This window comes from Solibacillus sp. iso_87 (genome assembly GCF_056173085.1).
In genome coordinates, this window is record NZ_CM149656.1 from 2,628,597 (window position 1) to 2,686,267 (window position 57,671).

The 57,671-nt window shown below is 38.7% G+C and carries 58 protein-coding genes, 1 pseudogene and 2 riboswitches (2 of these 61 cut by a window edge); of the genes and pseudogenes, 14 read left to right on the forward strand and 45 right to left on the reverse strand.

The genetic code is table 11. From position 1 onward, the window contains the following. The 7 genes from AC0VXV_RS13335 to AC0VXV_RS13365 form a co-directional block, all read right to left on the reverse strand. Nucleotides 1-1,613 carry the 5' portion of a bifunctional 2',3'-cyclic-nucleotide 2'-phosphodiesterase/3'-nucleotidase gene (locus AC0VXV_RS13335; protein WP_475528666.1) on the reverse strand. 751 nt of this gene lie to the left of the window's left edge, so 1,613 of the gene's 2,364 nt are visible here — the first part of the coding sequence; it begins with the start codon at nt 1,611-1,613; its stop codon lies off the left edge, out of view. 125 nt (nt 1,614-1,738) lie between these two features. Further along, complete coding sequence (gene thiE, locus AC0VXV_RS13340; protein WP_475528667.1) at nt 1,739-2,356, reverse strand: thiamine phosphate synthase; 618 nt, start codon at nt 2,354-2,356, stop codon at nt 1,739-1,741. Then, nucleotides 2,340-3,152, reverse strand: coding sequence for a bifunctional hydroxymethylpyrimidine kinase/phosphomethylpyrimidine kinase (gene thiD / locus AC0VXV_RS13345; RefSeq protein ID WP_475528668.1), 813 nt, complete (start codon nt 3,150-3,152; stop codon nt 2,340-2,342). The genes thiE and thiD overlap by 17 nt, the downstream gene beginning before the upstream one ends. Next, entirely contained in the window at nt 3,149-3,892 is a 744-nt protein-coding gene (gene thiM, locus AC0VXV_RS13350; protein WP_475528669.1) for a hydroxyethylthiazole kinase, read from the reverse strand. Before thiM ends, thiD begins: the two co-directional genes overlap by 4 nt. Continuing rightward, nucleotides 3,873-4,562 carry a thiaminase II gene (tenA, locus tag AC0VXV_RS13355; protein WP_475528670.1) on the reverse strand — a complete coding sequence of 230 codons (690 nt, stop codon included), beginning with the start codon at nt 4,560-4,562 and terminating at the stop codon, nt 3,873-3,875. Before tenA ends, thiM begins: the two co-directional genes overlap by 20 nt. Nucleotides 4,563-4,637: 75 nt before the next feature. Continuing rightward, nucleotides 4,638-4,736, reverse strand: a riboswitch (TPP riboswitch). 66 nt (nt 4,737-4,802) lie between these two features. Further along, nucleotides 4,803-4,901: riboswitch (TPP riboswitch) on the reverse strand. Between the two features lie 156 nt (nt 4,902-5,057). Then, nucleotides 5,058-6,038, reverse strand: a complete 981-nt coding sequence (locus AC0VXV_RS13360) for an NAD(P)H-dependent flavin oxidoreductase (protein WP_475528671.1) — start codon at nt 6,036-6,038, stop codon at nt 5,058-5,060. A 133-nt stretch (nt 6,039-6,171) separates the two neighbouring features. Beyond that, nucleotides 6,172-7,428, reverse strand: a complete 1,257-nt coding sequence (locus AC0VXV_RS13365; protein WP_475528672.1) for a LysM peptidoglycan-binding domain-containing protein — start codon at nt 7,426-7,428, stop codon at nt 6,172-6,174. 203 nt (nt 7,429-7,631) lie between these two features. Between AC0VXV_RS13365 and AC0VXV_RS13370 the strand changes: the two genes are divergently transcribed. Beyond that, complete coding sequence (locus AC0VXV_RS13370) at nt 7,632-8,072, forward strand: cell wall hydrolase (protein ID WP_475528674.1); 441 nt, start codon at nt 7,632-7,634, stop codon at nt 8,070-8,072. Nucleotides 8,073-8,147: 75 nt separating this feature from the next. Here AC0VXV_RS13370 and AC0VXV_RS13375 read toward each other — a convergent pair whose 3' ends face one another. Beyond that, a complete protein-coding gene (locus tag AC0VXV_RS13375; protein WP_008405113.1) occupies nt 8,148-8,351 on the reverse strand; it encodes a hypothetical protein in 204 nt (67 codons plus the stop codon). Between the two features lie 133 nt (nt 8,352-8,484). On the opposite strand from AC0VXV_RS13375, the gene AC0VXV_RS13380 reads away from it, so the two are divergent. Next, entirely contained in the window at nt 8,485-8,652 is a 168-nt protein-coding gene (locus AC0VXV_RS13380; protein ID WP_475528675.1) for a hypothetical protein, read from the forward strand. 64 nt (nt 8,653-8,716) lie between these two features. Here AC0VXV_RS13380 and AC0VXV_RS13385 read toward each other — a convergent pair whose 3' ends face one another. Further along, nucleotides 8,717-8,869, reverse strand: coding sequence for a YpzG family protein (locus AC0VXV_RS13385; RefSeq protein ID WP_008405111.1), 153 nt, complete (start codon nt 8,867-8,869; stop codon nt 8,717-8,719). Nucleotides 8,870-9,072: 203 nt separating this feature from the next. Between AC0VXV_RS13385 and AC0VXV_RS13390 the strand changes: the two genes are divergently transcribed. Continuing rightward, nucleotides 9,073-9,357, forward strand: a complete 285-nt coding sequence (locus AC0VXV_RS13390) for a hypothetical protein (RefSeq protein ID WP_475528676.1) — start codon at nt 9,073-9,075, stop codon at nt 9,355-9,357. 42 nt (nt 9,358-9,399) lie between these two features. On the opposite strand, the gene AC0VXV_RS13395 is transcribed toward AC0VXV_RS13390, so the two are convergent. From AC0VXV_RS13395 to AC0VXV_RS13460, 14 genes are all read right to left on the reverse strand, one after another. Beyond that, nucleotides 9,400-10,590, reverse strand: a complete 1,191-nt coding sequence (locus AC0VXV_RS13395) for a M14 family metallopeptidase (protein ID WP_475528677.1) — start codon at nt 10,588-10,590, stop codon at nt 9,400-9,402. Between the two features lie 708 nt (nt 10,591-11,298). Then, entirely contained in the window at nt 11,299-11,628 is a 330-nt protein-coding gene (locus tag AC0VXV_RS13400) for a hypothetical protein (RefSeq protein WP_475528679.1), read from the reverse strand. A gap of 19 nt (nt 11,629-11,647) precedes the next feature. After that, nucleotides 11,648-13,327, reverse strand: coding sequence for a T7SS effector LXG polymorphic toxin (locus AC0VXV_RS13405; protein ID WP_475528681.1), 1,680 nt, complete (start codon nt 13,325-13,327; stop codon nt 11,648-11,650). 46 nt (nt 13,328-13,373) lie between these two features. Then, nucleotides 13,374-13,823, reverse strand: coding sequence for a DUF5085 family protein (locus AC0VXV_RS13410; protein ID WP_475528682.1), 450 nt, complete (start codon nt 13,821-13,823; stop codon nt 13,374-13,376). After that, complete coding sequence (locus tag AC0VXV_RS13415; protein WP_475528683.1) at nt 13,820-14,269, reverse strand: biotin carboxylase; 450 nt, start codon at nt 14,267-14,269, stop codon at nt 13,820-13,822. The genes AC0VXV_RS13410 and AC0VXV_RS13415 overlap by 4 nt, the downstream gene beginning before the upstream one ends. Before the next feature lie 14 nt (nt 14,270-14,283). Further along, a complete protein-coding gene (locus tag AC0VXV_RS13420) occupies nt 14,284-15,069 on the reverse strand; it encodes an ABC transporter ATPase (protein WP_475528684.1) in 786 nt (261 codons plus the stop codon). Between the two features lie 20 nt (nt 15,070-15,089). After that, nucleotides 15,090-16,661, reverse strand: coding sequence for a ribonuclease YeeF family protein (locus tag AC0VXV_RS13425; RefSeq protein WP_475528685.1), 1,572 nt, complete (start codon nt 16,659-16,661; stop codon nt 15,090-15,092). Next, entirely contained in the window at nt 16,661-16,963 is a 303-nt protein-coding gene (locus AC0VXV_RS13430) for a YwqI/YxiC family protein (RefSeq protein WP_475528686.1), read from the reverse strand. The genes AC0VXV_RS13425 and AC0VXV_RS13430 overlap by 1 nt, the downstream gene beginning before the upstream one ends. 38 nt (nt 16,964-17,001) lie before the next feature. Continuing rightward, the gene (gene essA, locus AC0VXV_RS13435) at nt 17,002-17,520 is read right to left on the reverse strand and encodes a type VII secretion protein EssA (protein ID WP_475528687.1); all 519 of its coding nucleotides are present in this window, start codon (nt 17,518-17,520) and stop codon (nt 17,002-17,004) included. Then, a complete protein-coding gene (gene esaA / locus AC0VXV_RS13440; RefSeq protein ID WP_475528689.1) occupies nt 17,510-20,299 on the reverse strand; it encodes a type VII secretion protein EsaA in 2,790 nt (929 codons plus the stop codon). Before esaA ends, essA begins: the two co-directional genes overlap by 11 nt. Continuing rightward, the gene (gene essC, locus AC0VXV_RS13445) at nt 20,296-24,771 is read right to left on the reverse strand and encodes a type VII secretion protein EssC (RefSeq protein WP_475528690.1); all 4,476 of its coding nucleotides are present in this window, start codon (nt 24,769-24,771) and stop codon (nt 20,296-20,298) included. The genes esaA and essC overlap by 4 nt, the downstream gene beginning before the upstream one ends. 90 nt (nt 24,772-24,861) lie before the next feature. Next, nucleotides 24,862-26,205, reverse strand: coding sequence for a type VII secretion protein EssB (gene essB, locus AC0VXV_RS13450; protein WP_475528691.1), 1,344 nt, complete (start codon nt 26,203-26,205; stop codon nt 24,862-24,864). Nucleotides 26,206-26,217: 12 nt separating this feature from the next. Beyond that, entirely contained in the window at nt 26,218-26,457 is a 240-nt protein-coding gene (yukD, locus tag AC0VXV_RS13455) for an ESX secretion system protein YukD (RefSeq protein WP_413078435.1), read from the reverse strand. A 123-nt stretch (nt 26,458-26,580) separates the two neighbouring features. Beyond that, entirely contained in the window at nt 26,581-26,874 is a 294-nt protein-coding gene (locus AC0VXV_RS13460; RefSeq protein ID WP_008405083.1) for a WXG100 family type VII secretion target, read from the reverse strand. A 308-nt stretch (nt 26,875-27,182) separates the two neighbouring features. Between AC0VXV_RS13460 and AC0VXV_RS13465 the strand changes: the two genes are divergently transcribed. Next, on the forward strand, nt 27,183-27,524 hold the full coding sequence (locus tag AC0VXV_RS13465) for a YwqH-like family protein (protein ID WP_475528692.1): 342 nt from the start codon (nt 27,183-27,185) through the stop codon (nt 27,522-27,524). A gap of 91 nt (nt 27,525-27,615) precedes the next feature. Here AC0VXV_RS13465 and AC0VXV_RS13470 read toward each other — a convergent pair whose 3' ends face one another. Together AC0VXV_RS13470 and AC0VXV_RS13475 are read right to left on the reverse strand one after the other, a co-directional pair. Beyond that, nucleotides 27,616-28,674 (reverse strand): YkvI family membrane protein, encoded by a 1,059-nt coding sequence (locus tag AC0VXV_RS13470; protein ID WP_475528693.1) that lies wholly within the window; start codon nt 28,672-28,674, stop codon nt 27,616-27,618. 171 nt (nt 28,675-28,845) lie between these two features. Next, nucleotides 28,846-29,496, reverse strand: coding sequence for an SIMPL domain-containing protein (locus AC0VXV_RS13475; RefSeq protein WP_475528695.1), 651 nt, complete (start codon nt 29,494-29,496; stop codon nt 28,846-28,848). Between the two features lie 201 nt (nt 29,497-29,697). On the opposite strand from AC0VXV_RS13475, the gene AC0VXV_RS13480 reads away from it, so the two are divergent. Beyond that, a complete protein-coding gene (locus AC0VXV_RS13480) occupies nt 29,698-30,327 on the forward strand; it encodes a hypothetical protein (RefSeq protein ID WP_475528697.1) in 630 nt (209 codons plus the stop codon). Nucleotides 30,328-30,695: 368 nt separating this feature from the next. Here AC0VXV_RS13480 and AC0VXV_RS13485 read toward each other — a convergent pair whose 3' ends face one another. The 14 genes from AC0VXV_RS13485 to AC0VXV_RS13550 all read right to left on the reverse strand — a co-directional run bounded on the left by AC0VXV_RS13485 (nt 30,696) and on the right by AC0VXV_RS13550 (nt 46,910). Then, complete coding sequence (locus tag AC0VXV_RS13485) at nt 30,696-31,643, reverse strand: sensor domain-containing diguanylate cyclase (protein ID WP_475528698.1); 948 nt, start codon at nt 31,641-31,643, stop codon at nt 30,696-30,698. Nucleotides 31,644-31,850: 207 nt separating this feature from the next. Continuing rightward, the gene (locus AC0VXV_RS13490; protein ID WP_475528699.1) at nt 31,851-32,459 is read right to left on the reverse strand and encodes a precorrin-2 dehydrogenase/sirohydrochlorin ferrochelatase family protein; all 609 of its coding nucleotides are present in this window, start codon (nt 32,457-32,459) and stop codon (nt 31,851-31,853) included. Between the two features lie 2 nt (nt 32,460-32,461). After that, nucleotides 32,462-34,201, reverse strand: coding sequence for an assimilatory sulfite reductase (NADPH) hemoprotein subunit (gene cysI / locus AC0VXV_RS13495; protein WP_475528700.1), 1,740 nt, complete (start codon nt 34,199-34,201; stop codon nt 32,462-32,464). A gap of 53 nt (nt 34,202-34,254) precedes the next feature. Next, entirely contained in the window at nt 34,255-36,075 is a 1,821-nt protein-coding gene (locus AC0VXV_RS13500; protein ID WP_475528701.1) for an assimilatory sulfite reductase (NADPH) flavoprotein subunit, read from the reverse strand. Between the two features lie 25 nt (nt 36,076-36,100). Continuing rightward, on the reverse strand, nt 36,101-36,244 hold the full coding sequence (locus tag AC0VXV_RS13505; protein ID WP_475528703.1) for a YezD family protein: 144 nt from the start codon (nt 36,242-36,244) through the stop codon (nt 36,101-36,103). A gap of 20 nt (nt 36,245-36,264) precedes the next feature. Then, on the reverse strand, nt 36,265-36,993 hold the full coding sequence (locus AC0VXV_RS13510) for a sirohydrochlorin chelatase (protein WP_475528705.1): 729 nt from the start codon (nt 36,991-36,993) through the stop codon (nt 36,265-36,267). Between the two features lie 21 nt (nt 36,994-37,014). Then, nucleotides 37,015-37,794, reverse strand: a complete 780-nt coding sequence (gene cobA, locus AC0VXV_RS13515; RefSeq protein ID WP_475528706.1) for a uroporphyrinogen-III C-methyltransferase — start codon at nt 37,792-37,794, stop codon at nt 37,015-37,017. A gap of 200 nt (nt 37,795-37,994) precedes the next feature. Beyond that, nucleotides 37,995-38,813, reverse strand: coding sequence for an ABC transporter permease (locus AC0VXV_RS13520; protein WP_475528707.1), 819 nt, complete (start codon nt 38,811-38,813; stop codon nt 37,995-37,997). A 34-nt stretch (nt 38,814-38,847) separates the two neighbouring features. Then, nucleotides 38,848-39,627, reverse strand: a complete 780-nt coding sequence (locus AC0VXV_RS13525) for an ABC transporter ATP-binding protein (RefSeq protein WP_475528709.1) — start codon at nt 39,625-39,627, stop codon at nt 38,848-38,850. Between the two features lie 17 nt (nt 39,628-39,644). Then, complete coding sequence (locus AC0VXV_RS13530) at nt 39,645-40,652, reverse strand: ABC transporter substrate-binding protein (protein ID WP_475528711.1); 1,008 nt, start codon at nt 40,650-40,652, stop codon at nt 39,645-39,647. A gap of 62 nt (nt 40,653-40,714) precedes the next feature. After that, nucleotides 40,715-42,163: an aryl-sulfate sulfotransferase gene (locus AC0VXV_RS13535; protein ID WP_475528712.1), complete on the reverse strand. Its 1,449-nt coding sequence runs from the start codon at nt 42,161-42,163 to the stop codon at nt 40,715-40,717. A gap of 411 nt (nt 42,164-42,574) precedes the next feature. Continuing rightward, nucleotides 42,575-43,759: a PqqD family protein gene (locus AC0VXV_RS13540; RefSeq protein WP_475528714.1), complete on the reverse strand. Its 1,185-nt coding sequence runs from the start codon at nt 43,757-43,759 to the stop codon at nt 42,575-42,577. Between the two features lie 110 nt (nt 43,760-43,869). Further along, the gene (locus tag AC0VXV_RS13545; RefSeq protein ID WP_475528715.1) at nt 43,870-45,066 is read right to left on the reverse strand and encodes an HD-GYP domain-containing protein; all 1,197 of its coding nucleotides are present in this window, start codon (nt 45,064-45,066) and stop codon (nt 43,870-43,872) included. Between the two features lie 392 nt (nt 45,067-45,458). Beyond that, entirely contained in the window at nt 45,459-46,910 is a 1,452-nt protein-coding gene (locus tag AC0VXV_RS13550; protein ID WP_475528717.1) for an aldehyde dehydrogenase family protein, read from the reverse strand. 308 nt (nt 46,911-47,218) lie between these two features. Here AC0VXV_RS13550 and AC0VXV_RS13555 point away from each other — a divergent pair, with 308 nt between their 5' ends. The 3 genes from AC0VXV_RS13555 to AC0VXV_RS13565 are packed head-to-tail and all read left to right on the forward strand — an operon-like array spanning nt 47,219 to nt 49,438. Further along, nucleotides 47,219-48,097: a carbon-nitrogen hydrolase family protein gene (locus AC0VXV_RS13555; protein WP_475528719.1), complete on the forward strand. Its 879-nt coding sequence runs from the start codon at nt 47,219-47,221 to the stop codon at nt 48,095-48,097. Then, nucleotides 48,087-48,767, forward strand: a complete 681-nt coding sequence (locus AC0VXV_RS13560; RefSeq protein ID WP_475528722.1) for a GNAT family N-acetyltransferase — start codon at nt 48,087-48,089, stop codon at nt 48,765-48,767. Before AC0VXV_RS13555 ends, AC0VXV_RS13560 begins: the two co-directional genes overlap by 11 nt. After that, nucleotides 48,767-49,438 carry a GNAT family N-acetyltransferase gene (locus tag AC0VXV_RS13565; RefSeq protein WP_475528723.1) on the forward strand — a complete coding sequence of 224 codons (672 nt, stop codon included), beginning with the start codon at nt 48,767-48,769 and terminating at the stop codon, nt 49,436-49,438. Before AC0VXV_RS13560 ends, AC0VXV_RS13565 begins: the two co-directional genes overlap by 1 nt. Nucleotides 49,439-49,578: 140 nt before the next feature. On the opposite strand, the pseudogene AC0VXV_RS13570 reads toward AC0VXV_RS13565, so the two are convergent. Further along, nucleotides 49,579-49,905: pseudogene (locus AC0VXV_RS13570) on the reverse strand (nitrilotriacetate monooxygenase); the annotation flags it as partial. 388 nt (nt 49,906-50,293) lie between these two features. Further along, complete coding sequence (locus AC0VXV_RS13575) at nt 50,294-51,370, reverse strand: aldo/keto reductase (RefSeq protein WP_475528724.1); 1,077 nt, start codon at nt 51,368-51,370, stop codon at nt 50,294-50,296. Between the two features lie 287 nt (nt 51,371-51,657). Between AC0VXV_RS13575 and AC0VXV_RS13580 the strand changes: the two genes are divergently transcribed. Next, nucleotides 51,658-52,167: a nucleoside-diphosphate sugar epimerase gene (locus AC0VXV_RS13580; RefSeq protein WP_475528725.1), complete on the forward strand. Its 510-nt coding sequence runs from the start codon at nt 51,658-51,660 to the stop codon at nt 52,165-52,167. Between the two features lie 112 nt (nt 52,168-52,279). Here the strand turns inward: AC0VXV_RS13580 and AC0VXV_RS13585 are convergent, their stop codons facing one another. The 3 genes from AC0VXV_RS13585 to AC0VXV_RS13595 all read right to left on the reverse strand — a co-directional run bounded on the left by AC0VXV_RS13585 (nt 52,280) and on the right by AC0VXV_RS13595 (nt 54,185). Beyond that, a complete protein-coding gene (locus tag AC0VXV_RS13585) occupies nt 52,280-52,705 on the reverse strand; it encodes a group I intron-associated PD-(D/E)XK endonuclease (RefSeq protein ID WP_475528726.1) in 426 nt (141 codons plus the stop codon). 219 nt (nt 52,706-52,924) lie between these two features. After that, nucleotides 52,925-53,194, reverse strand: coding sequence for a hypothetical protein (locus AC0VXV_RS13590; RefSeq protein WP_475528727.1), 270 nt, complete (start codon nt 53,192-53,194; stop codon nt 52,925-52,927). A 64-nt stretch (nt 53,195-53,258) separates the two neighbouring features. Beyond that, nucleotides 53,259-54,185 carry a helix-turn-helix domain-containing protein gene (locus AC0VXV_RS13595; RefSeq protein ID WP_475528728.1) on the reverse strand — a complete coding sequence of 309 codons (927 nt, stop codon included), beginning with the start codon at nt 54,183-54,185 and terminating at the stop codon, nt 53,259-53,261. 152 nt (nt 54,186-54,337) lie between these two features. Between AC0VXV_RS13595 and AC0VXV_RS13600 the strand changes: the two genes are divergently transcribed. Next, nucleotides 54,338-54,553 carry a helix-turn-helix transcriptional regulator gene (locus AC0VXV_RS13600; RefSeq protein WP_475528729.1) on the forward strand — a complete coding sequence of 72 codons (216 nt, stop codon included), beginning with the start codon at nt 54,338-54,340 and terminating at the stop codon, nt 54,551-54,553. A 61-nt stretch (nt 54,554-54,614) separates the two neighbouring features. Here AC0VXV_RS13600 and AC0VXV_RS13605 read toward each other — a convergent pair whose 3' ends face one another. Continuing rightward, the gene (locus AC0VXV_RS13605; protein WP_475528731.1) at nt 54,615-54,821 is read right to left on the reverse strand and encodes a helix-turn-helix domain-containing protein; all 207 of its coding nucleotides are present in this window, start codon (nt 54,819-54,821) and stop codon (nt 54,615-54,617) included. Nucleotides 54,822-55,080: 259 nt separating this feature from the next. Here AC0VXV_RS13605 and AC0VXV_RS13610 point away from each other — a divergent pair, with 259 nt between their 5' ends. The 4 genes in view from AC0VXV_RS13610 to AC0VXV_RS13625 are tightly spaced (at most 45 nt apart) and all read left to right on the forward strand, a layout consistent with a single transcriptional unit that may run on beyond the window. After that, the gene (locus tag AC0VXV_RS13610) at nt 55,081-56,355 is read left to right on the forward strand and encodes an FtsK/SpoIIIE domain-containing protein (protein WP_475528733.1); all 1,275 of its coding nucleotides are present in this window, start codon (nt 55,081-55,083) and stop codon (nt 56,353-56,355) included. Beyond that, nucleotides 56,294-56,887, forward strand: coding sequence for a replication-relaxation family protein (locus AC0VXV_RS13615; RefSeq protein ID WP_475528734.1), 594 nt, complete (start codon nt 56,294-56,296; stop codon nt 56,885-56,887). Before AC0VXV_RS13610 ends, AC0VXV_RS13615 begins: the two co-directional genes overlap by 62 nt. 12 nt (nt 56,888-56,899) lie before the next feature. After that, a complete protein-coding gene (locus tag AC0VXV_RS13620) occupies nt 56,900-57,460 on the forward strand; it encodes a hypothetical protein (RefSeq protein WP_475528735.1) in 561 nt (186 codons plus the stop codon). Between the two features lie 45 nt (nt 57,461-57,505). Beyond that, on the forward strand, nt 57,506-57,671 hold the 5' end (the start) of the coding sequence (locus tag AC0VXV_RS13625; protein ID WP_475528736.1) for an SHOCT domain-containing protein. The gene runs 338 nt beyond the window's last position; the window shows 166 of its 504 coding nt (coding positions 1-166); its start codon is at nt 57,506-57,508; the stop codon falls past the right edge of the window.

The following is a 57,671-nucleotide window of genomic DNA, read 5'->3' on the forward strand; positions in this document are numbered from 1 at the left end:
TGTGCATCCGTTACAATTTGGATAGAAGGATCATCCTGCACTTGCGAGAAGTAACTGTGGATGTTAGCTGTTGTTGTACCTACTGCCTGACGCACATACTTAATTGTTCCTTCATGTGCTTCTTTTACACTTTCTACAACTTCAGTGCTGACAGTGTCATTATCTTTTGCGATTTCACGCACCGCGCCAGTACCTGTTGTAACATCCCAATCGTCGTCTTTTTTCTCTAGCTCTAGATCAATGACCCCTAAATGACTACCGAATTTTCCAGCCATAACAATCGGCTTGCCGTTCATTGTTCCTTTTTCAATATCCACATTTGTTATAGAGCTATCCACTTTACCAGGGAACACTCCATGGGCATGACCAGTAATGATTGCATCCACATCTTCAATTGTAGATAGTAAATACGATACATCCTCTTCCCCTTTTTCATGTGTAGCATCCCCCATACCAGAGTGTGAAAGTACTACGACAACATCCGCTCCTGCTTCTTTCATTTGCGGAACGACTGTTTTAACAGCCTCTACTGAATCATCAACTGTTACTTTTCCTTCTAAATTTGCTTTGTCCCACTTCAAAATTTGAGGTGGGACAATACCTGTTACCCCAATATTAATTTTCGTTTTTTCACCGTTTGAATCAACCACATCTTTTTCAATCATAACATATGGCTTATACATTAATTCCTTTGTCGCCGCATTGCGCACATTGGCATTAACATAAGGGAATGGAGCATCATCCGTTACTTCATCGATAAATTCCAAACCGTAGTTGAACTCGTGGTTACCGTATGTCGCTACATCATAATCAAGAGCGATCATTGCAGCAATCGATGGGTGAACTTCGCCGTCTTTTAATTTCGTTACTGACTGAATATATGAGCCAAGTGGTGTTCCTTGTATTGCATCTCCATTGTCAAACAGCACTGTATTTGGATTTTCCTCACGTGCCTTTTCGATTAGTAGCGCAGTTTTTGCCAAACCTAAACTGTTCGTTGGCGTATCTTTGTAATAGTCATAATTCACAATATTTGTGTGAATATCTGTCGTGCCTAAAATACGTAAAGAAACCGTCGTATTTGCTTTCACCGGGCTATATTCTTCCAAAAAGCGCTGAAGAATTTTTTGCATCTGTGCTTTTGTTACAAAATCGTTCGGACGAATCGTGCCGTCATTAAAACCTGTCAGTAATCCTGTTGCTACCGCTTTGGCCATTTCCTGGCGATTGCCTTGTCCAATTTTGTTTGCATCTTTAAACTGATCCAATACCTTTTCAGAATATGTTTCCTCATCTTGTAATCCTCTTGCCGCAATAAGGAAAGCATGTGTGCGCGTTAGTTTTTCATTTGGTGCAAATTTAGTTGGAGTTTTACCTTTAATTAGCTTTAATTCTACCGCTTTTTCAATATACGGTTTAAGTGAATCAGGTACATCCTGGAATTTTACAGTCTCCCCAGTGCCGACCTCTACACCCAATGCATCAATTACGGCCTTCACAAATTCTCCACGTGTCATATCTTCATTCGTAGATGTTGGTGCCGCTGAAACTGCTGACATGCCACTTGCTAAAAGTGTTAGCGTTAAGGCTGAAGCAGATAGTTTTTTCAACATTTCTTTCACTCCCATATTCTGTAGTGTATAACAGAACTATCATACTAAATTGCCAGAATAGTAGAAAAGAGTATATTGGTACAGGCTTCTTCTATATAAATAGTATTTTTATGACAATTTTTAACTTAGAGTATATTTACAGTTTCTTTTATATTATTACTATGACTAATAGCAGAAATAACTGCTACTCCATTTACTCCCGTTTGTCTCACAATGAAACTATTTTCAGTGGAGATTCCCCCAATTGCTACAATCGGGAATTTAGGAAACTGAGATTTGGCATCTTCCAATAACGTCAGCCCTACTGGTGCTCTCGCATCATCTTTTGTGGAAGTTTCATAAATTGGACCAATCCCCGCATAATCTGCCCCATTTGCCATGGCCAATTCCAGTTGTTCCATTGTATGAACCGATACTCCGACGATTTTATTTTTCGCAAAAGATCTAAATTTTTCTACCTCGGTGTCTTCCTGTCCTACATGAATTCCATCTGCATCTAATGTTAATGCAAGTTCGACATCATCATTGATAATGAATGGTATTTTATATATTTGGCACAGCTTTTGGCATTGACGGGCAAATTTAATATACTCATCCCCTTTTAAAGCATTTTTCCCTTTTTCCCTCAGCTGGAACATAGTAATTCCTGCCTGTAGCGCTTCTTCTAAAACAAGCAGCGGGTCGCGTTTACAATTGATTGTTCCCATAACAAAGTATTTATTTAAATCAAAAGACATGGACATTACACACCCCCCGCTGTTCATGATAGGCGAAATGATTTGTCGGGCCAAACCCGTGACCAATATTAAGCGGATGACGAATTGCCAGCTGCACATATTTTTTTGCTTCTATAATGGCTGCCTCTGTCGATCTTCCTTTTGCCATCTCCGCCGTGATTGCTGCCGAAAATGTACATCCTGTTCCATGGGTGTGCTTCGTATCCACTCTCTCGGTTTTCATTTTAAATGGTTGCTCCCCGCGAATGAAAACCGTATCTGTCGCATGCTTACTGTTTAAGTGACCACCCTTAATGACAACACATTCCAGCCCTAGACTTAATAGATGCTGCGCCGCTAAATTGATATCTTTCTCAGTTTGAATTGTATACCCAGTCAGGATTTCCGCTTCCGGAATGTTCGGTGTACAAACAGTTGCAAGCGGCAATAACTTTTCCTTAAGGGCTGTTGTAGCCTCCTGCTCTAGTAAACTGGCACCACCTTTTGCAATCATGACTGGATCAACGATTAGCGGAATTTCTGTGTCTTTTAGTAAGGCGACAATAGCTTCGATAATTTCTGCACTAAACAGCATCCCTGTTTTAATCGCCTTTATCTCAAAATCTTGAAGTACCGCTTTTAACTGAGCTTGCACGAAATCGGCCGTTGTCGGAAAAATCCCATGCACTCCTTCCGTATTTTGTGCGGTTAGTGCGGTAATGACAGATGTGCCAAATACACGTAGTTCCTGAAACGTTTTTAAGTCTGCTTGGATGCCTGCACCGCCACCGCTATCCGAGCCTGCAATTGTACATGTAATCATTGTCGTCCCTCCGCTAAATTTTCTAGTTCATTCAAGAAATTTTTATGGAAAGTTCCTATAGCTGCCACAGAATTGGCACTTGCCTGTTTATATTCATTGAGCAGAATTTGTAAATCATTAAACGGTTCTTTACTGTTTGCCAGCACCGCAGCACAAAGGGCACTTAGTAGGCAGCCGCTCCCCGTCATTTTTGTCACTTTTTCATGACCACCCGTTACGAATTCAACTCTTTCCCCATCCGTAATAACATCTTGTTCTCCTGTTACGATTACAATAGATCGATAGTTATTAGCAAGCTGTTTGGCAGTCGCTGCAACATCTATATCCCCCTTGCCGCTATCAACACCTTTGGAAGTCCAATCCGCTCCCGCAAGAGCCGCAAGTTCTCCCATATTGCAGCGGATTACATCAATCTTTAGAAGATCGAGCAGTTGTCGTGCTATCTCAACTCGAAACTTCGTTGCCCCTACCCCTACTGGATCCAGAACAACCGGAGTACGATGCTTATTTGCGCTCAGTCCAGCTTGCTTCATCGATGCTACTGTCCGTTCATTCAAAGTACCCATATTTAAAAGTAATGCATTTGACTGAGCAGCCATTTCTCCCACTTCTTCTATCGCATCCGCCATGACTGGTGAAGCACCCACCGCAAGCAAACCATTCGCTGTAAAATTTGCGACGACATAATTTGTAATGCAATGTACTAACGGCTGATTTTTATTAATTGCTTGCAGGCTCATTGATATACACCCCTTGTTCCCAGCTTTGCTTCGTCCAAGGCATCTCCCAGAACATCCATTCGTAATAACAGCTTTTCTTAAAATGTTCCTGCAATACTTTTAGCTTTGCCGGTTGTTCTTTCGCATATCGATCCAGCATCGATTTTTGTATTTCAATATTTTGAAGCATCTCCTCGGACGCATATAGTGCAATCCACTGTTCATAAAGGGGGACATTGGGGCATGCATCTTTTAACCTTTGCCCTATTTCCTGATACAGCCATGGGCAAGGTAAAATTGCCGCAAATGCTTCTGCTACATCTCCGTTATGCACTGCATTGTACATATGGCTTACATAGTTATAGGCTGCTGGAGCCGGTTCGAATTGTTCCAAATCCTCCGCTGTCACACCTAATTCTTTAAACGTTGTCCGGTGTAATTCCAGCTCTGCGTCATGAATAAATTTTGCTGTTTGCAGAAAATATTGTACATCATCATCTGTTGTAGCTTTTGCAGCTGCAAGAGCAAGGACTTTCGTATAATGTTTTAAATAATATGCATCCTGCAGCATATAAAACTTAAACTTCTCCAGCGGTAAACTCCCATCTGCAATCCCTTGTACAAAAGGATGATAGAAGCTAGCCTCCCAATAAAAATCCGTTTCTTTCCTTACCTTTTCACAAAATCCCATTGTTACTCCTCCTTTTTGTTGGCGGAAGCACAAAAAAGACGCCTCAATATAGAGAGACGTCCCCAAAAAGTGTAAGTACCACTTTTCTTTGCTCCCTACGTCCGTATTAACGGCCAGGTTCCAAGGGTCAGGTTTTAACCTTCTCAACACTACTGTGTCCCCCCGCAAATCAAATGCTTGTATATTTGCAAAAGAAAGACTCCACGTTAAGGATACGCGGAGCCAAAGTAAGTACATATGTATAGCGTGTACTTTGCTCCCTACGTCCGTATTAACGGCCAGGTTCTAAGGGTCAGGTTTTAACCTTCTCAACACTGCTGTGTCCCCCCGCAAATGCATTTAATTATCCAGAGTGTAACAAATTAATTCAAACCGGGCAAGTGAATTCAAAAATTACGAAATTACTCCTACGCCCGCAGAAAGCGTCCCGGAATGTAAATCAATTTTTAGCGCTCAGAAAAAAATAGCATTTTTGTTTTTCACAATTGCTATTAGCTATTGTAAATGGGCTACTGCCGATTTTTTACCAGTCAGTTCATGATAAGCCTGTGTATATTCTTCAGCCAATTTAACAACATATTGCTGTGTTGAACTAATCTCTTTAATTGCACCAATTCCTTGCCCGCTTCCCCAAATATCTTTCCAGGCTTTTGCCGTATTATCGTTGAAGTTCATTGCAGAAGGATCACTTTCTTTTAGATTATTCGGATCCATCCCCGCATTCATGATAGAACCTTTCAAATAATTTCCATGGATTCCTGTAAATAAATTGCTGTAAACAATATCTTCTGCGGTACTATCCACAATCATCTGTTTATATTCTTGACGAGCAAAGGCTTCTTCAGTCGCGATAAACGGTGAACCAATATAACCGAAATCAGCTCCCATCGCCTGTGCAGCCAATAGTGAATGGCCTCGTGCGATTGATCCTGATAAAGCTAATGGACCGTCAAACCATTCACGGATTTCCTGTACAAGCGCAAATGGACTCTGCTGACCGGCATGGCCTCCTGCACCTGCTGCTACTGCAATGATACCGTCCGCACCTTTTTGAATCGCTTTTTTGGCAAAGTAATTGTTGATAACATCATGAAAAACTATGCCTCCATAACTATGTGCTGCCTCAAAAACTTCTTCGCGTGCCCCAAGTGAGGTAATAATAATCGGGACTTTATATTTCACACAAAGCTCCATATCCTGTTCCAGCCGGTCATTTGTTTTATGGACAATCTGGTTAATTGCAAATGGCGCTGCCCGCCGATCCGGATTTTTGGCATTATAGCTTGCCAACTCCTCTGTAATTTCAGCTAACCATTCATCCAACTGTCTTGCCGGCCTTGCGTTCAGCGCTGGCATCGACCCTACAATTCCTGCCTTACATTGTGCAATGACCAATTTTGGATTGCTAATAATAAACAACGGTGCCCCTATTACTGGGATACGTAAATTTTGTAAAATTTCCGGAACATTCCCCATCAATAATCCCCCTTTTATTCAACTACTACTAATACTTCATCAGTATCAACCAAATCTCCTTCTTAAATGGATAACAATCAAAAAAGTCAGATGAATTGTTTTCCATTTCATCTGACCGTCAATTTTGCTTTTTCTATTTCTTCACCACATTAAAATTAGCCCCGATGAGCTGCCAGTTTTGCGGGAATGGCAATCCTAATTTCCAATAACCAACACCGCGCAAATTCAAGCGCTTTACTAAATCAAACTTCGCCTGAATGGAACGTGCGTCCTCAAACCAGACAATATGTGAACGGCCTTGCTCATCATAGTAATTAAAGTACGGGGCCTGTGCAGTATAGTCAAATTGGATAGCCGCATTATAACGTTTTGCCACTTCAATTGCACGTTGAGGGCTTATTGCTTCTGCATAATCTCCTCCTTGTACAAAGGGTAATGTCCAATCGTAGCCATACAAATTTTGTCCCAGTAAAATTTTACTCGCAGGAACTTCTGTTAAAGCATATTGTACTACTTGCTCGACTTGCGGCAGCGGAGAAACGGCCATTGGAGGACCAGCAGAATATCCCCATTCGTATGTCATCAGCATAACAAAATCCACTATTTCGCCATGAGCTTTATAGTCATGCCCCATAAACCATTCACCCGGCTGATCGGCTCTCGTTTTTGGTGCCAATGCAGTAGAAACTGTATACCCTTCTGCATGCAAACGCTCTACAGCTCTTCGAAGGAAATTATTGTAGGCTTCTCTCTGATCGCCCGATATACGTTCAAAATCAAAGTGGATATCCGAAATATTTCCGATACGTTTTGCTTCTGCAATGATATTGTCCAGCAGCAAGTTCTGGACAGCGACACTTTGGAAAATATCACGTGCAAGCTCAGCGCTAAACTGATAATCTTCGAGATTAGTAATCGCCATTGCTATACTTGTATTATTTTGTTCAGCGATCTCTGGTAATGGGTTTATTGTCGGTGCTTTTAATGAACCATCCCGCCTCGCTTCATAACTGAATACAGCTAAGTAAGTTAAATATGGACTCGCCTCACGAACTTGATCCAGCAGCATTTCGTTTATTTCATCACCCCTTGGTTCTACATATGCCAAAATTTCTGCTGACCTTTTGGATGGTTCCGGTATATACAATGATGTTCCGATCATTAGCAATGCATCCGGATTTAAGCCATTTGCTTGAGCGAGCGTTAAATAATTCACCTGAAAACGTTGACCAATTGACCATAAACTATCGCCTGGCTGTACAATATAATATTGACCTTTCAGTGGAACGACCAATGCTTGCCCGACAACTAACCGAGCCGGCTCTGGAATTTGGTTGGCTTCCACTATACTTTGCACTGTTGTTCCATAAGCTTGTGCAATTGCCCACAATGATTCTCCCGGTTGTACAACATGAATTTGAATTGTCCGTCCTCCTTTTCCTATGTACTAATTTATGAACTATATCCCGTGTTAATGCGGAAAGATAGGTTAGAAATACATAAGTAATAACAAGAAACAATTTTTAAGTGATTTCATTTATTCATATGCGCAACCAGGTTAACTGTTTCATACTATAGTTGTGAGGTGAAAAAATGCCAAGAGTAAAATACCGGGATTCCGATGTCGATTTAATGGCTCGAATGATGCGGGCCGAAGCGGAAGGCGAAGGAAAACAAGGGATGTTGTACGTAGGTAATGTAATTGTGAACCGAGCTATTGCCACATGCCTGGATTTTAATGATGTAAGAACAATCGAGCAGGTTATTTTCCAAGTACAGGGCAATAACTATTCTTTTGAGGCAGTACAAAAAGGAAACATGTTTTATCAAAGGGCCAGAGAGACTGAAAGAAGACTAGCAAGACAGACGCTGGACTATTGGCGAGACCATCCAGCGAAGTATGCACTTTGGTATTTCAACCCATATGGTCCTTGTCCTCCAACATGGTACGATCAACCATTTACAGGTCAATTTAAACAGCATTGCTTTTATGAACCGATAGGTGGTACATGTGACAGTGTTTATCAGGGCTAACTGTATTTACTGCCCAAATATATAAAATAGCCTTGCACAAATTATGTGACAAGGCTTTTATCATTACTTTATCAGCTATTTTTTATTTGACTGCTGGTTTTTATCATGGTTTGTTTTATTGTTTTTATTTTTTAATTTCGAATCGAATTCTTCCGCAAATTCCGCTGTATTATCTTCCGGATTCCGGTTATGACTTGTTGTATTTCGGTGCAGTTCTTTATAAGTAGAAAAAGGATTATGTGTTCGCGTATTCATCGTTTCTTTGCTGTTTTTACTCATTTCATCACCTCCTACTGACTTAATGTGCTCAGGTTAGGATGTTTTATGCTTTTTGAGGCTGACTCGATTTTTGTAATGAAAAATTGCTGGAAAGCCATATTAAGAAGGAATCAAAATTGAAAGGAGCATAAAAATGGGCAGAGACGATAGTAAGAGTAAAGGAACGAATAAACAATCATTACCGCAAACACCAAAAAACATGAAAATTGCACCTAACAAAGTAAGGGAAGAAATTGCAAACGAGCTAACGGAACTCCATCAGCAAGCTCAAAATGGAAAAGGAAAACGCAAAATGGATTGATATAAAAATGGCCTTCATCACAGTATGTACTGTAATGAAGGCCTGATTTACTTCAAGACAAAGGTTAGAACTGTCTCGCCTTCGCATTAATTCTCAAAATCTGGTTATGCAGAGTTACCTCTGTTTCCCCTTTGATTTGAGATTTTTGATGCTTGTCGCTCGCCCAGTTTTGGTGGATCTTCTTAGATTTTGGATCTGTGAAACCCTTCTTATCCATTCGTTCCGCCTCCCTATGTTTAAAAGTGAATCAATTGTAGTATGGCTGTACTAGCTGCAATTATTCCCTATAAAGATAAAAATTGATGTCGGTACCTTTCCCCTTTCCTAACAATTTCGAATTTCTTCCGCGTATGGAATCATTGCATACACCAATACTAAAAGTGTGAATCAGTCAATTTTCTTTGGAAAGGATGAGGAACAATGGCTAAAAAAAGTTCAGGTACACCTAGCTGGAAACAAAATCACCCGATTACTTTATTATCCAACTCCGTTGAACGAACAGAACGTGCAGTAAAGCAGGCAATGTCCCACCCGGAAGAGTTTGCCGTTGAACATGCATTCAATTCAATGGAGCGTACCGAAAATGCGCTTGCCAATGCATTGCAAAGACAGGAGCATTTGGATATTGTCGAGCAAAATATATCCAAACTAGATGTGCTAAAGCAAAGCATCCTGGAAATTGATGAAAGCTTGAAGGATTCATAAAAGTTCCCCCGTTACATCTATGGACGTAACGGGGGACTTTCTTTACATATAGAGTGCACTTAAAAAAATCCCTAAAGCTTCTTCATAAATTTCACCAAATTGGCTAATTGGCAATGGGTTCGTTCCTAGTCCCAGTTCGACTGTAAAACCAGGACGGCGCCAATCTTGAATAAACCAGTCTTTGTAACCCGCATAGCTTTCAATTGTCTGTACCGGCTCATATCCGCTTACCCTCGCAAATTCATTGACAAGCTGTTCTGTTTCAGGAGGTTCCAATCCCATGAATCCCCAATAAATAACCTGCCCTTGTGTATGGAAAGCTAACACGCGCGCAAAATCCCGTTCAACAGTCAGTTCGGCCATTGCGATGGATTCCGGTTCGGATAGCGGACTTTCCCCACCATAGTCCCGCGGCCCAGGTGTTTTCGGGTTTCTTTCTCTTTCCCGTTCCCATTCAGCAGGGAACTGGTCGTTCAGATCAACCCCATTAATATTCGCTTTCCAACCAGAGAAATCTGTACTGCCGCTATTCCATTCAATAAGCCTTGTGCGGATAGTTTCATCTTCCGGAGGTCCGTTCAGCACTAAATCCACTCCGTCCGGATTTACCATAGGTACAATATTTAAATTCGTCTGATTATACAATGGCAATGTATAAAGCCCTCGTATTACACCATTGTTCGTAAGTGACAGTAGATAATCATTAAGAAACGTCATGACAACCGATGTCGTAATCCACTCATTGGCATGAAAAGAAGCATTAAAATGAACACGTTTCTGCCCGTTCCCAATCGTGAGACCCGGAATTTCTTTCTCTAATACGGAATTGCCAATCGGATCATTAACTATAAACGGATAGATTGCCTGCAATGACCGAATATCCTGCACCATCTTCCTGTAATCATAATCCTGTTCACCGTTCACAACTCTCCATGTTACACGAACAGGCAACAGCAGCCGTAGACCGACTTGAAGTATATATGGACTGAGTACCGGATTGAGCAGAAAAAGCGCATCCATCTGCATATTGATTCTTTGTGCTATCGACCAAATCGTATCTCCACGTTGAACCGTATATGGACTTGTCACATAACCGGGAATCTGAACAGGTTGGTTGGGCATCAGTGCCTGTGCATTCAAATTCCGGTTTGAGTCAAGTATCAGCTGAAAAGGAACATTGAAAACTTGGCTATAATACCAAAAGGAATCACCCGGTCTTACGAAAATCTCCACAAAGCTCCTCCCTCAATAAAATCATCAATAGGAAAGTATATGAATGCGGTGGGTGATTATTAACCGGATATAAGAAACTCACTGTTTGTTTCAAAATACGGTACTAGGTAGCCACTTCCGGGGAAGGTCCTGGATATTGATTATATCGTTCTTTTTCCAATGGCCTTCCCTTTAAATCGTCAGCACCATCGAAGTGTAGACCTCTCCCTAATATATGATAGGTTTCTTGTTCTGAGCAGAGTATGGAAATTACTAAGGAAAAATTAAAACACCTGATTCCTAATAAGGCAATCAAGTGCTTATGGTTAATCCTATAACATACTCCTGACGATTTCGTGTGAAATATAAACCGAGCAATATATAGGTTGGTTTTTATATTGTTTATTATAACCAATCCCATATGTCAGCTAACTATCATGAGATTCAATAAAAAAAGGAAAAGAAAAAAGTCGACTAAGTATGAGCGCCTGATTAAGGTTTAGTGAATTATTTTGAGAACAGTTCTACTAAAAATGTGCAGAAATTTTCATATTTATATATTCCATCCTCATCATCTTGCTCCCGCTGGGGATTTCAGACAAATATTTTAGTTATCTAATGTATAATTTTCTCATAAAAAAAGCACTTGTTACCTAATAGACAACCAAGTGCTTTTGCTTTATTTGTTTTCTTGTGCGTTACCTATAGAAAAGTACGAAAAAATCTGTATTAATCCTCATTAAACATTTGCTCATCCACTTCTTCCAGATACCTTTCAGTATCTAAATGAGATTCTATAAGATTATCTAAAAACTCTATGCTAACCTCTCTTTTCTCCTCAAACATATGAACTTTAGCATTCGCCGCTAATAATAAACTTACTATTTTTTTCATTTCCAACAATTCATCAATTTCAAATAAATTATACGATAAAATGAAATCATTATTATTAAGTAATTCTTTTATTTCAGATATACTCTTGTTAGTATTTTTTCTTAAAATAGAAATGTACTTGACCTCATCAGCATCTTTTTCTATTTTTATATTTATTTTAGCCATTTAATGCCTCCTCCATGGATTAAAAATCATCAATAGATTTAATAGGTTTACCTGGCAGACTATTTTTCCAATTACCACCATGCCAACCTTTGAAATGTTCGTTTGGTGTAGCCGGATATATAATTTCCCCTTTATTAGCTAAGTGCGGATATTGTGAAGCACTATAAGAATGGTGCCCTTGTACTGTTTCTCCATCTACTTTAGGTTTTTTACCATTCAATATATCATTTAATTGTTCTTTATTCCATTCTCTTGTTGGAGTTTCGTTACTTAGTATTCTTTGACGTTCTTGATACCAGAAATCGTTTACACCAGCAGCCCTATGTTTAGCAAATTTTTTATTCCATATATATTGTTCATACTCAGCTTTTGTAATAGTCCTGTTCTCTATTTTCACTCTCAGTTCTTTCATCTTTTTAGCACTTAATTGTTTTTGCTGAATAGGATATGGGTTTAAATCCAATCCCTTAGTTCTATCTGAAATTATTTGCTCTGCTGTTCTTGGCTGGCTGGTTTTCTTATTACCCTTCCCAACAACCTCATCTACATCACTTTTCTTAACAACCTCATCCACATTACTATCTACAATCTTATCAATCGCTTTCGGGATTTTCAAAGCTTTTCCTACCGGGATGAAGGATGCTGCGGCAATTCCTTTATCAAGTAATGATGCATCTTTATCGGCCAGCGTATTTACATCGTCTAATATTAAGAAATCCAACAACCCTTTTCCGACTTTTACTGTGCCGCTTCCGACGTCTCCGAGGAAATTAAGAAAACCATTCCCTTCTTCTTTCACATCATCTACTGTTGAGGCTGTATCGGAAAGTTCTTTCGCGATTTCTTTTTCTTTTTGCTTCATAAATGACACAAAATTTGTTTCAGCCATTGCACCGCTCATACCAAAAGTACTTAAAGGCTGCTGACTATTTTGATAAAGACCAGGGAGTGTGTACGGATTTGCTTCTCCGATGCCTCCCGGATTAAATAATGGATTCATATTAATCACTTGATCCCGCGATTGCGTACGATTGGCCAGTGCAATCGTTAACGGATGCTGCCTAGCGAATGATTGCCACTGTTCGGCCGGGAAGTTCACATCCGTTACCCCTTCTGTCATCATCGATTCTATGTTGGCGATCCACGTTTTCATAAGCATCAGGTCTGTTTGAATTGTCGTTAATGCACCTGTTTGGGACACGTCGAATTCAATCAGTTTTTCAACAGTTTGATCACGATGCCGTTTCGCGTCCTGTACACTTAGTTGAACTTCACTATCATTCAATTTTGGCAAGTTCACGATATCTGACACTTGATCCATGATATTATTGGTTTCGTCTGTCAGCTCTTCCGTCACTTGTTTCACACGATTTAAGCCTTGCTCAATTTCGCCTTCCAATGCTGCTTGACGAATAAATCCTGATGAATCCGGTTCGAGCGATGAAAGTGCTGATTTCATCTCTTGGAGAACATTTGTGAAGCTATTTTTAAAGGTGCTGAAAAATGTGAGAAAAGGCAAATGGCAATTCTCGTAGTATGCACGTAATGCTTCTCCGCCTTGACCTTTTAGCGATTCTTCTAATTGCGTAAGACCTTGAACCGCACTTGCAATTTGTTTCATTTCACTTTCCAGTCGGGTTAACCGATTAACATTTCTTCCGAGTCCCTGCTGAAACTCATTTACATCCAATACCTTCAATTTATCACCATCTTTTATTCGTTACGTTTGAATTGACCTCCGTTAATTACCTTACTCCGACACTCATTTCCACATAAGTTGCTCCGGAATGACTGCGTTTGTATTCTACAAAATAAGGGCTGCTCTGCGAGAAATTATGTTGTTGTATGTACTCCGCCAGCTCCCAAAACTTCACTTGAGATTGTTCATCAAATTGATCGGTAATCCGTGTCATCAGCATGCCATCAATTGAAAAATAGCTTCTGAAATTAACATCTTCTTCTGAACTTATTTGCGAAATATCACTCTCTTCAATCGGCCGGAAAATTTCAGCAGTCATAACGGATGCGGTCGGGTCACTGATAATAGAAAAAAACATGACATCGGCCATCTCGTATCCATGACTCGTTAAAATTTGGTCAAAATCTTGGAAAGCCAGATCGATTTCTTCCGGCACAAAGTTATAATATTTTGAAGCTACATTTCTGTATGCAATTTGATGGTTTTCTATAATCATTGCACTTCGCTCCATTCTTTCAATGGGACATACAAATCAATAATATATTCTCCGTAAATATTTAACAGTACACAGATATATGAATCCTCTACTGAAAGATTTTCTGCTGCTGCATACGCTTTTACTTTCTCATAAGCAGTGCTGAAATCAGATTCTTCCTGTGCCTGGCGCAATAACAGAGATTGCTTCAATTGATATTGATTCAAATAGGCGAAATCCGTAATCCCTTCTTCAAATTCGATTTCCGTATTAATCGGCATATAATAAGTAAACAAACCTTCCCCATCTTCCTCTTCTTCAAACGAGAAAAACACCGGCCCATTTTTATACACTTCATGATTTAATGGGAAATCTTCTAAAATCTTAATTCCTTCTAGCCAATTTTCTTTTTTTTCCCTTACTTGTAACGTAATTAAATGATCGAAATGAAATCCGCGAATCTCCATTTTATTCAATCCCCCTAACTTTGTTTTACTTTTCTATTATTTTTGGCTGCTCTTTCCGTATATAGATAGCCCCTAATATCATAATTAAAGGTTTTGAAACGAATTTTGCAATAAAGAATAACGAGTTGCTCGGGCAAAACGAAAATCAGTGTATAAAATATTCCAAATGGCAAAAAGACTAACGTGAGTGTATTAGTTAAATCCGATGTTCCCATTTTCATAACAGCCTGAATTAAGAATACGAGACCGATACTGCCTATAATAGCAAGCGGTACATATGAAGTCGTTTCAAATTTCCCGCGTAATTCTTCACTTTTAGAACCTGCCCTATAATGACCTTTTTGAAGAAGTATATAAAATCGAATAAACGTTGCGATAAACAATAAAACTGCGATGGAAAGGCTAATCCATGTTAACCTTACCAAGGATTCAACTGTGGCAGTATCTTCTTCTCCGAGAAGAAATAGCGGAGATAGGAAGAAAAACACAGTGAAATTGTGTGTAACAATTATCGAGAAGAAATATTGCAGCTTTTCCAACCTTTTAAAGACGGCAGGGATGGCAAATATAATTGAAATACCTATTAATATTGCTGTAAACCACATATGAATCGTCATAATGCTTTCAAAGTTCGGATAGATTGTGTATTTACCAGCAACATAATAAGTAAGATAAAATAGCAATGCCTGCAGAAAAATACCTAATATGAACACAGCAGCTAATGAATTAGGGCTTTGTCTACCAGATTCCAGCGGTCCTTTCAATACAGCAAAATCTTGTTCTGATAGTTTTTTAACCATGCGGTGAACCCTCCTATTTTTTAGTGGAACCAACCTTTAATTTTATCCATTGGAGATTCCCCTGTTTTTTTATCTTTTTTGTTTAGCAATGAGTTGATAGCGATACCCGCAGCGACACCGATTGCAGTCCCGACTCCCGGAATAGGAACAGCGGCTGTGAATATTGCAACACTTGCAGCTTGCACCGCACCGCCCACCGCTGTATCGATTGCCGTATCCACTGTGGCACGGGTGTGGGCTTGGGCACCTGTTAGCCCGTCATCTTTCGCATTATGGTAATTGCTGTAGTAGTTCAGACCCGCCGATACAGGGCCAAGAGCTTTTGTAAATCCTTTTGCAGCCCCATTGGTAAAAATCCCTTTTACATCTACAGCATCTTTGAATGATTTACCCGCACCTGCTACAGTAGCTTTACCAACCGTTTTAGCTTTTTCGGTAATGGTCGCTTGATCATTCCAGTATTTTAGCGATGAATGCTCTTTTAAGGCCGCTTCCCCAACTTTGGACCAGCCTGATTGTCCCTTTTTTTGAGTAGCAAACTTTAAAGTCGCCCGATTATTTGCCTGCTGCTGGTAATGTTTCGGTTTCCATGCTCTATTCCCTTTTGGCAATTTATAATTAAACTCGCGCATTGCTTTTGCATCCGGTGTTACACGTAAATAATGGAGGGCACGTTCACTGGCAAGCATACGGTATACATTTCGCCCTGTTCTCGCATCACGCACCAACTCCATTTTCAGTCCGCCGTTTTTCCCTGCCATGAACATGCCAAAGCTTTCAACTGCGCCATTGACCGCGGTATTAAATTTCTTTACATTCCCTACATCTTCTTTATGTCCCATAACTGTTTCGTCTGCAGATGTGACATCGCCCGTTTTTTCCTCTACAGGCTCGTCTGTCACTTCCTCGACCGGATTTGTTCGGCTTGTTAAATTTGTTAAAAGTGCTGTCGTTGAAGCATACTGCGCCCAATATTCAGCAGCGAAAGTTACATCGGTCAACCCTTCTATAATCATTGTTTCAAGATCTTTAATCCAAGTACTCATCGCCGCCAGATCGCTTTCCACTCCTGCGAGCACGGCTGTTTGGCTATTGTCAAACATCATTAAACTATCAATTGTTGTATCCCGGTGGTTTTTGGCAGCCTGGATTTCGTTTTGTACTGCAGAATCATTGAGCTTCGGCAATGCAACTATATCTGCCACATTGTCCATAATCCCATTCGCTTCAGTTGTTAGGCCCTCTGCAGTTTCTTTCGCATTATTCAAACCTTGTTCAACCTCTGTTTCAAGAAATGATTGTTTAATATAGCCGCTTTGATCCGGCTCAAGGCTGGTTAACGCGGCTTCTGTTTGCTGAAGAACTTCTTGAAAATTGTTTTTAAATAGGTAAAAAAATTGCAAAAAGGGCATGTGGCAATCTCGATAAAATGTACGTATTGCATTACCACCTTGCCCTTTTAAAGACTCCTCCAGCTGAATAAGTCCCTGTATCGATGTCTCAATTGTTTTCATTTCGGTTTCAAGTCTAGTCAGCATGGTGATACTGCGCGCAAGACCGCTATGAAAGTTTTCTGCATCCAATATTTTCATTATTCCATCAGCCTCCCATGACTAGAAGCGGCACCGTTAATAGTTGTTGAAATACGCTGATCCTGCTCTTTTAAATATTGAACAGAATTTTCCGTTGTTTGAATATTATTTTGCAGCACAGCCTGGTAGCTTGTTAAAATCTGTTCCAATTGCAGTGACAGTTCGTTTAATTTTGTAACAACATCCAACGTATTTCCTTCAATCGGTGGTTCTGCTGTAGGCTTCATTGTTGACGCAGCGTTTTCCATTACCCCCAACTGTTCCTCAACATCCGCATATACAACTTTCACTTCATTTGACATATACCTTCTCTCCTTTCCGTTTGTTCGCTTCATATGTGTCAGCCTTTTTCACCCTGCACCATTTTCGGGACTAGCCATAATAAGACAACGAATATACAGGCAATTAAGAGACCATTATAGAAAAATTGCAGGCCATTGCTTTTGCTGTCGTCATCAGGAATCGATTCGGGTATTTTGGCTTTCACTATGTCTCTTTCATTTGAAAAAAGACCATATTTCATCAAATCGTAAGCAATCGTTTTCCGTTCTTTAAAATCATCCACAAAAAGCTCTAATTTTATTTTCTCGTTTCGTTTAAATACTTTTGGTGTGAAGTCCAATTGTTTTTGCTCATCCCGGATATTTTTCCGGTTGTCCAGCAGCGATTCATTATGAAGATACTCTTTGTTGTCTTTAAACTCTTTTTCTTTATATTCATTAGGATTGAGGCTATTCAATTCAGTAGCTGCAGACACTTGCTTTGTCCCTAAATTTAACGGAAAGCCGGGTTCATTTTCGAACCCGACTCCCATTAATATACAAAACCCAAAAACAACTGCTAATTTCCTACATTTCATAAATCGTTTCCTCATCTTGTTCGATTTTACGATTTTTAATTTTGTCGGCAATGAGCGGCACAAGTGCACAAAACCCGATCAGAACAGCAAGGAAAATACTTGCCGGAATAATCAGGGATTCCGGGCCATATTGAATTGATAAGTACACCTTCGACATCGGATCCTCATAATCAATATTGGAAGCCAGAAGTGTCAGCATTGGTGTGACAAAGAATACAATTACTGCAATTGTTACAAACCATCCAATTAGCGGTCCCACTGAAAAGCCGGCAAAAATAAGTGTGGAAACTGCTGTTAATAATAAAATTGTGAATATCGTCCACTCAATCGAGCTTGTTTCGTTTAACGAATAAATATCCATTCCGTACATACTGATAATTAGTCCAACAATCAGATTGAGCAATGCAAACAATGCAATGCGCACACTTCGTTTATTATTTTTCAAATAGTAGCAGAAGTAGCCGATTAATAGGCCACTGACCAGAACGATAACAAGTACAATTACGGGGGGTAATTTATTTTCCTGCACGGAAGAATTCAAGCTCTTTGCTGCAAGCGGTGTAGATAAATGACTGTAGATATGACCGTTCCTTTGTCCATCGATAAAGGCATTATTAAGTACATCATGGATCGCATTCCGGTACTTTTCTGTTGTCATTACATTTTCATTCCATTTGTAATTCAATTCTTCCGTATCTGCGTTGACGTTCTTCGCTTTCGATTCCAAGTCATTTGTAACCGAGATAATGTTGTCCTGGTTTGCCATAATGCTGTTCATCGCATTGCTCATCGCCACTAAGTTTTGACTGATGCTTTGCTGATTCGTGACAAGGCTGCTGCCGTCAGCTGGCGGTGTGGAAACTTCTTCCGATCCAGCAATAAACGCATCAAGGCTTTGCTGCATACTATCCGCACTTGTCTCAATTGCATCCAGCTGTGCAGATATCGCTTCATGATCTGCATCGACTTTTTCCATATACGTGAAGAAGAAAGAATTAACTCCTTTTTCCAAAGTTGCTAATTGATTTTGTGAAGCGGGAACGTCCATTTGCAATTCATCCAAAATTGTTGTTCCCCGATCATTGATGCCTAAAATTGTATTGACATGTGATGAAATTTCCTTGAAGTTGGATTCTTCGCTTAAGTTCGTTTGCACTACCGCTTCATACTGGGCCAGTGCACCGTAATATTCCATCAGCTTTGTCGTACTGTTACTTCCGATAGACTTCGAGAAAACATTTTTCAGACGCTCTTTTTTACCGTTATTCATCATAGGCAGCGCCATTATTTCCGATTCTTTACGCTTGATTTCTTCGATTACGGCTGTTGCATTTTCAAAGGTTGGCGTTTTTTCTACTACTGACTCCTTAACCAATTCACTTTGAGATTGTACAAATTGTTCCTGCAACTGTTTTTCCTGCTGTTGGATATGCTGGATATTGGCTTCAATTGCCGTCATCTGTGATGAAATTTGTGTAAGCTTTTCGTTAACTGCTGCAGTAGCATTTGCATCAACTGTAGCTTCCGGTGTCGTTTCGCCCGAATTCACCTCTGTTGCACCCGCTTCCTGTTTCAGTGAATTCATGTTCTGGACTAAGCCAAGCAGTTTTTCGCGTTCCGAATCAAGTGCTGTAATTTTTGATGAAGCGATAAAGTTATTTGCATTATTTGTAACTTTTCCGCTACCATTTTTCGCTTGAGTTGTCGGATCTGCTACAGGGGTACTCGCATCAAGCTGATTTTTTAAACCGATCACTTGATTTTCGTATTGTACCAATAACTCCCCTTCTACTTGCTTTAACAGGCTGATAATCTCATTACGCTGAACGACAACTTCATCGGATAAATTTCTAACATTATCTTTATTTTTAGCCAGCTGATTCTCCAGTTTCTGTACATCGGAATTGAACTTTTCGTTTTGCTCCATTAAATACGATTTCACTTCCACATAACGTGGATCATGCTCACTTTTCAGCGCGACGATTGAAGCCGTATTTGCACTTTGAAGCGGTTGTAAAAGCTGCGGCTGTGTACTGTGATACTCTCTATAGGCATCCACATATGTAACAAATTGTGCCAGCAGTCCTTCAAATTCGCCTGCGTTTTCGATATTCCCCTCAATCGGAGTTTCTTTCACAGTGGCAGCCAAATTATCGAGGAGGCTTTTTTGACTTTCAATATCGCCTACTACACTTGCTAAATTCGGCCGGTAGAAGTTAGAAATCGTACTTAAAAACTCCATCTCTTTTTGAAGAATCGTATCAAATTCATTTCGTACTTTCTCCAAATCCTGAGATACATAACTCCAGTATAATGTTGCGATTTTCCCGTTAACTCTTGCCGTTGCGTTATCAATTTCACGCAATATTTTTTCACGGTTTGCCGCATTCAGCTCACCGGCAACCGTATACTTAAATTCCGCTTTTACCGGCTGCTGCTCTTCATAGGTCATAATGTTCTCAGAGAAATTCGAAGGGATATATACGACCGCATCGTACTCTCGATCTGTCAGCCCCTTTTCAGCTGCGCTTCTGCTGACGACAGACCATTCATATTCGGAATCCGTCGATAGAATCGGTGCTACTTCTTTTCCGAATTCCAGTGAACTTTCTTCTTTTTTTGAACCTGTATCTTCATTGACAACCGCAACTTTTTTCGTTCCATTCGAAGAATCGAAAAACGGATTTTCTCCGATTGCTATAAAATAAATGACAGGTGCTCCTATTATCAAAATCATGACGACCACGATTTTTAACATGAGCTTTTTTTGAACCGTCATGAACAGATCTTCCTTTCACTATCATAAATTGGTATTTGGATTTTCATTTCTTTATTGTTAAGGACATAATAGCCAAACCCTGCCTGTATTTCTTCTTCTTTACGGTCATACGGAAGCGTGTACAATGTTTGATCTGATTTTTTCATTAACAGAACCGCCTGACGAATTTGCTTCACTTCCGTAGTTAACACATCGTAACCTTTCGTCAAATCTGTAGAATTTCCTGATGCGATGAAGTTGAATCCTAAATAGCCTGCATTTTTCATTAACTTCGCAATCCGTTCCTGCAATTTCGCATCTAAGCTCGAATTGAAGCGGGCATAATCATCCACTACCAGCAAAATTGGCGTAAATTGCAATGCCTTGCGTTCAGTTACCGCCGTATTGGCATATGTAATCTCACGTAACGAAAGCTGCTCTTCGATTTGAACTAACCATTCTTCCATGTGATCTTTTGATTCCAAATATGATACCGGTTCATTTTCAGCAAACATTGCCAAACTTCTTTCGAACGAATCAAAAACGCCGATATGATGTAAGTTGTTCTCCACTGCATTCATCAACAATACTTTCAGCACATTTGTTTTTCCTTTTTGGGCTTGTCCCATAATCAGAAGGTGCTTGTTCGTCAGGAAATTCACCACGACAGGTCGAACAAATTCTTCATCCAAACCAATCGGATATAAATGCTGCTGATCGACTAATCCGCTGTATTCAGCTAATTGTGTCAGTGTTAAGTTACTTGGAAGCATCGGTATAGGTGTTGGTCCGACATGATCCTTATACTTTTCTTTTAATGCCTTCACAGTTTCCTTAATACCTTCTATCACTTCGAAGTCATTTTCCCCGTTTGCCGGCAGCAGAATTTGCGAGAAGTTTGCTTCTTCTTTTTTTATAATTGCCCGACCTGGAATTGGTTCAGGTACTAAAGCGGTTTTCCCGAGGATTGTATAGGCTTCACTATGATCCATTAAATAATGGACAATTTTCGTCTTGAGGTTATTCATGACCGCTTGACGAATTGAAGAAATACGGGTCGCTGTGAAAATCATATAAATGCCTAAAGACTGTCCATCCCGGACAAATTGATTGAAGTATGTTTCGAAATCCGGCATTTCATCTTTAATGAAATCAAAATTTTCTACAACGACAAACAAAAGTGGCAGCTTTTTATCTGCAATATGGTTATAAAGCTTGATATTGCCTACTTCCAATTGTTGAAGAAGCTGTTTTCTTCTTGCTATTTCGTTTCGAACCATTCGCATGAATTTCTCCATTTTGCGTCCTTCTTCCATTAAGAAGAAATCAGCTGTATGCGGAAGTTGTTTTAATGGCAGCAACGAACCGTTACCAAAATCCATTAAGTAATAATGGACTTCCTCAGGACTGTAATTTTCCGCGATATTTAATAACAATGTCAGCACGGTAGTTGATTTGCCGTAGCCTGTCGAACCAAAAATACCTAGGTTCCCGTCTTCCATCATGCGATAATGATATGGCGATTGACTTTGTTTTTCCGGTTCATCGATGAGGGCCATTGTAATTTCATCCTGAATTTCTGAAGTAATGCCGTTTTTATACAAACGTTCTGCAAGTGGAGGCAGCCAAGGACTTTTCAGTTTTTCTATGCTGTATGCTTCCTGGGTTTCTTTAATTTTGGCAACGATCGCTTCAATCTCGGATAGCCCTTTTTGTTTACTTTCTTTTGCGGCAATATTCGATAATGGAATCAATCCCAGATCTGTTACGATTGCGATTTCATCTTCCCCGCCTATGTGCTCAGATTGGTATGGAGCACCACTCCACGCAGATTGGAATAAGTCGTAAACTTCATTGTTGCCAACTTGCAAGTAGCCTCTTCCGGTAACAGTGATTGATGCAGCATCGGCATTTTTCAGAATTTCCTTACTGTCGTTTGCATCCTGAACCTTTAATGCTACTTTAAAGCGGGCGTTACTCCATATTTGATCATCAATGACTCCGCCTGGCTTTTGCGTTGCCAAAATCAGATGTACCCCCAGGCTACGTCCGATACGGGCCGCACTCACCAATTCACGAATGAAATCAGGCTCTTCATTTTTCAGCTCCGCAAACTCATCCGAAATTAAAAACAGATGCGGCAGCGGTTCTTCAGCAAGTTGCAGCTTTACTAGAGTTGTATAGTCATTAATATGGGTCACGTTATAGCGGTCAAAAAGACGTTGACGACGCTTCAGTTCACTGCGGATCGAGGCAAGTGCCCGATTCGTAAAGTTCACGCTGCCCTCAATATTTGTGATTGTCCCAAGAAGGTGCGGTAACTTCCTAAAAGGCTGCGCCATCCCTCCGCCTTTGTAGTCAATCAGCAAGAATGCAACTTCATGCGGATGAAAATGAACAGACAACGATAAAATATAGGTCTGCAGAAATTCACTTTTCCCTGATCCTGTTGTACCTGCTAATAGTCCATGCGGGCCATGTGCTTTCTCATGCAGATTCAGGTACACAAGATCATCTTTTCCCTTCAGGCCGATTGGTACAGCAAGGGATTTGGAGGATTCGTTTTCCAACCAGCGATCGCCAATTTGTAGTTCATCCGCGTCTTTCACGTCCATCATTTCAAGGAATGTCACACTTTCAGGTATTGAATTCGTCATCCCTGTCTGATGATCCAGCGTCCTTAATAGACGGGCAAATTGCTCATTATTATCCTGACGATGGGAATCAAGCTTAAACGGGATGTTTACTGCTTTTTTATTCTGAATTAATATGTCGCCTTCTGTATCATTCAAATATCGTACAAGGGTATGGATATTGTCCGACAAACTTTCCTTTGCATCGGCAGCAAAAATGACCGAAATGTCCAAGTCTTTATGATCGCCTTCAAGATATTCCAAAATGACATGATCTGAAATTAATTGCTGGTTTGTAATGACGAAAACAAGATGCGGGGTGAAACGGAGGTTTTCTTTATCCTCCTTTATTTCACGCTCGCGAATCATTTCATAAATCGTCGACAGCAGCTGGTCCCGGGTTTTCTCGTTATAGATGAACCCGCGTGCATACATATTCGGAATAATGAAATGAGGCAGCCACTTCATCCATTGGACATTCTCATAATCGGCTTCATCAAAAATAAAAACAAAGCGCAGATCATGGTAGCTGTGAAAAAATGCAAGCTGGCCTATAATCTGATGAATTTCCTTTTTTACAATACGCTCTTTTCCGATTAGTCCAATCGGCCCTTTCGCCAAGTTCGCTATGACAGGAACATCCGAAATTTCTTTATACACTTTTTCAAGTTTCTGCGATTGTTCGATTAGATCATCCATTTCGCGATTCGCCATATCATTAGAATTCAAGGCAATGGTAAAGCTAGAAGGAACGATTCCTGTTCCTAAACGTAACTGCAGAAAGTCATTACTTTCCATAGAACGTTCCCAAATCCGGTCGGAAATCTGATTGGCTAAATATTTCATACGCTCAAATTCCGGAAAGTGAAACTCCATTGTAAAGCGCTGTTTTTCGGACAGCTGTTGAAGTTCCTGCCGTTTATTTTCCAAGTAGGCCGTATAGATACGGATCCGTCTTTCTTTTTTTCTTTTTTCATTGGCGCGGTCTTTAAAATACTGCACGGACGATGTAATTAGCGTCATGACAAACATGACCATCGTTATTAGAATAAAGATGCCGCGTGGCTGGATAACCGCAACAATCCCCATTACAATGAGCATGACGAGCGGCGGTAAAATGACGAGCCACAAACCGCGGTTAGACGGGTCGTTCTCCTGTGAAGGAAATGACAGGGAAACTTTTTCTTTCGGCAGTTCATATACCATTCTTGGCGTTCTTCTGTATATCGGGTATTTTTTTTTCATTTTTGATTCAGGTTCACTGATGATTGAGAGATTTGTCTCAAACTTTTCGAAGCTCATCACTTCCAGAACATCCTCCTCCACTAGACGGAAGAAAATAAATGGTGTAAAAATCACATCTCCGATTTGGATTTCCTTAGTTGACTGCTTCTTTTGTCCATTTATGTAGAGCATAGTGTGTTCCGGAAGTTCAGCAATCCATTGCTGTCCCGTTTTCAGAAGTGAAAAAGACTGCTGCTGTATTTCCATTTCCGATTTCCAAAAAATATCTGCATGATCGTCTATCGTAGAAAAAGTAATTTCCACTTTATTCCCTACAAAACACGTTTCACTTTTGGAGCTTGAAAGAAAAAAAATAATTTTCAGCAGTTTTTTGCTGTTAACCTCTTTCCACTCAAAAAATTGCTTAGGATTCACTTTTCCTAGCAGATTTCCGTTTTGTTTTACCGTAAAACCAAATGAATCCTCCGTAATTTGGAGCGGACCATCTGAAAACGGCAAACTTTGTATTGTTACCGTGTCGGATGAATTATTCCCTACAGTAATTGAATTCTTTTTTAGTTGGTTCATGTCTATTGACTGATAATAGTTGTCATAAAAAAATATTAGTGTACTCATCAAATCACCTTCTACTAGGAATTTCTAATCCTGTAATGTTATTTTCGAAAGTGTATTTACAATTTTCGTTTTGAAAAATATCATCGGAATTTATTCTGTTCCATCTTCTTTTGTTTTTTCCGAATCTGCTGGCTTCTCCGCTTTTGCTTCTTTCGTTTCTTCGGAACTTGTATTTTTCACTTCTGCTTTATCCCGCTCTTGTTTAGAAGCTGAATCATTCCCTTCCGATTCACTTACCTCATCTGCAGTCATATCTTCCGATTCCAGCGCTTCTTTTAATTCTTCAAGCTGTTTTGTCACTTCGTCTATTTCTTTTTGAATTTTGTCCAGCTGCTGTTCGCGTTCATCACCGTCCAGTTCTCGGTCAGCCTTAATCGACTCTTCATAGTGCAGCAGTGCAAGCATGATCAAATCCAAATCTTCCAATTGACGCGCTAAAGTCAATGCTTCCTCTGCCTGACCTCTGCCAATATAAATCCAGTATTTAAAATAATCCGGATCCGTTTGCAGTGTAATCGTCTTTAAGACATTTTCCTTTTGCTCTTCCGTCAAAGTTTCATTAACAATGTAGGCAAGCGATAACTCGTACTGAATCACGTTAGGCATTTTTTCAACGTCATACTGTGCAAGCTGATCGATAATTTCACTGTAATTACCTTGAATGTACGGTGCTTGTACAGCTACATACGCTTCTTGTTGCGGCTGTAATACGAGAGCTCCGTATCCGGTATAGATTCCTAACGGCAATAACACGAGAAAAAGCCCAATCAGGCTATACCTCACCCAATTCCATTTTGTTTTTGCAATCTTTGTATATTTTTTCTCTTCTTTTTCCAGAAGCTGCAACTGATTTTGGATAATGATCAAAAGCTCATGTTCATCTTTTGCTTCCATTATTTTTGCTGCCACCGGACTCAATTCAATTGATTTAGAAAATTGAATATATTGATCAAACTTGTATTTTGGCTGTACCGCAGCGGCAATAATTGCTTTTGTTTCATCCCAAAGTCGTTCCTTATTTCTTTCATAAGGAGGAATACTCTCTTTTACTCCGTAATGCAGAAAATACGCAGTCAAACTTTCATCTATCAGAATATTTTCAGGACAAACAATGAGATGAAGCCGGTTTGACTGGTGAAGCATGATGAATCTTAATACCTTTGATGCAAACATCCATCGACTTCTTTCATCTAATGTTCGTAATTTCCCGAATGTCATAAAATTCGGTTCTTTTTTATATGTAAGAATTAATTCATCTTCTGTTAAAGTGATGTTTTTCTCAATGAAAGGATTGTTTTCTTTCAACAACGTAATTTCCAATTCATTGGCTAATTTAATTTTTTCCCGTTGAAATGTAAATACAATCTGGTCCTGTTCAAAGTTGAGGGTCGCCTCTAACTGTTTTTCTAAATAGGATGTTATTTTATCTGTCATCTCCATGACTCCTTACAAAATTTCTAATCGATCACCTGTTGTAATGCCGCTGTTCACCAAGAGGTCATTTCCGGATAAAACTCTTTGCTTATTTGTATTTCGTACCCAGAACCCTTCTTTCGGAGGATAGGGAATCGACTTTACCTGCCAAACGATTTCAACTAACTCTTTGACGGTATAGGAGTTTGATAGACGAAGATCAAAGCACTCCCCGTTATATTGTTTTAAATCTATTGAAACTTCTATGTACATTTCCTTCACCTCAACACATCTTCTACAACATGGCGATTAACTTGTTCAAATCGGTCAGCAAAAACAAAAAGAGCGCCTTCATCCGAATATGACGCTCTTTGAAACCTTAATCACCGATGAAATTTAGCCGCGGATTTGTCCTGCAATTTGACGATCTGCATCTGCAAGAGCATGTGCAGTATTTTTCAGTTGTACTGAAACATCCTGTAAAAGTCGTTGCATATCTTGAATTGATGGACGTAAAGTTGCATATTGATCCGCGAATGCGCGACTTGATTCACCTTCCCACATTGACTGCAGTTCTTGAATCATATTATCTAAACGCGAAATTTGTTCTTCTACTTGAGCACTTTCACTCCCATAGCGATTCGACATTGCCTCTAGTTCTGCTGGGGTAACACGAATAATTCCTGACATGAAGTTCTCTCCTTTTTGGCATTATTAAATTTCGTAATCAAACTCACAAAATTTAACAATCCGCATTTTCAGTTTCATTCTATAGAACCCCTATAAAAGAGGTCAATAAGAATCTAGCAAAAGAGGAATTTTATACTAATTTTTTTTGAATAAAATAAGCAAAGTATATCATTTTATGTTAAATTCTTTGTGATATATTTAAGTGGTAATATAAAATAGTTCCTACTATTTGCTATGTATCCAATAATTTACACTATATAGTTACCCTTTTTTTAAAAGACTAAACCAATTAATTGAGAGGTGATAGAATGTCTTTAGCCTACTGGTATGCTCTGTTGAATAAAAAACAAAATGACTTAAGTCGTTTGCAAACGTGCAATGGTCAATTAACCGGCAAACAAAGTGAGTTCTCAAGCAATCAGCATCTGATGACAAAGCCAGAACTCACTTCAGCCACTTGGAAAGGTACTTTAGCCACACGATTTGATGACATTCGAATCGATGGGATTCTATCTAGCTATGAAGAAATCCAAACTACTCAATTTTCCAGAACCTTTTCAACTTTAACAGCTAAAATGGAACAAATTCGGTTGGAGATTGAGTCGATCCGCGCTACGATTGCGCGTCTTGAAGCGGAAGGGAATAATTAATAAATTTTATATCGTTCGTTGCAGTTCGAATGACGGAGAGGGTTTTACGTAAAAAGTACGATTAAATCATTATTTTAAAAATCTTCGTCATTCAACTAACCTTCTGATTACTCGTTTTAAATAATGCTGAAATTAAAATACATAGTATTAGCCCTATACCTAAATATCCCATTACGACATACAACTTACTGATCAACGTTGTAAAGCCGACTAAACTAATCGCAAAGCCAACGATGCAGAGCAAATTGACCGCAACCTTAAATGCAAAACGATCCGGTTTTACAATTCGCACAGCCAGTATATACAGGGTTCCTACAGCGGTACTGTAAATCATCGCTAACAGCACGAAGGACATGATGATTCCTACAGCAGGGTGAATTTGTTTTGCCAGTTCCAGTGTTGGCATTTCCACACCCGCCACTATATCCATTTTGACAAATAGGGCAATATTAATGAGCAATATAAGCAAACCTAGAAAAATGCCCCCTAAAGCACCTCCTCTTCTTGCAACCTTTCTATTTGGAGCCGTGCCCCCCATTACAATAAGCATTGCCGCACCACCCGCAATATTGTACGAAACATATATGACTGCACCAGAAAACCAGTGCGGTGTTGCAGAAGGCTGACTTTTTGCGATTGCATTAAGTTCACTGATTGGATAATTCATCGTAAACAATGAATAAATTAATAGGATAAAAATAATACCAAGTAAATAAGGCATGAGCGCCGCCAGCATTTTTATGATGCTTTCCGCATTAAGCATCAGTGTCACTATGACGAGTAACGCCATTAACAAGCTGCCGACCGATGCGTCCATACTGTACATCTGATTGAATGTAGAGCCCGCTCCAGCCAGCATAACGACCGCAATGCCGAACAGCACAAAGGAAATCAGCTGGTCGAGTACCGGACCAAAAAAGCGTCCACCAATAAAATGAATACCTTCCTTATGGGAAGTCGTCTGCAAATCCGAACCAATCTGAGCAAGCGTCATCCCCAACATTGTAAAAATAATCGTTGCTACAATACATCCAAACACACTCATTAACCCAAAGCTTGTAAAGTACTGCATAATCTCCTGTCCCGAAGCAAAACCTGCACCGACAACTAAACTGACAAACGCCCCTGCAATTTGAATACTCTTTTTCAATTCGCACCTTCTTTATATTTCTATTTATCATAGATACTTTATGTACAGGCAGGTAAAACATGCTTGAATATAAAAAGAAGAGAGCTTAGGATGAAAACTGCCGCAATAAAAAATACCTTAACCGCTATTTTTCTAGACGGTTAAAGTATTATAGAATGCAATATAATTTTTCTAATAACTAAACTTTACACGAACTGATGCGCTTACTGTTATTGTTCCAGGTTCTATCGGTGTCACTACCTGTTGGCTGCTTAACTGCATCGCTTTGTACGGAATCGGGGCAATCGTTTGCTCTTCGATTATTTCCACCGGCACCGTGTGTAATGTGACGCGCATCGTTTTAGCCATAGCTGTTGCTTTACCCACGGCATCGATCAGAGCAAACTGGAGTGCCTGCCGGTAGTAAACATCTGTATCCGTTATTTTAAACTCGATAGCGGAGACATGGTTTGCACCATTTCGAATTGCCGTATCAATTACCGTACCTACTTGACCAATATCGGCTATTTTCACTGTTATGGCGTTTTGTACCTCATAGCCTCTTAGCACCTGTCTTCCATCTATGAAATCATACATTGGAAAGATATTGTAAACAGTCGTCTGAATCGATTCTTTTGGAATCATTAAAGCCATTAGTGAATCTATAACACGATTCATAATGACCGCATTCTCCCGCTGAATCGTGCTGACATTTTCCCCTTGCGTCCGAACTTCGATTTGTACTTGCGCATAATCAGGCTGAGCAACGATTTCACCATTCCCTGTAACGGTCATTTCCCGTCTGTTAGCGACTGGTTGAAACATCATTTGTTGGTGATACAAGAGCTTCCACCTTTCCTATAACCTTTTTCTATTATACTATGCACTACATACCAGGTAGTTGTTTAAAGAGCATTTATTCTGTACATTCTACCGCAAAAGCTTTCAAAAGAGACTATTGGTTTTTTATTGATTACCAGGCAGTATGGGCCCTCTTTATGCTATAGTAGAAACTACTAAATTTTTATTGTATGGAGGTTCATCATGGAGACGAAAAGAATATCGCTGCACCGTGCACTGTCTGAGTTAAAAATGCTTAATGAACGGATCCAATCGGCGACCTACCGTGTAGTGCTGACTCGAGCAAACCGTAAAAGCAATGAAAAAATTGAAGGTATGTCTATTGATGAATACAAAAAGGAAATGCAGGGATCGTATGACAAGGTCACAAGCCTAATTCAATACCGCAATAAAATGAAAGCACTCGTTGTTGAATCGAATGCCAATACAATCGTTAAAATTGGTGCAACTGAAATGACAGTGGCTGAAGCAATTGAACGGAAACAATCGATTGCATATGAGAAGGAGTTGCTGAATCACTTGCGCCGACAATATTTTGAAGCGATTGAGGAAGTAACAGCTGCTAATGAAGCACTTCCCGAAAAGCTTGAAAACTATTTAATTAATATTTTAGGCAGTAAGGAAAAGCAATCATCTTCAGAGGAAGTAAGGCTCCACACAGATACTTTTATGAAGCGCAATGAATACGAACTGATAGACCCGATGCAAGTAAAGAAAATCATCGATGAACTTGCAGCGAAAATCGAGGAATTTGAGTCAGAAGTTGACGCTGTATTATCAGAATCAAATGCCACAACATTTATTGAGATTTAACTAATATGCATAGCATAGCGAAAACAGTAAACGGATCGGCGCTCGTGCTTTGACTGTGTGCGAGTTAAAACAACCAAACAGTCCCTCAACCTACAATTAATAATTGAACTTTCAATAAAAAAGGTCAAAGCATAAAGTTCAAACCTGAAATTTTAAATTTCAAAGCTCTTAACTTTTAAAGCTCAACGTTTAAATAATAAAGCTCGTTCAAATCCTGGAGCATGGTTTAGGTATGCCGATACATGACCGTCTGTGGTCCCACCAGGCAGCTATTGTTGTGCATAATAAAAAACCGAATTACGATTTTTAGCGAATTCGGTTTTTTTATTTATCTTTTATTTCCAAACGTGATTTTCCGCCAAAAACCATTAATCCCCAAAAAACTTATACGTGTTCTTGCCTGCAACTTTTGCTTGATATAGAGCATTGTCCGCATGTTCTAGTATTGTTCCAAGAGAGGAAGTATCTTCTGCCACATATTGAACTATGCCGATACTTGCGGAAAGCTGATATTCGTAATCCCATGTATTTAGACACTCAAGAAGTTTATCAGCCTGCTTGGCAGTTTCTTTTTTAGAAGAAATAAGCGGGAAATTAATAATAAACTCATCCCCCCCCAACCTCACTGCAAATACATTTTCCTGATCTTTTATAAATTTTTGAATTCTTAATGCTACACTTTTAAGGATCTGATCCCCTTCATTATGACCATGCAGATCATTTACCTTTTTAAACCCGTCCAAATCAAGAAAGAATAAAGTCCCTCCTAATTTTGAATATTCTTTGAAAAACGCAAAAAGAAATTCCCTATTGTAAAGCCCTGTCAATGAATCTTTATAGGCCAGTTTTTCCAACAATAAATAGTACGAAAACATCTTCGCTATCTTTTGAAGCAAACTGACACTTTTTGTATCAAAGCGAGCGGCATCATGATCTACCACACATAATGTTCCAAACTTTTCACCATTTGCAAGGGAAATTGGAATACCCAAATAAGCGTTGATATTAATTCTTTCACTTATTATTTTCAGTTCTTCAAAATCAGTTTCTTTACTAATATCCTCAAATATTAACGGTTGATTTTTTTCAAAATCAATTAGATTACAGGCCGTTTGATTAAGCTTTATTGCGATGCCTTCAGTCAAATAAATATGTGTATCTGAATTTGAAAGTTGAAGAATAACTTGCTCACTCTCAGTGAATGAGCTTAAATAAATCAATTTGTCAGGCATAATTTCTTTAGCTAGTTCTAATACATCATTGGCAAGTTCCTGAAAATTTTTATACATCTGTAATTCCTGGAGTGGTATTACCATGAAATTACCTCCATTCTTATTTACATATCTTTATATCCGATAAAAGTTATTAAGTTAAAAGTTACTTACCTTTTATTTAATATAACATAATTAAATTTGTCTTATTCTGTAATTGATTTTCTAATACTTTACCCATTTTTTGTTACAAATATGGAAATAAAAAAAGAAGCAGTCAATTGTGACTGCTCCTTTATTATTTTGTGGATTTTAGTAGGAATCAAACATCTTTTCCAGAAAAATTTTCCGTTGAATCGAATTGGATTGATACCTTTCTTCCAAGCAATCCTTTAACAGCTTATGCTTCTGCTCTTTTGCGAATTTACTCACTTTTACCAGTTGCCGAACTTCCTTTAAAAATAATAAGTATTCCGGTTCAATCCCATCAACAATGGCTGCGAAGTCGTCGCGCAGATTTTTGGCGAGCATCGGGCTAATACCACTCGTCGTCACCGCGATCGTAATTTCATTTTTCTCATACATTGCCGGAAAATGAAACGAACTATTTGCAGGATCATCGACAATATTAATAAGCTGATTGGTGTGGCAGCTTTCTTTAACCAGTTGATTTACCGCTGCATCATCTGTAGCGGCAATGACGAGAAGGGCTCCTTGCACATCACCAATTTGGAATGCTCTAGCAATATGCTCGATTTCACCACTTTTAACAAGGGCATGCAAACTTGCCTCAAGCACTGGACTTACAACTGTAATATTCGGTTGGAAGCGTAATAACGACTCGATTCGCTTAGTTGCGATTTTTCCGCCTCCTATTACAACCGCTTTTCTATTTCGTATATCGACCATCATTGAAAACATCGTCAGCTTCGCACTTCGCTTGGTTCATGAAATTGTCGGCCATCCGTTACTGCTTCTACATAACCTTTACGTATCGTGAAATCACCGAAATGTTCACCTTCGATACGCTCTTTTGCATACTCAGAAAAAATTGGCGCAAGGATACTCAATATTTCTTCTTCACCAATATTTTCTTTGTAGATTTTATTTAGGCGCTGTCCTTTAAAATCGCCGCCTAAGTATAAATTATATTTGCCAGGTCCTTTTCCGATAAAGCCGATTTCGCCCATTGCTGCACGTGAACAGCCGTTCGGACACCCTGACATACGAATACCGATTTCGGTTTCACGCAGCCCGTTATCCGCCAGTATTTCATCAATTTTTGTAATTAACGAAGGCAAATAACGCTCCGCCTCTGCCATTGCCAAGCCACATGTCGGTAATGATACACAGGCAATTGAACTGCGGCGCAGTGCTGAGTAATGTGCACCGTCCGTAATGTTGTAAGCTTTTAATAGCTTATCAATGACTGTTTTTTTCTGTGGTGTTACATCTGCGATCAAAAGATTCTGGTTTGGTGTTAAACGGAAAACCCCTGTATGCACTTTCGCAATTTCACGCAAGCCTGTTTTTATTTGATAATCATCAAAATCTTTAATACGGCCATTTTGGATGAATAATGTAAAATTCCATTTTCCATTTTTGCCTTTTATCCAGCCGTACTCATCTCCTGTACGATTGAATTTGTACGGTCTTACTTCTTCAAGCTCCCACCCTAAACGATGATGCAGCTCTTGTTTAATAAAATCCAAACCCTTTGCATCCACCGTATATTTAAAGCGGGCTTTTTTACGTTCCGCCCGATTTCCGTAGTCGCGTTGAATTGTTAAAATTTTCTCGGCTGTTTCAAGCAGACGTTCTTTTGGAATATAACCGATTAAACGGCCTAATTGCGGGTATGTTTCTTTATCACCATGTGTCATACCCATCCCGCCGCCTACCGCGACATTAAAGCCTAGCAGCTTGTCATTTTCAGCAACGGCAATAAAACCAATATCCTGAGAAAATACATCAATATCATTGCTCGGAGGAACGGCAATACCGATTTTAAATTTACGCGGTAAATACAGGGCACCGTAAACCGGCTCTATTTCTGTATCTTGTGTTCCACCGTAAACTTTTTCCCCATCGAGCCATAGTTCATGGTATGCACGAGTACGAGGCAGTAAATGTTCACTTAACCTCGCCGACCAATTATATACTTCTTCATGAAATTCTGATTGATTCGGGTTAACATTACACATCACATTTCGGTTTACGTCACCGCATGCAGCGATACAGTCAAGCAGTACTTCATGAATTTCCTGCATATACTTTTTGACATTCCATTTTAAAATGCCATGCACCTGGAATGCCTGACGAGTCGTTAACTTTAGTGACCCATTCCCGTACTTTTCCGCCATCTCGTCCATTACAAGCCACTGTTCCGGTGTTGCCGCACCTCCTGGAGTTCGAACACGGACCATAAATTGATAGGCTGGCTCCAGCTTTTGTCGTTCACGTTCTGTACGTAAATCCCGATCATCCTGCAAATAGCTGCCATGAAATTTCATGAGACGATTATCATCATCTGGAATTCCTGAACTAATTGGATACTGCATTGTTTTTTCTAAAGTTCCCCGCAAATAATTACTTTCATCTTTAATTCGTTCGACATCATTCGGTTTCCCCGGTTGTGGGGGGATTACGATTTTCTGGCTCATATGTCTCTCTCCAATCTCTGTTAAAATTAACGGTCAATTACAAGCTAAATAGTTTAATAAACGTCTCGCTGATAACGTTTTTGACTTTTAAGCTCATTAAAAAATAATGAAACTTCTTCATCCGTTTTGCCGCCCTGTTCCGCAACAATTTTGCGCAATGTCTGATCCACATCATGTGCCATATGTTTCTCATCACCACATACGTAGATAACCGCACCTTCGTTTATCCATCTATATACTTCTGCAGCGTTTTCAAGCAGTCGATGCTGTACATAGACTTTCTGTTCAGTATCGCGTGAAAAGGCCACAGATAAATTCGTCAATGTCCCATCTTTGAGCCAGCGCTGCAGTTCCGTCTGATACAGGAAATCTGTAACAAAATGCTGGTCACCGAAAAACAGCCATGCATTGCTTTCGATTCCTTCTTCAGCACGTTCTTCCAAAAATGAACGGTACGGCGCAATGCCTGTACCGGCACCAATCATAATAATTGGTGTTGTATCTTCAGGCAGACGGAAATTCGGGTTTTTATGAATATATACCGGAACTTTATCCCCAATTTCAATTCGTTCTGTCACTTGCCCCGAAATAACACCTAGACGCTCACGTTCATCTACTTCATAGAAAACTTTACCGATTGTTAAATGCACTTCTTCTTCGTTCGCCTTTTGGCTGCTTGCAATCGAATATAGGCGTACTGGATTTTTACGAAGCTGTTCAACAAATTGCTGAGCAGTCCAGTTGAAAGGACCAAATGTTTGCACAACATCCAGCAAGTCGCGTCCATAAATATATTCTTTCAACTTGACATCATCTACCAGCAACTTTTTAAGCTCTTCATTCGTTGAAAAGGCAGCCAGCTTTTGTAATAATGGTTTTGACAGTACGGTAATTTCAAAATGGGAAGTGAGCGCTTCACTTAATGTTTTAGACTGGTTTTTCACAGATACTATTTCTGATCCTTCAAAGCCAAGCGATAGAAGTAATGCAGTTACTAAGTTTGCATCATTTTCCGGAAGAATGCCGACACTGTCTCCCGGTTCATAAGTCAAACCGGACCCTTCCAATGAAAGCTCCAAATGCTGCGTATGCTTATTCGATCCGCGGCCATTTAAATTGATGCTTTCCAGCACTTCCGCATAAAAGGGATTATTTTTGTTGTATACGGATTCTTCAATTGCATTTACCGCAACCGGGTTTATTTGTACTTCCAGCTGTTTGTTCGGCGTATTTTTTGCCATTGCTTCTACGATACTCCCGATCCACTCTGATGCAAGATCGTCATAATCCAAATCACAATCAAAGCGGGGTACTAGACGCTTTCCGCCCAATTTTTCTAATTGCTCATCAAAATCCATTCCTGTCTTACAGAAAAATTCATACGAGCTATCGCCTAACGATAAAACAGAGAAAGATACATCCTCCAGTTTAGGCGCACGTTTACCATATAGGAAGCTATGGAAGGAGATTGCATTATCCGGTGGATCGCCTTCACCATGTGTACTTGTAATGATGAAAATATTTTTCTGTTTTTTCAGATTATTCACTTTAAAATCGGACATTGCAGAAAGAGCGACCTCAACCCCCTGTGACTCTAAAGCCGTTTTCAGTTTACTAGCAACCCGTTGTGCGTTCCCTGTTTGTGAACCGTATAAAATGGTTGCCTCCTGTTTGACTGCTTCCAGTACTGCAACGGTTTGCCCTTGTTCAGTAACCGTTACTTCAAGCGGCTGACTGGAATCTCCAATTGTTTGTATTGCGCTTAAATAACCGTTCAACCAAACTTTTTGATAGTCCGTTAATGTTGGATAAAGCTCATTGATTAATTTTGTCTGTGCCTCGGAAAATGGGCTATTATGCAGATTTAACGTCAAAAATTCCACCTCGCGAATGTTGTTTTTATTTCAATCTTATTTTTTCGTTTTTTTCAATTTGTACAACATGACCGTCCTGAATAACTAAAGTCACTGTTCCATATTTAACTGATGCAACCGTATCTTTAATTTTCTCAATCGTTTCGGAAATATCTTTTGGTTTCGTCATAATTAAATGCCTCCTAATTTTCAGATGACCTCTTGCACTCTTTCCAGCAAAACATTCCGTACTTTTTCGTTATAGCCCAAATGGTTACATAAAATAACGGAAGTTGGATCAAGGTCAAGCGCCCGTATTTTCTTTTCGATTCCTACACTTAAAAGTCCTGAAAACAATAAATAAGGTACAATAAAAACTTGCTTCGTCTGCTTTGATTTCAGCTTGATTAATGCCTGATCAAAAGACGGACCTGCACCATATAAAAAACAAGATTTTACTTCCCGGAAGCCGTAAGTTGCCTTTAGCTGTTCACTGATTATCGCCATATCTCTCACAACGGCATTGTCGCTGCTTCCTCTGCCGATCAATATAACTTCTGCATCAGCATTGATCGGAATCTGTTGTTCAGCAATTCTTTCATAAACTGTCTCAATTAAGGCTGAATGAATTCCAAAAGGGCGTCCGATTTTAAAGGTTACATGCGGGAAACGTTCTTTTGCGATTTTTATTTCAGCAGGTATATCTTCATTTGCATGCTGAGCCGTTAATAATAAAATCGGGACAACTGATATATGTGTTGCACCTTGATTGACACAATTTATAACGCCTTCAATAATATTCGGCTTGACTAGTTCCAAGAAGGCGGTTTCCTGAATTTCGGCTTCTAAAAAAGACTTTGTTTTATCAAGAAAACGTATTGCTTCTTCAACACCTTTCTTCAATCGTGTTCCGTGCCCAACATACAAAATTGCCTTCATCAGAGTCACCTGCTTCCTGCTTTACACAATTTTTTCTTTCAATCTTTTATCCTGTTGTACGGTTTGCTCATACCAGGCTATTTTTTCTCGTAACGCTACGACTTCTCCCACGATAATGATGCTTGGATTTTCTACATCGTTTGCTCTAGCAATATCAACGATCGTACCAAGTGTGCCTGTAACCGTCTGCTGTTGCTCAAAAGTTCCCATATGTACTAATGCAACAGGTGTCGATGCGTCACGTCCATACGTTAAAAGTTGTCGGCAAATATACGGCAAATTGCCTACTCCCATATAGATGGCAAGTGTATCAATGCCCTTTGCCAGACTCTCCCATTGAATGGAATCGTCCTTTCCTTCACGCATATGTCCTGTGACAATCGCAAAACTGGAGCCCAATTCCCGATGTGTAACCGGTATACCTGCATAAGCCGGAGCCGCAATGCCTGATGTAATTCCCGGCACGATTTCAAAAGGTATTCCATTTTCCGCTAACTCTTCCGCTTCTTCAGCACCACGTCCAAAAACGAATGGATCGCCACCTTTTAATCGGGTCACCGTTTTACCTTGCAGAGCATGATGAACTAATGATAAGTTGATATTTTCCTGAATCATTGCATGACGGTTCGGCAATTTCCCGCAAAATATTAACTGTGCTCCTCGCTTTGCATAAGAAAGCAACTCATTGTTAATTAATCGATCATATAAAATTACGTCTGCTTCTTGTATACAACGCAAGCCTTTTACGGTGATTAAATTGACATCACCAGGTCCTGCCCCTACAATATATACTTTCCCCATTAATTTACTCTCCTTTGTGAAAATGAAAGTCCAATATTTGTATAATAAACCATATGATACATGGAAATTTTCTACAAATCAATAAAACCAAGTAAAAAAATATGAATAATTAGATTAATAGTACAAACCGATTAGTTGTTATTTGCTCTTAAAGTCTTTCATAAAAATAAGCTAAACAAATTCGTTTAGCCCAATTTATGTTACACAACTTTATAGCGACCAAGCAGCTTGCGTCCTGTATATGCGAAAATCCGGTCCATAACAAAGCCCATTAACCCAAGTACGACAAGCCCTACAAAAATCCAATCTGTTTTAAAGTACAGTCGTGCATTCCAGATCATAAAACCGATCCCTTCATTTGCAGCAACCATTTCTGCACCGACAATCGCCATGAACGATGAACCCATTGCAAGCTTCGCACCTGTGAATATGTACGGGATTGTTGCAGGAATAACGACATAAATAAGCGTTTGGAATTTCGAAGCTCCCATACTTTTAGCAGATAATAATTTATCATTTGAAATGGATAGGACCCCTGTTAATGTATTAATCGTAATGACAAAAAATGTTGCATAAACAATTAAAAAAACTTTTGACTGTTCGCCAATCCCAAACCACAGCATAAATAGTGTAATGAATGCAAGCGGCGGGATGAAACGCACAAAGTTAATAACCGGTTCAAACAGTGCCCGCACAAACTTGTTCGTTCCTATAAGCAGGCCAAATGGTACAGCAATTAATAGCCCGAGTATCCATCCTGCCAGTACCCGTAAAAAACTGTAACCCATATAGAGAAACAATGTCCCATCACTGGCAATTTCAATCGCCCCGATCAATGTTAAATAGGGGCTTGGCAAAAACATCGGTTCGGAAAACATCGATGCAATTTGCCATACGAGCAGAATGAATAACCAGCCGATAATACCAGACTGTAAAATCAATTTACCTATTCGGCTTTTCTTTTTTACCTTTGCGACAGGTGCCACTTGCTGTCCTTTTTTCAGTTCAATCGTCGTCATAAGCTGCCTCCTTTATTTTTAATCAAAGCTATTATTAAATGGTGAAGTCCTCAAAATGTGTCTGAACTTGCTTATAATGGTTGTTGAAATCAACACTTGTTATATCTCGAGGATAAGGCAGGTTTACGTCATAAGTCGTTTCAATTCGTGAATTCGGACCGACAGACATAATGCCAATCTTCTGACCTAAAAGAATCGCTTCCTGAATGTCATGTGTCACAAAGATAACGGTTTTATTTGTTTCTTTCCAAATTCGAATGAGCTCATTTTGCATCGTTCGTCGTGTCATCGCATCCAGTGCCCCAAACGGCTCATCCATTAATAAGATTTCCGGCTCGTTTGCCAAAACACGGGCAAGCTGTACACGCTGCTTCATTCCGCCCGACAAATTATCAGGAAACTTTTTCGCATGGCCAAGTAAACCCGTTAGCTTTATGAAAGTATTGGCTACCTTTTTTCGTTTTTCTGCAGGCACCTTCTTCATTTTTAAGCCAAATGAAATATTCTCCTCAACAGTTAACCAAGGAAACAAAGCTGAATCCGCTGACTGAAAAACGAAACCACGTCCATCTCGGTTTTCTTCACGAGAAGTCACAATTTGCAATTCTCCAACCGACAAATCCAAAAATCCCGCAATAATATTCAGCAATGTCGATTTACCACAGCCACTTGGTCCGAGAAGTACATAAAACTCGCCCTTCTTAATCGATAAATCTACATTTTTTAATACATACGTCGGATTTTCAACATCTGTTTGAAATGTTTTGGCACCATTTTTAATTACAATTGCTTCTTCTGTTATCGTATTCAGCATTGCCTTTTCCCCCTTAGTTAGTAAGTTACCTTGTCTTTCAATACTTGCTTCGCCGGATCTAGATACAGCTTTTCATGCAAATCAAAATCTTCATCCAAAATACCGCGCTCCAGCAAATACTCTTTCATATTGGATAAATGTGTATAATCTTCTTTCGTAAAACCGAGCGTATAGTTCACTCGTTTTAAATCAAGCAGTATGTCTTCTTTTGCGATTTTTAAATCTTTATAGCCGATGTCCGCAGTACCTTCCGGATTCCCCTTTACATACTCAACTCCTTGTTCAATGCCTTCAAGGAACTTTCCGATTTCTTCTGAATTTGCTTCTGCAAATTTACGGTCAACAATTAAATAGCTCGATACACCTAAATCAGGTACAGAACTCAATCGGTCGATTTCATGCACACCATCAATATTTTTGAATTTCTCTATTAAGGCACCCGATCCAATAACAACATCGATATCTCCTTTTTTCATTCCGACGATAGCTTCATCAGGTGTACTGTACGGTACATATTTAATATCGGTCTCGCTAATACTGTAGTGCTCTAAGTATTTAGCCCATTGATATTCAAATACCGTTCCTTTTGCAACACCGATTTTTTTACCTTTAATATCCCCTGGTACTTCTATGCCCTTTACTGCCAAAATTTCCGACAGACTGACAGAATTGAATTGCTCATCGCTCCCTGTCAGTGATGAAACAACTACGAAATCACCTTTCCCTAGTGAGTTCAATAATGCATAATCTGCTGCCAATCCTGTATCTGCCTGCTTAGTTAAAACAGCGTTCACAGTATCGATTCCGTAGGCAAAATTGGAAACCTCTACATTCAATTCTCTATCCGCAAAGTAACTGTTATTAGCAGCGGCCCGAATTTGGAATGAGCCCCCTGCTGCTGTATCAATCGCTGCCCGAATTGTTTTGCCGCCAGCATTGGCTGAATTTGCATTATTACCGCATGCCGCCAATATAAGCGCTGTTACTAATAAGAGCAGTAAATGTATCGATCCTTTTAATTTCATATTCTCACTCTTTCCATTAGCTAACTAATTTTATTTTTATACTAGGAATTATTTCAGAGAATTTATGTTGTAATTTTCTTCTCCACTGTCTCATCATAACGCGCAACACAAAGTGCTCCTTCTCCATAAGAGAAGGCTTCTTTAATCTCAGCAACCGAATGTGCACCGCCTTCTGCTGCATTCGGCACACGGAAATCTTTCACATCAATTGGCTTGATTTCTACTTCAACAGGTGTTTCCAGTTGAGGTACCCAGTTGTATGGAACACGATATGCGCGGTAAACCATATTTGACCCTCGTTCATTTTTATAGGCAGAAATATATTCCCATACAATTTCATGGTCTGCCGTTACTTCAAAAATACGTCCATTCGAGCCTTCTGTAATAAGCGTATTGCCATTTTCCAAACGCTGTGCCGAACTAATATAAGGACTGTAGAATTTATAGGAATCGGTTGGTACCGAAAACTTCGCTTCAAGCCCAGTATATTGCCATACAATTTCAAGTGTAATTGGATCGATTTCCAAAATGCGGGAATGATCGCGGATCGCAACTTTATTACCGTCAACCGAGTTTGGACTTGGTGCGCCGTATCCTCCCCATCCTCCGTTATCAAAAACTAAAACATTGCCCTCACCTGGCAAACCTTTTGGGATGATATGTGCATGGTGCTGTCCGATAATCCATCCTAAATGTTTCGTCTCCGGTGTGTCATAATCCGGACCAAGTTGCCATACGATTTTCCCTGTTTCTTTACTTGTGATCGCGATAATGTTTGCCTCACGAGCATCCCAAATAATGTTGTCCGGATGGAAACGCTCATCTCCATTATCATAATGTCGGTTCGGGCCAACTAATGAAATGGAATTAATGTGAAGCCAGTCGCCAGAATGATTACCAAAGAAACGTCGATTCGGCTCCTCATAAATTGCCTTTTTCGCTTCCTCACTAAAGTTAAGCTCATCGAAATGCTCATATGCGTTCCATTCCCATACAATATTACCTTCCCAATCAACCTCAATGAATGCATCATCCAATAATGGGTGTTTAGAGATTTTTTCTTCCACTACATCACGGTGAACCAAAATCAATGTATTTCCACCTGTTGTTTGCGGCTCCTGACCAGGTGCCGGATATCCAACAGGACTGCCCGTACGCTGATAGTCGTGGTGCGCTCGTGCAACCCATCTTGCTTCGTGACCCGGATCTTCGATAAACTGATGCTTGTCAAATTTCCATACAACATTACCTTCAAAATCAATTTGTACTAAATCGCCCTCATCTTGGAAACCGTACTGTGGATCACGGTTAAACGTGTGCCCAAGCACAAAACCACCTGGAAATACTTTGTTCGGGAAGCCGCGTAGCCCTTTCCATAAATGAACTTCTTTCCCGTTCATATCAATCAGTAATGCACCTTCATTTGCTGCCTGGAAAATTGTAAAACCGCTTGCCGCCTTTTCTGGATTGTAAATTGTTGCCCCTGTCGGATGAATTGTTGGATTTCCCATATATACCGCTCCCTTTTCATTATTTTTTCAAGTTAATCGTGTATTTTAGTTTTAATAAATGACCATTCAATAGTTATCCATTGTTTACGTTGATTAAATTCCTCCTTCCTAGACAACCTTTTAACAGAAGTTAAAAAGAAAAGGCACTAAAAATACAGCCTCCTCCAATGTGTTTGGTGAGAGATACGTATTTTTAGCACCTTTAGTTGTCTAATCAGCACTTTATTAAATTATTTTTTAAAGTAGTCGTTCACTTATTCAATCCCTAGTAAACTACTTAACTTTAAAAGTGTTAACAGTATCGTACCGATTTAATTCTTATTCGTCAAGTAGGTTTTTAAAATAATTTAAATTTTCGGAAAACAAATAAAAAATCGCTAAACTTGGACTATACAAGTTTAGCGATTTCCTTCAGTTTTCATGCTTCTGTTTTCTTGCTACAAAAACAAGCATAATAAGCATTAACATGGTCATTACAAAAAATGCTATGGCATCCCAAAACGCGGCACGATCACCTGCTCCGAGAAGGTTCATATAAATAGTAGAGTACGTAAAATTAAGCTGAGGTACAAAATACATAACTGCTAGAATTAATGTTAAAACTACTCCAACTATGTAGAATACACTATACAGACGAATCAAATTCCATTCATTTTGGAATATCTCTTTATAATTTTCTCCATCTTTTCGATTTTTTTTAAATAGAGAATTCAAATAGATTTTGCCGTTTTCCATTAAGTTATAACAGCCTGTTATATTTCCCACAACATAATAAACATCTGTTTTCATATAGAAACAGCATTGATAAATAAACTTAATGAAAATATCCAACACGATAATCCCAAGAATTCCTATAATGCTCGAATCCGGAAAAAGAAGCATTACACCGAATGAAAGGAAAAGAATTACCTGCTCGAAAGATATTCCGGCAAGGTACAGGATATTTCTCTTTTTTGGCTCGAGCTTCCAAGCTTGAGTGAGATCTGTTTCAAAAACTATAAATATCAGCCGATTTCCAATACTTAATTTAGCAAGCAAATCATGTGATCGAATGGCAAAAATATGTCCGAATTCATGAATTAAAATTAATACTAAAGAAATTGATAGATACATAAGGATATTCAGTACCATAGAATCGAAAAGGAAGATATCTTTGTAATGAGGAAAAAGTTCCGGGTTCAGTATGAGAATAATGATGTTTGCAATGAGCAGAAGCAAGTAGATCTTATTCATCGCTCCATTAAAAAATAGACGCCCCACCGATTGCGGAATCCATAAGAAACCAGCAGAACGTGACGAGGATCCTGACTGCTCTTTTTTTACGAGCACACCATCCACTTCTTGAACAAGCCCTAACTCCAACAGCTGTTCTACAAAATCAACAATATCCACTTCTTCCTCTGGATACGAATTTTTTAATGCATGTTCAATGGAAACGAGTTCCTCACCTTGTTCCAAACGTTTGATGGCATCAACACCAATCTCAGGTAATTCAAAGAAATCTCCGGAAATCGGCTCCTCTACAATATAATGTTTTTTATCTTTTCGAATGGATAACGGATATAACGTTATTTCGGAATGCAAGGATACCTTCAACGTATAGCCTCCTCTACAAATTAAAATAGGATGCTATAATTCTAGCATCCTAAAACTTCCTTACTCATGCTTTCGGAGTCCACCAACACCACCAGCAAGTAACTTTAATTTTATTTAGTTTGCGAATTTTCATGTTTTTCCCCTCCTCTCATGTCCATACCCTTACTATATATTTTAGAAATTTTCATCCATTCCGGGTATATCTGTCTAAATATTTCTATCAGTTGTGGATCGAACTGGCTCCCTTGCCCATCGAGAATTCGTTGATGTGCCTCTTCCAATTGAAGAGCAGGACGATAGGATCTGGATGAAGTCATTGCATCAAAAGCATCGGCAACCGCCGTAATTCTCGCTAAAAAAGGAATATCATCTCCAGCCAGTCCATCCGGATACCCTTTTCCATCCCATCTTTCATGATGATGGTAAATGACATCAATATTATCAGCAATGCCTTCAACTTCCCGAATAGCTTCAGCCCCAACTACAGGATGTGTCTTGATTATATCATATTCTTCATCTGTCAATATACCAGACTTTGTCAAAATTGAGTCCGGTATATTAACCTTTCCAATATCATGAAGCAAGCAGGCATAATAAAAATTATTTAATTCGGATGGTTTAAATTTCCCTGTAGCTTCTGCCATGTTCATTGCATAGGCAGCAACCCGTTCACTATGCCCACGAGTATAGGGATCCTTCAACTCCAATATAGCAATGACACCTTTAACAATACCTTCCAATTGTTCGTCGTATGAGTACTTTAATGCTTTAATATAATTTAAAAAGCGGTGTAGTAATAAAAAGGAAATAAATGATAGTACAATCATGATACTAATCGGAAACAAAACCAATGGATCCTGTATGAATAAACCTACCAATATATATTTCAATAATAAACCACCTGTTATAAAATATGTAAATTTCTTATTCACAAAGATTGGAGAGAAAAGAATCATTACAAGTTCTACCATGTTTCCACTAGTATAAGTAAGCGTACTGTCTTTATAATACAATATATCCGAAATTACATTAGTTAAAAAATAACCAAAAAATACTATGTATTTTAAAGGTTCTGCTTTTCCCTTCTTTATTAAATAAATACATAATGGGATGAGCGCAATTATAACTCCATATTTCACAAACATAAAATCGAACCATTCTGAATCCCTTGCATCTACATCTATCCACGGAAATGCTGGGAAAAGGTTATAATAAAAGATTTCATAAACAAAAAATACAGCATAAAATAACCATAAAAATAGAATCGTGGAATTCTTTTCTTCTTGTAACAATGATGTTTTTTTCATTTTTTACCTCACAATTAAATCACCAATCAATAGACCTTATGTTCCACATACCATTATATCACGAGATTGGAAATTAGTTCTATATATCTATGATTTAAATTTCTCACTTTTTTATTAATTTACTCTTTTAACCATAATATATTCACTTTGTACCTATTAACTAATAAAATAGGAATTTATTTACTACTGTTTCAATAAGCCTATCTTAACAATACTCTTTTATATAGTACAACTCAATTCCTAATTTTTTTGATTTCAATTAATTTATGTTTATATAAAAACTCTAGTCGAGAATGTACCAAAAGACTCATTATCCGAAAAGCGTTTTAATCCTGAAAAATAAAAGACCCAATCAAAAATGTTGATTAGGTCTAATCTTATTGATATAAATTTTAAAACGGATACTCACGTGGGTCTGTCTGAACAGAAATCCATTTTGTTGTTGTAAATTCATGGATTGCCCATTCGCCGCCATATCGGCCTAATCCTGAAGCTTTCTCTCCGCCAAAGGCAACGATCGGTTCATCATTGACTCCCTGATCGTTGACGTGAATCATTCCTGTAATAATCTGTTTAGCTACTTCAACACCATGTTCTGTTGTACCGGCATGAACGGCACCGCTCAGTCCATAGTCACTGTCATTGGCAACGCGAATGGCCTCTTCCTCACTATCTACAACGATCACACCTACAGCAGGTCCGAAAATTTCCTCCTGTGCTATCGGCATATCATTTGTAACATTCGTCAATATAGTTGGAGCTAGTACATTACCTTTCACTTCCCCTTGAAGGGCGTATTCTGCTCCTTTTTCAATACTTTGGTCGATTAATCTCTGAATTCGTTCGATTTGTTTATTATTAATAAGAGGACCGACAACCACATCATCGTTTTTTGGATCCCCATATTTAATTTTGGATGCTCTATCCACAAATGCTTTAATAAACGTATCGTACGCTGGACGTTCAACAACAATCCGATTCAGCGACATACAAATCTGTCCGCTGTTTAAAAATTTTCCGAATGCGGCAGAAGCAGCTGCTCTTTGAACATCAGCATCCTTCAAGACGAGCATGACATTGTTCCCGCCAAGTTCTAGAGCTACACGTTTTAAGTTTCTTCCGCATACCTCTCCAATATGGCGTCCTACTTCTGTAGAACCGGTAAAAGAAATAATTTGAGGAATAGGATGCTCAACAAATGTATCTTTAATTTCAGATGAGCTACAAACTGTAACATTCAACAATCCTTTAGGAATGCCGGCCTCCTCAAAAATTTCAGCTAAAATAAGTCCACCTGAAATCATCGTCTGTAAATCCGGTTTAAGTACAACCCCATTACCAGTTGCCAAAGCAGGAGCAAGGGAACGCATCGTTAAATGGAACGGGAAGTTAAATGGACTAATAATCCCCACAACCCCAGCTGGATTGTGATACACTCGGTTCTCTTTCCCAGGAATAATGGATGGCATGATTTTCCCATGCATCCGGAGAGGAAACGTTGCAGCCTCTTTCATAATGCCAATCGCGCCACTAATTTCAATATTGGCCTTTGTATGGGAGGCCCCATTTTCCTCCACTAAAATTTGCACGATTTCTTCTCTTTTTCGCTCTACGATTTGGGCAGCTTTTTCTATAATCGCTTGCCTTTGATAGGCATTGACCTGTTCCCATTCTTTTTGTGCTTCTTTGGCTGCTTGATACGCCTCATCTATATCTTTTTCATTAGCCAATCGAATTTCCGCAATCGTTTCCTCGTTGTAAGGATTCTGGTCTACGTATACTCTTTCGCTGTTTCCTTCTCTCCATTCGCCACCAATAAACTGCTTATTCCACTTTTTATTCATAGGTATCATCCTTTCCAACGTTTAATGCAGTAGAATTTTACTCAAAATGCCATGCGTCTTACCTTGGTGCATGTACATATATCACTTAGTACCCTTGATTCGTCGTTTTATTACTATAAATATCGTTTTCTTTTAATAAAATCATTCTCTTCTACTTACATTTTGCCACGTTAGTATAAGTGAAAATCTTCACAATATACGTGAGTTACTGATGCATTTCCAAATACGCATTGAAATAAACTGAAAAACATACTATTATTGCTAGTAGTACATTGGTAATATTATGTAAAAATAGTAAGGGGGTCCATATGAAACTACGTGTATCAACTGTTCAATACCATCTTCATACGATTCGATCATTTGAGGACTTTGCTCAGCAAGTAGACCATTACGTACGAGCTGCCCTAGAGTTCGAGACGGATTTTATTTTATTCCCTGAGTTTTTTACGACGCAACTGTTATCAATAGGCAACGATAAGGGGGAGCCACTTTCCATCAATGAGCTTTCTGACTTTACAGTGCAGTACCTTGATCTATTTACAAGCTTAGCCGTTAAAACAAAGACGCATATTATCGGCGGTACCCATGTCATACGGAAAAATGACAAACTCTACAATGTCGCTCATTTATTTTATCCGGATGGCAATGTTGCCACACAGGCGAAACTTCATATTACCCCAACCGAGGTAAACGAGTGGAACATGGCGGCAGGTGATGAGTTACACCTTTTTGATACAGAAAAAGGTAGAATTGCAATTTTAACGTGTTACGATATCGAGTTCCCTGAAATCGTACGAATGGCAAAAGCTCGTGGCGCAGATGTTATCTTTTGCCCATCTTGTACCGATGATCGCCACGGCTTCCATCGTGTACGATATACAAGTCATGCCCGCGCTATTGAAAACCAGATATATGTCGTTACCGCTTCTACTGTCGGTTCACTCCCAACCATTGATTTTATGCGCATGAATTTTGGACAGTCCGCGATTATTGCACCAAATGACGTCCCGTTCCCACCGCGTGGAATCGTCGTTGAAGGAGAACTCAACAACGATATGGTTGTTACGGGGGATTTAGATCTGGCACTGCTTTATCAAGTACGCGAAAAGGGCTCTGTAACAACGTGGCGTGACCGTCGTACCGATTTATACAATGATTGGGAAAGCAGTTTTATCAATGTACCGTAAACAGTTTTATGTGTTTCAAGACAGCAAGCCGATCCTTGCGACAATCCGGAATTACACGTCTGCAGATTTTGATGCCCTTATCCGTATTCAACAGGATTGCTTTCCTCCCCCATTCCCTTCAGAGCTATGGTGGAGTGAAGAACAGCTTATAAGTCATGTAACACATTTCCCGGAAGGTACACTTTGCATTGAAGTGGATGGGCAACTCGTCGGTTCCATGACGTCTTTGCTCGTTGATTTTGACCCAAATAATCCCATACATACGTGGGAGGACATAACAGATAACGGCTATCTTCGTACTCATGATCCAAATGGCGATACGCTCTACATTGTTGATCTTTGTGTGAGCCCGGCTTATCGCAGTTTAGGGCTTGGCAAATGGCTCATGCTTTCGATGTACGAAATTGTCATTGAGCAAAAGCGCATTCGTCTGCTTGGCGGCAGCCGCATGCCGAATTATCATCGCCATGCCGAGCAGCTTTCACCAGAAGCGTATATTGAAGCCGTTTTGCGTGGTGAAATACACGACCAGGTCATTTCGTTTCTACTACGCTGCGGTCGCATGCCTATACAAGTTGTACCCCATTATTTAGAGGATGAAGAGTCGCATCATTATGGTGTATTAATGGAATGGCGCAATCCTTTCGTCCAAATCAAGGAGGCTTATTAATGGATTATCATCGCATTACATCGATTACCGATCCACTGTTTGCAGATATGTATGAACTATTAAAAACGGTGTTTCCACCGGAGGAAGTATTAGCATTTGATTTATGGAAAGAACCGCTGGAGGATCCAAGCATTCGCGTATTTGTCGCTGTCCAAGAAGGTAAAGTCGTTGGGACAACAGAATACCGCTATTATAAAGATTTAAATGTTGGCATGACCGATTTTACAATTATCGGCCGGGAAGGTATTGGTGTAGGACGTTTCCTAGCAACAAAACGTGCGGCAGATTTACAAGCATTGGCACAGGAAAACAACAAGCAAATGGCGGGCATGTTTGCTGAAATATACGACCCGTATCGTGTAGACGACCACGGTTTTGGCGGAGTAAAACCAATGGACCCGTTCGTACGCCGTGAAGTATTATCGCATTTAGGCTACAAACGCTTAAACTTTCCATACGTTCACCCCTCATGGCAATTGGACGGGACAGCTGTAAGCGGACTTGATCTATGCTTTATGCCAGCCGACTACGAACAAACTGTATTAAATGCATCTCTGATTGCGACATTTTTAAAGACGTACTATGCAGTATTGCCGGAGAAACCAGATGCATGGGTAGAGATGATCGAGGAGCTTGATGCAAAAGAAAGTGTGGAGTTGTTGGCGTTTTAAGAGTTTTCTTACTATATTAATCATGCAATCGGGTTTATATATTTCTCACAAACAAAGCACTTCAGATTCTAAGTACTATAGAAACTGAAGTGCTTTTAAGTTGTTTTTGCCCTGGTAAATCAGAAACGCTAAATTACAGTTTATAGCGGAACTTCTTGTGGAATTATTTGCTGTATATATGGATTAACCGGGCGTTTTAAGCCAAGATTTTCACGTAATGTCGTACCTGCATACTTCGTTTTAAATATTCCCCGTCGCTGCAATTCTGGAATTACTAGTTCTACAATGTCATTGAAGCCTTGCGGGAAAGTAGGTGCCATTATATTAAAACCATCAGCCGCTTCATTCTCTAACCATTCCTGCAACTGATCAGCCACTTGGGTAGGCGTCCCGATAATTTCACGATGCCCGCGAGCCCCTGCAATATTGTTGTATAATTCCCTCAAAGTTGTTAACCCTTTTGTTTCTACAATACCTTTCACAATACTTGCTCGAATATTCGGGTTCGTGGGTTGTGCCCCTTTTTTATTTTCATCTCGGACTAAGAAGTTTTTGGAGACTTGTTCAAACTTGATCTTTTCCATTGTTCAACCTCCTATATCGTACAATTCCAATTAAAATAGTATGTTTATTGCAAAAAATTTTTTATATGAATCGTCCACTCACAATGAGTTATCCCCCTCTCAGTTAAAACAAAAGGCTCCCTTATCATTTAGATAGGGGAGCCTCTAGTATCTCTAGTGAGCTTGCTAAGCCATATATTGAAATTAATAATAAGTAAAACGGTTTTAAATGTCAACTATTTTTATTAGAATTATCTGATTATTTTTTATTACTTTCCTTTGAGTCCGCAAATTATATGCCTGTCTGATTTTTTCTATCCATCAACTTAATGTATTCTTCTAAATAGACCTTTTCTGCATTTGAAGCTCTATCCAAAGTATTCATAGCGCGGTGCCATGATGGATAAATAGGTTCCAGTGCTGTTAAGTCATTTATCTGTGAGATATCATCGTTTGTTAATTTTAAATTATATGATGCAATATTCTCATGCAACTGTTCTTTGGTTCTTGCAGACAAGATAATTGAATCTACATTTGGTCGATCACGTAACCAAGCAAGAACAATTTGCGGTACTGTCGCATTATGTTTAGACGCAACATCTTGCAATAAATCGATTAGATTATAAAACAAATCCGGATTTTTAATATATGTTTCCGGCCAGCCATTTCCTTGTCTTGTACCTGGTTCGAACATTTTGTTTTTTGTAAATTTACCAGTAAGCAACCCTTCACCAAGTGGAGATTTTATACTATTAGCAATGCCCAATTCTTTACCAGCCGGCAAAATTTCGTACTCTGCTTCACGAGATTCCGGTGTGTAATAGAGTAGCTGAGCAATTGGCGGTATCATATTATTTTCTACAGCCCACGTATGTGTCTTCGCAAGCGCCCAGCCGTTGTAATCGGATACTCCCCAATGACGAATTTTCCCTTTTTTAATTAAGTCATTCATCTCTTGGACCGTTTCACTAACGTCTACTTGACCATCCCAACAATGTACATAATATAGATCAATATAGTCCGTACCTAGTCTTTTTAAGAGCGCATCTATCGATGAATCAACATTGATTAAAGCACCCGTATCGGTTGGTTTATCTATCAGCTGAAATCCTTTTTTACTGCTGATGATCATATCCTGGCGTTTATCTCGTATCGCTTTGCCAAAAATAACTTCTGCATCACCTTTCGCATACATATTTGCTGTATCAAAATGGTTGATGCCTTGATCCATTGCATAATCCACCATATAATTTGCGGTTGCCTGATCCATAGCACCCGCTTCTTCAAGCCCATTTGTACTGAACATTACAGTACCCAAAGCATATTTAGAAACATTCAAATCTGAATTGCCGAATAAATTATAATCCATCATCATCCCTCCTATGCATTGTATTTCCCATGTTCCCTATTAAGTAAAACATTCTAAGGCCCTTTCTTGATATATTGCGCAATTTTAGTAATAGATTGGAGTCCGTTAAAGAGAGCTATTTAATAATCTTCATATAACCTCTGAAATACTTTGTGGTATATTAGGGAATCAAAAAAATAGTTGATTAATACAAAAATTCGGGTAAGAAAAAATAGGTGACTTGTTGCACAGGGGCAATGAACGAATAAGCATCCCCCTTTGTTGTTAAAACTAATCGTCGGAAGGAAGTGTTTGAGTTGAGTAAAAAGAAAGAAATCAAAAAATTAAAAGATCATGCATTTGCTGATCTTTGCTTAATCGAAAAAGAATTTCAGCAAATTGTAAAAAATACCTCGAATAAATCAGGCGCTTTTAAATGGGTGGAGCTATTAAGCGATTATGAATTAGAAGAATTTTATGGACGCCGTAGAGACCGAAAATATGCAACGCTCACAGTTGAGTTGTATTCATTAACTGAACAACTTCTAAAAGACATTTATAAAGTTTTCTTTAATCATAAATATAAAAATAAGTCCGATATTAATATAATTCTTGATTTAGAGAGGAAATTGGATGATTACTTAACTTTTAAAAATAATACTAAATTATTGGCAAACCTCAGAAGTTGTATTGTTCATGAAGAATTTTCTTTAAAGTCTGCAAGAAAAAAAATAAATATTAAAAAGAAAAATAGAATTTTATTCAAACAATTGATGAAAGATGTTGATTTATATATCGAAAATATTGCATTGAAATAATTTTATGCGTTGCTGGATTTAATCTCCGGAAATCCAACTACTAATCATAATCCGTGCAAATGAAAAGGTCAGCCAGAAGTACTGGTCGACCTATTTCATGGGAGTATTCACTTCAAATTCTTTCAGGTATTTCTAAAAAACTCTCAGCTAAATAAACACCTTTTGTTTGTTTATTTTTTGTTTCCTTTAGTCTAATTGTGACAGATCTATTGAACTGCTTTGGGTCAAAATAATAGCAGAGGTCTGTCTCTGGACAATAAACACAGTAAAAATCTATTTGTGATTTATCGACATCCTGAATTTGTACACCGTTTTTAGTCGAGTAGCATTGTTGAAACTTTACATACATCGTTCCATTTTCGTTCATATTGCGGTACTTAACTTGTATTCGCCAAAATTGTTGATCTTTATATCCTACGATATCAAAAGGTGCATGCTCAGTTTGTGGCAGCAACACCAAATACCCTTTTTCAAATAAATCTAATTGGCTTTTTAATACCGCTAAATCTCCTTTTGTCTTTGTATGATGATAATACATGCAATCACCTCCACAAGGAACATTTGTTCTTATTTTAATTCACCATTTGAGTTTTTGCAAAAAAAAAACCACCAAACTTGTTAAAATCAAGTTTGACGGTATTTATACGTCCCAGGAGGACATACAAGGAGCCTTATGTATCAACACTTTTCCCTTACTTTGTACACCTTTTGTGCACTTAATATATTATCATTGAAAATGTTTATAGATAAAACACCTTTAAACTAATACTAATTTCTCCCCAGGAATATCCACAATCTTATCCACAATTCGCACACGGTAAAACTCTAAATGTTTATCAACTATTTCCCCCACTTCTAATAACTGTGGATGGCAACAGTAGATAAAATCTAATTCATCTTGATAAAATCGAATCCTCACTAGATCACCTTTCATAAATCCATTATTACGTTTGCTCTCATAACCAATAGGAAGAAACTCAAAAATATTGGTCTGCCCTAATTGTTCCATTTGCTCAAAATGCGTCATTTCACTTCAACCCTCTCTGATAATAATTTCAACCACGCTTTGATATATTCACGTTCCATATTTATCACGCTCCCAATTCCGCTAATAATTTCTTGCGTTGTTCTTCAAAATATTGCTTTTCATTTTCCGACAACGATTGTTCCTTCTTCTCCAGGTGCTCACCTTTTTCAAACCATTCTGGAACAACGCCAACTTTTTTCCCAAAATTAAACGTTGTAGCTTTTGGTTTGATATGTTGCTCAAATAGTTGCAACGTTTGGCGCTCAATCATTTTGCTGTACATGGCAAATTGATTACGAACACCTTGTTTACGTACTAAGTCATTCATGGCCTTTAATACGATTTGTTCCATTTGCGTATAAGGTACCTGATGCGACTGCATGTATTGCTTTAGACGTCCAAATGCGATTTTACATAGTTCTTCAAATGCTTGGTTGCCCTCCACAGATTGAGGATTGTAAATAGTTCTTAATTGCAATTTCAATTCTGATTCTCCGCACGCATATACGTTATTTTCTACATTTTTTATTACGGAAGGATTAAAAGAAAGATTAAAAGATTTTAAAGATACCGTTTCGTGTTTTATCTGTTCAACCTTACTGCTACGTGGTGTTTCGTGTACTGCTCGATGGTTCATTTCCGATGGTTCAACTCGATGGGTCACATCTTGGGTAAAAAAATTGATGCGGTAAATGTTCGCACCTTTTATCCCGTTCATTTTGCTTGTGTTTACAACTTCAATAATGTTCATTTCACTTAATCTTTTAATAGATCGCTTGACTGTACTATCTGATTTACCGATTTCCTCTGCGATAGTGGAAGTCTTTAAGTGACATGCTCCTACATGTTGCAAAGAATGTTGAGCCAGGCATGTTAAAACTTGCTTGTCACTCTTAGTGAGCTTGTCGTAATTGTGGTAAAGATGTTCCTTTACGGATAAGTCCAATCCAGTAACTGTTTGGTGTGTGCGATATTGTGATAAGTAAATCATGTTTGTTCCTCCTGTAAACTTATTTGATTACATTTAAACATATAAATTTATTTATGTAAACATTTTTATTTACATTTAACAAAATTAATTTACTTTGTAATGTATAAATGCTACAATAAAGTTAATAATATTAACAAAAGGAAGGTGTATTCATGACGCTAACAATGTCTGAAAAAATTAGAATTGTGCTTAAGAGAAAAGGAATGACATTAACTCAATTAGCAGATGATCTAGGAACTTCACGACAAAACTTAAATACTAAATTAAATCGGGATAATTTTTCTCAAAGTGAATTAAATGAAATTGCAAATGTTTTAAATGTTGAATATGAAAGTAATTTTATATTAGAAGATGGGACAAAAATTTAAAGAACGCGTAAATGGTCGTTTTTTTACAAACAAAAACCACTCCGTAATGGAGTGGCCTTTTTTATTTCTTGAAATCAATTATCTCTCTAATATCCTCCACATTTAATGCTTCAGCAATTTTACATATCGCCTGTTTTGGGATTCGTTCAATTTGATTGTTCACTAATTCAGAAATTGTTCGAGTTGTTAATCCAGTCATTTCAGATAGTTGATACTGTTTTATATTTCGCTCTTTTAAAAGCTGCTTTAATTTAATTTCAATTTCCACAGTGATCACTCCAAAATTAATTTTTTCTTTTCAGGAATATTTTGATTACGGTATGCGTAATATTACATCAAACGTAATATAACAGATTGAATAACAGATTCACTAACAAATTAAATACCACTCCATAATTTCTACCTGTTATATTCGAAATCCTTTATTACCAACTATTTAATTGTTGTTTTACGAATAACAGATTGCTGCAACTCTTACTACGTAAGAGAACCCGTGGGCACACAAAGTTGAAGGAAGGAGAGGTTAAATGATTTTTGAAATTTTAACAACTTCGATTTTTGGAGGAATTGCCGCAACTGCTTTCTTTAAAAAGCAAGGACTTGCAACAAACGAGAGTGGAAAGATTCAACGCATCATGTCATTGAGCGGTTTAAATGTGAAAGATGGCAATAGCACTTTGTCTACTCAATTAATTAAAAAGAAACAGCATGAATGGGGATGGGAATACAAATACCGGATTCCATTAGGTCGTAGTTTTAACGACTATTACAGTAAGTTAGACATATTGCAGGACGGCATTAACAATCGCCGTAAACGAATTAAATTTGCCGATTTAAAGGCTTTAGATTTTGATCGCAATATTTTCCTACAACTACAAGAACTGTGGAAGACAAAGCTGACTGAGACAAAAGAAATCGAGCTTGATTATGATGGACTTCTAATTATTCGAGTTTATGATAAATCATTACCGAAACAAATCGATTGGAATGACACATTATTGAAACTAAATTCATGGTCAGTGCCTTTAGGAGCTACTCGAAATGGAAACATGATCAGACATGATTTCGATAAAGATAAACATTTAATTATCGCAGGCGCAACCGGTTATGGGAAAAGTGCAATTTTAAAGCTGATTACCACTACATTAATTTCACAACAACCTGAAAACGTGGAATTATCATTAATTGATTTAAAAGGTGGTTCTGCCTTCCACAGATTTAAAGACTGTAAACAGGTGAAATACTATTCGCGGGATCCGTTTAGTGCGGAGGAAGTCTTGAAATCGGTTCAAATCGATATGAATGAAGCGTTTGAAAATGTCGTTAATAATGGCTATGAAGATGTTAAAGAAGCAAACATAAAGAAACGCCATTTCATAATTATTGATGAAGCGGCTGACTTAACTGAATATAAAAAAGCTATGGAAATTATTACTGATATTGCCCGCCGTGGCCGTTCTGCCGGTTACTACCTTATTTTCTGTACTCAATACCCAACGGCACAGGTCATACCCTCTCAAACTAAAAGGAATATTATTGCTCGTCTGTGCTATGTGGTCGATACAGATACTGCTTCAAGGGTTGTATTAGATGAAGGCGGAGCAGATAATTTACCGGATATTCCAGGTAGAGGGATATACAAAAACAACGTAAAGCGTTACACAGTTCAATCCCCTTTTATTTCAAATCAAACTATCCATGATTTAATTCTTCCGCACATTGTCGAGAAGGAGGTCAAACATGCAAAAGTTAATATTGTCAGTGAGAGACGAACAGATACTATTACTTTTGAAGAAGTTTGATTTCCTTACTCGCGATCAATTAGCTGCTCATTTTAAATTAGGCAAAATTTGCAATACAAACAGAGTACTTAGAAATTTATCGGAATATTTAACATGCATTCGCGATGGTTACCAATCGATTTATTATTTAAATAAAAACGGCCGTGAATATGTGGATTGCGAAAAGATCCGTAAAAAAGGCGGCCATGTGCAGCATGTGGTAATGAGGAATGAAATTTGGCTATATTTCAAATGCCCGAGCGATTGGAGAAATGAAGTTAAAATATCAAACGAAAGTACGTCTGTCATTGCAGATGCTGTATTTACTCGTAATGGTTTTTATCACTTTTTAGAAGTCGATAACCTGCAAAGCATGAAAGAAAACCGAGCGAAAATAGAACGTTATAAAAATATGTCGGAAAGCCTTTTAAAGCAGTTTGGCTATTACCCAACATTGGTATGGCTAACGACTACAGAACACCGCAGAAAACAGTTAGAGAGTGCATGCAATGGTTTGAATTGTAAGGTGTTTACGATTAACGACATCCAATAAGGAGGAAATTAAATGTTCTTCAATAAGAATAAAACTAAGGTTGTTCCTGCAAGTGAGTATACGGATTATTCAGAGAGATTTAATGATTTGGAACAAATGAGAGCTGAACAAGGTTATGCAACTAAACGGGATGTTGCTGTAATGGCCTCTATTCCAGTATTAAGTGCTGCCGGATATATAGCATATCAAAAGTTAAATAGCGTGAATGAGATCGCTACTACAACGATTAGTGAACCGATAAATGTTTTACAACATGTACCATTCCCGGAGCCTTCCACACTGACAGAAGCATATACACCCTTAGTCGTTAATGCCATTCCACAACCTGCTGGATTCATTGCGGATAAATCCTTAGAAACCCTTGCTACAATTTTAGATCCGATGGTTCAAATTATGGTTGCTATTTCATTCCCTATCGCAAGCGTGATTATGATTGGTGCATGTTTCTTCTTCATGTTTGGTAATAGCGAAAGGGCATGGAACATGATTATGAATGCCGGATTGGGTTATGTGCTTATTCAACTTTCACCGCTGTTTTTAGATATTCTAAGAGAAGTTGGCGAAGCTGTTTGAAAATATGGTAACATTATGGAAATCAATATTTAGGAGGAAATGTCATTGAATACTATTGAAGAAACAATCAAAATGGCTGGATTCGGAAAGAAAAAAGCAATCGCAGGGCAAATCAAATTATTCGAAGATCGCTTATCGAATGAAGGAGAATCGTTATTAGGTGTATGCGCATCGAAGGATTTGAAAACGCAATTGTATGTAACAGATAAGC

What these genes read in the sequence shown, in the direction of transcription:
- thiE (WP_475528667.1), bottom strand. Translation starts at nt 2,356, where the DNA reads ATGTCCATGTCTTTTGATTTAAATAAATACTTTGTTATGGGAACAATC.
- thiD (WP_475528668.1), bottom strand. Translation starts at nt 3,152, where the DNA reads ATGATTACATGTACAATTGCAGGCTCGGATAGCGGTGGCGGTGCAGGC.
- thiM (WP_475528669.1), bottom strand. Translation starts at nt 3,892, where the DNA reads ATGAGCCTGCAAGCAATTAATAAAAATCAGCCGTTAGTACATTGCATT.
- tenA (WP_475528670.1), bottom strand. Translation starts at nt 4,562, where the DNA reads ATGGGATTTTGTGAAAAGGTAAGGAAAGAAACGGATTTTTATTGGGAG.
- AC0VXV_RS13360 (WP_475528671.1), bottom strand. Translation starts at nt 6,038, where the DNA reads ATGGGGAATGTTCCGGAAATTTTACAAAATTTACGTATCCCAGTAATA.
- AC0VXV_RS13370 (WP_475528674.1), top strand. Translation starts at nt 7,632, where the DNA reads ATGCCAAGAGTAAAATACCGGGATTCCGATGTCGATTTAATGGCTCGA.
- AC0VXV_RS13375 (WP_008405113.1), bottom strand. Translation starts at nt 8,351, where the DNA reads ATGAGTAAAAACAGCAAAGAAACGATGAATACGCGAACACATAATCCT.
- AC0VXV_RS13380 (WP_475528675.1), top strand. Translation starts at nt 8,485, where the DNA reads ATGGGCAGAGACGATAGTAAGAGTAAAGGAACGAATAAACAATCATTA.
- AC0VXV_RS13385 (WP_008405111.1), bottom strand. Translation starts at nt 8,869, where the DNA reads ATGGATAAGAAGGGTTTCACAGATCCAAAATCTAAGAAGATCCACCAA.
- AC0VXV_RS13390 (WP_475528676.1), top strand. Translation starts at nt 9,073, where the DNA reads ATGGCTAAAAAAAGTTCAGGTACACCTAGCTGGAAACAAAATCACCCG.
- AC0VXV_RS13400 (WP_475528679.1), bottom strand. Translation starts at nt 11,628, where the DNA reads ATGGCTAAAATAAATATAAAAATAGAAAAAGATGCTGATGAGGTCAAG.
- AC0VXV_RS13410 (WP_475528682.1), bottom strand. Translation starts at nt 13,823, where the DNA reads ATGATTATAGAAAACCATCAAATTGCATACAGAAATGTAGCTTCAAAA.
- AC0VXV_RS13415 (WP_475528683.1), bottom strand. Translation starts at nt 14,269, where the DNA reads ATGGAGATTCGCGGATTTCATTTCGATCATTTAATTACGTTACAAGTA.
- AC0VXV_RS13420 (WP_475528684.1), bottom strand. Translation starts at nt 15,069, where the DNA reads ATGGTTAAAAAACTATCAGAACAAGATTTTGCTGTATTGAAAGGACCG.
- AC0VXV_RS13425 (WP_475528685.1), bottom strand. Translation starts at nt 16,661, where the DNA reads ATGAAAATATTGGATGCAGAAAACTTTCATAGCGGTCTTGCGCGCAGT.
- AC0VXV_RS13430 (WP_475528686.1), bottom strand. Translation starts at nt 16,963, where the DNA reads ATGTCAAATGAAGTGAAAGTTGTATATGCGGATGTTGAGGAACAGTTG.
- essA (WP_475528687.1), bottom strand. Translation starts at nt 17,520, where the DNA reads ATGAAATGTAGGAAATTAGCAGTTGTTTTTGGGTTTTGTATATTAATG.
- esaA (WP_475528689.1), bottom strand. Translation starts at nt 20,299, where the DNA reads ATGACGGTTCAAAAAAAGCTCATGTTAAAAATCGTGGTCGTCATGATT.
- essC (WP_475528690.1), bottom strand. Translation starts at nt 24,771, where the DNA reads ATGAGTACACTAATATTTTTTTATGACAACTATTATCAGTCAATAGAC.
- essB (WP_475528691.1), bottom strand. Translation starts at nt 26,205, where the DNA reads ATGACAGATAAAATAACATCCTATTTAGAAAAACAGTTAGAGGCGACC.
- yukD (WP_413078435.1), bottom strand. Translation starts at nt 26,457, where the DNA reads ATGTACATAGAAGTTTCAATAGATTTAAAACAATATAACGGGGAGTGC.
- AC0VXV_RS13460 (WP_008405083.1), bottom strand. Translation starts at nt 26,874, where the DNA reads ATGTCAGGAATTATTCGTGTTACCCCAGCAGAACTAGAGGCAATGTCG.
- AC0VXV_RS13465 (WP_475528692.1), top strand. Translation starts at nt 27,183, where the DNA reads ATGTCTTTAGCCTACTGGTATGCTCTGTTGAATAAAAAACAAAATGAC.
- AC0VXV_RS13480 (WP_475528697.1), top strand. Translation starts at nt 29,698, where the DNA reads ATGGAGACGAAAAGAATATCGCTGCACCGTGCACTGTCTGAGTTAAAA.
- AC0VXV_RS13485 (WP_475528698.1), bottom strand. Translation starts at nt 31,643, where the DNA reads ATGGTAATACCACTCCAGGAATTACAGATGTATAAAAATTTTCAGGAA.
- AC0VXV_RS13490 (WP_475528699.1), bottom strand. Translation starts at nt 32,459, where the DNA reads ATGTTTTCAATGATGGTCGATATACGAAATAGAAAAGCGGTTGTAATA.
- cysI (WP_475528700.1), bottom strand. Translation starts at nt 34,201, where the DNA reads ATGAGCCAGAAAATCGTAATCCCCCCACAACCGGGGAAACCGAATGAT.
- AC0VXV_RS13505 (WP_475528703.1), bottom strand. Translation starts at nt 36,244, where the DNA reads ATGACGAAACCAAAAGATATTTCCGAAACGATTGAGAAAATTAAAGAT.
- AC0VXV_RS13510 (WP_475528705.1), bottom strand. Translation starts at nt 36,993, where the DNA reads ATGAAGGCAATTTTGTATGTTGGGCACGGAACACGATTGAAGAAAGGT.
- cobA (WP_475528706.1), bottom strand. Translation starts at nt 37,794, where the DNA reads ATGGGGAAAGTATATATTGTAGGGGCAGGACCTGGTGATGTCAATTTA.
- AC0VXV_RS13520 (WP_475528707.1), bottom strand. Translation starts at nt 38,813, where the DNA reads ATGACGACGATTGAACTGAAAAAAGGACAGCAAGTGGCACCTGTCGCA.
- AC0VXV_RS13525 (WP_475528709.1), bottom strand. Translation starts at nt 39,627, where the DNA reads ATGCTGAATACGATAACAGAAGAAGCAATTGTAATTAAAAATGGTGCC.
- AC0VXV_RS13530 (WP_475528711.1), bottom strand. Translation starts at nt 40,652, where the DNA reads ATGAAATTAAAAGGATCGATACATTTACTGCTCTTATTAGTAACAGCG.
- AC0VXV_RS13535 (WP_475528712.1), bottom strand. Translation starts at nt 42,163, where the DNA reads ATGGGAAATCCAACAATTCATCCGACAGGGGCAACAATTTACAATCCA.
- AC0VXV_RS13545 (WP_475528715.1), bottom strand. Translation starts at nt 45,066, where the DNA reads ATGAAAAAAACATCATTGTTACAAGAAGAAAAGAATTCCACGATTCTA.
- AC0VXV_RS13550 (WP_475528717.1), bottom strand. Translation starts at nt 46,910, where the DNA reads ATGAATAAAAAGTGGAATAAGCAGTTTATTGGTGGCGAATGGAGAGAA.
- AC0VXV_RS13555 (WP_475528719.1), top strand. Translation starts at nt 47,219, where the DNA reads ATGAAACTACGTGTATCAACTGTTCAATACCATCTTCATACGATTCGA.
- AC0VXV_RS13560 (WP_475528722.1), top strand. Translation starts at nt 48,087, where the DNA reads ATGTACCGTAAACAGTTTTATGTGTTTCAAGACAGCAAGCCGATCCTT.
- AC0VXV_RS13565 (WP_475528723.1), top strand. Translation starts at nt 48,767, where the DNA reads ATGGATTATCATCGCATTACATCGATTACCGATCCACTGTTTGCAGAT.
- AC0VXV_RS13575 (WP_475528724.1), bottom strand. Translation starts at nt 51,370, where the DNA reads ATGGATTATAATTTATTCGGCAATTCAGATTTGAATGTTTCTAAATAT.
- AC0VXV_RS13585 (WP_475528726.1), bottom strand. Translation starts at nt 52,705, where the DNA reads ATGTATTATCATCATACAAAGACAAAAGGAGATTTAGCGGTATTAAAA.
- AC0VXV_RS13590 (WP_475528727.1), bottom strand. Translation starts at nt 53,194, where the DNA reads ATGACGCATTTTGAGCAAATGGAACAATTAGGGCAGACCAATATTTTT.
- AC0VXV_RS13595 (WP_475528728.1), bottom strand. Translation starts at nt 54,185, where the DNA reads ATGATTTACTTATCACAATATCGCACACACCAAACAGTTACTGGATTG.
- AC0VXV_RS13600 (WP_475528729.1), top strand. Translation starts at nt 54,338, where the DNA reads ATGACGCTAACAATGTCTGAAAAAATTAGAATTGTGCTTAAGAGAAAA.
- AC0VXV_RS13610 (WP_475528733.1), top strand. Translation starts at nt 55,081, where the DNA reads ATGATTTTTGAAATTTTAACAACTTCGATTTTTGGAGGAATTGCCGCA.
- AC0VXV_RS13615 (WP_475528734.1), top strand. Translation starts at nt 56,294, where the DNA reads ATGCAAAAGTTAATATTGTCAGTGAGAGACGAACAGATACTATTACTT.
- AC0VXV_RS13620 (WP_475528735.1), top strand. Translation starts at nt 56,900, where the DNA reads ATGTTCTTCAATAAGAATAAAACTAAGGTTGTTCCTGCAAGTGAGTAT.